Source organism: Bradyrhizobium sp. SUTN9-2, from assembly GCF_003122645.1.
GTDB classification, from domain to species: domain Bacteria; phylum Pseudomonadota; class Alphaproteobacteria; order Rhizobiales; family Xanthobacteraceae; genus Bradyrhizobium; species Bradyrhizobium yuanmingense.
Window position 1 is genome coordinate 5917387 of record NZ_LAXE01000001.1, and the last position, 57434, is coordinate 5974820.

The window sequence follows — 57434 nt, forward strand, 5'->3', positions numbered from 1 at the left end:
GACGCTTCCGGAGCGGGAGGCGGTGTCGGGGCTTCCGGCTCCTGCTGCGGTGACTCGGCACGCGGCCGCTCGCGCGCTGCAGCTTCGCTCTGCCACGGCGGCGGACTTGCGGGCGGTGGCGGCGGCGCCGGCTCGGCTCTCACCGCCGCAGCGGGCACCGGCTCGGGCGCGACTACGCCAGGCACAGCGAGGCCCGGCAGCGCGGGCCTGACCCGAACCTCGGATGGCGCGACCGCACCGGCCAGCCGGCGTGCGATGCCCCTGAGCTCGAGCAGCACCAGATGCAGGCCGACCAGTAACATTCCGGAGCAGACGCCAATGGTGCCGGAGACTATGAGAGTCCCACCGAGGCTGAATTCCCTGATCGTCATGCCGAAAATCACCGCGAGGAGACCCGCCAGCACGGCGCAAATCCCCACGATCAGCAATGCCAAATTCATCGAACTCACCCCCGGCCGCGCATCACGCGCGAGAACCGCTACGCCACGATACCGTCATACGCTGTTCCACGCCAACGGCCAATTCTGGGCAGTGTTCCTAAAGGGAAGGAAATCAGGGACTTATTCACATTCCCTTCAGCCGGGGCTCGCTACTGCTAAAGCTGCTCGCAAAGTCATCTGAATGGGTGCCAACCGGAATTGCTGCGTCGCATCAGGAATTTAGCCATAATGCCCAATTACTTGGTAATGGAACTGCGCTATAGGGAGTCCGGGGTTGAGGCCCGCGCGCGCCAGCAGGGCCAAAAGGGGATTCCGGGGCACCGATAGCCATGACATCCATCACGACTTCGGCGATCGACACGCCTCAGCGGCGCTCGATCGAACGGACTTGCGACGATCTCGCCATGCTGGTGCTGGCCGCGGTCGCCGTCATTGCAGGCTTGACCTTCCGCGACTACGGGCTCGGCTGGGACGACTACACCCACGCCGAATATGCCGAGCTGCTGCTGCGCATGTTCGGTTCCGGCTTCAAGGACACCGCGGCGCTCTCCTTCGCCAATCTCTACATGTATGGCGGCGGCTTCGACATGGTCGCGGCCCTGCTGCACAAGGTCATTCCGCTCGAGCTGTTCGAGACCCGCCGTCTGGTCGGCGCCATCGTCGGCGTAATCGGGCTTGCCGTGACATGGCGGCTCGGCCGCCGCATCGGCGGACCGCTTGCCGGTCTGGCTTCCCTCCTCCTGCTTGCGCTCTGCCCGACCTTTTACGGCCACATGTTCATGAACCCGAAGGATGCACCCTTCGCGGTCGCCATGGTCGTCCTGATGCTCGGCCTCGTCCGGCTCGCCGAGGAATATCCGCAGCCATCGCCGCGCACGATCCTGATCGTCGGCTTGGGGGCCGGCCTTTCGCTCGGCTGCCGTGTTCTCGGCGGACTCGCGCTGGTCTACGCCGTGGTCGGCTTCGTGCCGCTGTTCCTGGAGGAATTGCGCACCGAAGGTCCGCGCGAATCCGTTCGCCGCTTCGCCCATGTCGTCTATGTGTTGCTGCCAGGCCTCGTGCTCGGCTACCTCGTGATGGGCCTGATCTGGCCGTGGTCGATCATGGAGCCCGGCAATCCCTTGGCGGCGCTGACCTACTTCTCGCATTTCTTCGAGAAGCCATGGAAGGAGATGTTCGACGGTGCGATCGTGTCGGTGCCCGACATGCCCTGGTCGTATCTGCCGACGCTGTTCGCCCTGCAGCTGCCCGAGGTGATGCTGGTTCTGATGGGCGGTGCGATCGTCAGCACTTTCGCCATGCTGCCGCGGCGCGAGGTTCCGGCACGCCGCAAGACCATCCTCCTGATGCTGACGCTGGCTGCTACCCTGCCGCTCGCGATCGCGATGGTGAAGCGCCCGGCGCTCTACAACGGCATCCGCCATTTCGTCTTCGTGATCCCGCCGATGGCGGTGCTCGGCGGCGTCGCCTTCGCCTGGACCATGGAGCGCCTGCGGGCCAATCACCGCACCTGGCAGCCGGTCGTGCTCGCCACCTTCTGCTTCGGCCTTGCGCTGTCGCTCGCCGAGATGATCCGGCTGCACCCCTATCAATACACGCACTTCAACCACATTGCCGGCACCGTGCGCGGCGCCGACGACCGCTTCATGCTGGACTATTGGGGCCTCGCCTTGAAGCAGGCCTCCGACGGATTGCGCGAGCAGCTCGTCGAGCGCCAGGAAGTGCCGCCCGGCAACCGCAAATGGAAGGTGGCGGTGTGCGGTCCGCAGCGCCCGGCCCAGGTGGCGCTCGGGCCCGACTTCACCATCGGCTGGGATTCCAACGCGGCCGATTTCGCCATGACGCTCGGCGAGTTCTACTGCAAGGGCCTCACCGCCCCGGTCATGGTCGAGATCAAGCGCGACGACGTGGTGTTCGCCCGCGTCTACGACATCCGGGGGCGCGGCATTTCCAGCCTGCTGTCGATCCCGGCACCGTAGTCATCTCCCCGTAGCCCGCATGGAGCGAAGCGTAATCCGGGACCTGCCGTGTCGCGCGAGCGGCCCCGCATTCGCTTCGCTCCATGCGGGCTACGCTGAACTGCCGCGCTCCCGACGCGCCTTGCTGCCAGCGGCGAGCGGTACTACGCTCCTCCTCCGCAACAACGAGGTTCGGAGAGATCAGCCATGTCGCCAGCAGAAGCCCGCCTGAGGGAAGTCCCCTCCAACATGACTGAGGCGGAGTGGCAGCAACGGGTCAATCTCGCCGCATGCTATCGCCTGGTCGCGCTGTACGGCTGGGACGATCTGGTCGACACCCACATCTCCGCGCGCGTGCCCGGTCCCGACCATCACTTCCTGATCAATCCCTACGGGCTGATGTTCGAGGAAATCACGGCCTCCAGCCTCGTCAAGGTCGACCTGCACGGCAATCAGCTCTCCGAGAGCGAGTACAGCATCAATCCTGCCGGCTTCACCATCCATTCGGCGATCCACGAGGTGCGCGAGGACGCGATCTGCGTGCTGCATCTCCACACCCTCGACGGAACCGCGGTGTCGAGCAGCGCGGAAGGGCTCTTGCCCCTGAACCAGACCGCCCAGCTCGTCACCCACGACCTCGCCTATCACGACTATGAAGGCATCGCGCTCGACCACGAGGAGCGGCCACGGCTGCAGAAGGATCTCGGCGACCACAACCACATGCTCCTGCGCAATCACGGCACGCTGACGGTCGGCCGCTCGGTCGCCTCCGCGTTCGAGCGCATGTACCATCTCGAGCGCGCCTGCTCGATGCAGGTGCGCACGCGCGCGCTCGGCACGCCGGTCTATCCGGTCGACGATATCGCGATCGAGAAGAACACCGAGCTGCTCGCCAACCGCGACCGCGCCGAGCTGCGCGCAAACAACCTCGTGTGGCCGCCCTTGCTGCGCAAGCTCGACCGCGTCAATCCCGGCTACCGGTCTTGAGATATTCACGAAATTGAGGTAGTGTTTCCGTCGAACTACCTCTGCACGTATTGGAATGAAACGCCGCCCAATTCCGGGCGGCGTTTTTGTTTGAGTCGTCATTGCGAGCGCAGCGAAGCAATCCAGAATCCCTCGGCGGAGATAGTCTGGATTGCTTCGCTGCGCTCGCAATGACGGGAGAGAGTCTTCGTAGCGAATACTCTCGTAGGGTGGGCAAAGCGAAGCGTGCCCACGTCTTCTTCCTTCGTCATCCGGAGAAATGGTGGGCACGGCGCTTTGCGCCTTTGCCCACCCTACCGCACCGCGCCTATTTCACCTCCGCCAGCGCGGCGAGGATCCTTGCCCAGGAGCGGATGCCCTTCTGGAAGCTCTGCAGGTCGTATTTCTCGTTCGGCGAGTGGATGTTGTCGTCGTCGAGGCCAAACCCCACCAGCAGCGAGTCGAGGCCGAGCGTGCGCTTGAAGTCGGCGACGATCGGGATCGAGGCGCCCGAGCCCATCAGCACGGTCTCCTTGCCCCATTCCTCCGCGAGCGCCTTGCTGGCGGCGGCGAGCGGCTTCATGGTCCAGTCGAGCGCGACTGCGGGCGCGGCGGAATGGTCGCCGAACTCGACCTTGCAGTCGCCGGGAATGCGCGCCGTCACGTAATCACGGAAGGCCTTGCGGATCTTTTGCGGGTCCTGGCCCTGAACCAGGCGGAACGAGACCTTGGCCGAGGCATGCGAGGGGATCACGGTCTTGGAGCCCTCGCCGATATAGCCGCCCCAGATGCCGTTGACGTCGCAGGTCGGGCGCGTCGAGGCCTGCTCGACCAGCAGCCTGCCCTTCTCGCCAGCCGGGAGCGACAGCCCGACCGGCTTGAGAAAGGTCTCGGGCGTGAAATCGAGCTTCTTCCACTGCTCCAGGATATCGGGCGGCGTGTCCTTCACGCCGTCATAGAAGCCGGGGATGGTGATGCGGTTGTCGTCGTCGAACAGGCCACCCAGGATCTTCGTGAGCAGGCGGATCGGGTTCATCGCGGTGCCGCCGAACACGCCGGAATGCAGATCGCGATTGGCGGCGGTGATCTTGAGCTCTTCATAGAGCAGGCCGCGCAGCGAGGTCGTGATCGCCGGCGTGTTGCGGTCCCACATGCTGGTGTCGCACACCAGCACGTAATCGGCCTTGAACTCGTCCTTGTTGGCCTCGATGAAGGGCACGAAGTTCTTCGAGCCGACCTCCTCCTCGCCCTCGATCAGGAAGGTGACGTCGACCGGCAGCGAGCCCGTCACCTTCTTCCAGGCGCGGCAGGCCTCGACGAAAGTCATCACCTGCCCTTTGTCGTCCTCGGCGCCGCGCGCGACGATGATCTTGCGGCCGTCGGCATGATCGGTGACGACGGGCTCGAACGGCGGACGGTGCCAGAGATCGAGCGGGTCGACCGGCTGCACATCGTAATGGCCGTAGAACAGCACGTGCGGCCGGCCGCCCGCGCCGGTCTTGCCGACGACGGCGGGATGACCCGCGGTCGGCCTCACCTCGGTGGCAACACCGAGGCTGGCGATGTCCTTGGCGAGATGCTCGGCGGCAGCCTTGCAATCATCGGCGAAGGCGGGATCGGCCGAGATCGACTTGATCCGCAGCAACGAGAACAGGCGCTGCAGGCTGTTATCGAAATCCTTGTCGATGTGGTCGAGCACGGATTGGAGCTGCGCGTTGGCCATGATTGCTATCCTGATTGTTAAGTCTCAAGAGGTCCGGGTTTTAGCGCCGGTGCAGCCTTAGGGCTAGCCGCAAGCGGCGGATGCCGGATGTGCCAGGCGAGACACCCTGCGAGGATGGCGGTCGCAGCGAGGTTGTTGCCCCAAGCCTGGAAGGCGAGCGGAAACCACGGCAGCGACAACAGCATGAGGATGCCGGCCGCACTGAGGGCAAGCCAGGTTCCCAGGCGCACATGCGCTCGCTCGTCGAAGGCGGCCCGATGCATCAACACCGTCACCGGGAAGTACAGCCACATGAAATAGTATTGCCGGGCCAGAGGCGAGGCGACCGTCATGAGACAGAACAAGATGCCGAGCTCTTCGGCATCCGAGCGCGCCGTCCGCCGCGCTTGCCGCGGCATGACCGCAACAAAGCCGAGCCCGAGCAGCGCCGACAGCGCGAGCACGATCCAGTTCGCCGTCCTGTAGTCGACCTCGATCAGATTCATGGTGCGCGGCGGCTTGCTGGGATCGTCCTGATTGTAGTTGATCGGCCGGACCAGCCGATGCGTGACGGCAATGAGGGACTGGTTGACCCACGACCAGTTCTGCTCGTCACGCTGGCCAAAGCCCTTTTCCGAGCTGGTCCCGACCATGCCCTGGTACCAGGTCGCCAGCTCGGCCGCGTTGCGCTCGAAGCCGCGGATCGGTGCCGGCACGACATAGAGAAGAATGCCGGTGAAGACGATCGCGCTGACCAGGGCCGCCCATTTGCGCCGCCAGGCCAGATAGGGCAGCACGGCGATCGGGAACACCTTGATGGCGGCGGCGAGCGCGAACATGAAGCCGGCCAGCCACGATCGCTGATGCCGCAAGCTCCAGAAGCCGTAGAGCATCATCGCCAGCAGGAGGAGGTTCGGCTGGCCGAGGTCGAACATGTCGAACACGAAGGTCACGGTGGCGACGACCGGCAGCGCCTCGAGCCAACGACTCGGCGCGCGGTCCGAGCCGGTCATGACCTGGGAGAACGCCGCGGTGTACCACCACGCCACGGCGTTCAAGATCGACAGGACGACATAGAGCGGGATCTTGCCGAACCAGCTCGGGATCGCCAGCAGGATTGCCGGCAGCGGTGGATAGATGAAATCGAAATGCTCGACGGCCGTGGAAGGATACAGCGGCCCACCCTCCAGGACCTGCTGTCCGGCCCAGTACCAGAGCGAGTAGTCCTTGGTCTTGCCGCGGCCGAAAATCTCGGGGACGAGCACGTCGGCGATCAGGAGGACGCAGCAGAGCAGAAAAAGCAGATCCAGCGGCGCACCCAGCGACGGGCGTCTGGGTGCGTCAGGCTTGGCCAACGGGGCGGGCGGGGTCACGATGTAGTCCTGAGCGGCGACGACACAGGACCTAGCAGACCGGCGAAGGCTTGCAGAGCCCTTCACCTGAATTTGTGCGCCGTGGTAGCTCGGACGAGCAGATATCAGGCGACGGTCAACGTTCTAGAGCTTCACCGGATACGACGACTGCCTCAAACCGGGCGTTCTGCCTAACGCCGTAGCAATCCGCCGAGCGCGCCGCGGACCAGCGTACGGCCGATCGAGCCGCCGAGCTGGCCGCCGAGCGACTTGCCGATATTGGCGGCCATCCCGCCGATCACCTGGTTGGTGACCGATCGCGTCACGTCGCGGGCAATGACCTGGCCGGTCGACAGACGACCTCGCTTGACGTTGGTGCCGAAGATGGTGCCGACGATCGAGCCGATCTGGCCAAGGATTCCGCCGCCTGCGCCGGCTCCACCATTTTGTGCGTCGGCAGGCGCAGCCGTGCCGGCTACGCGCTTCTGCAGCATCTCATTGGCGGACTCACGATCCACCGCGGTATCGTATTTGCCCTTCACCGGGCTCCTGCTCATGATCGCCTTGCGCTCCTCGGGCGTGATCGGCCCGATCCGCGCCGTCGGCGGCCGGATCATCACCCGCTCCACCATCGAAGGCGTGCCGTTGCCCTCGAGGAAGGACACCAGCGCCTCGCCCTTGCCGAGCTCCGTGATCACCTTGGCGGTGTCGAGCTTCGGGTTGGGCCGGAAGGTCTGCGCCGCAGCGGCGACCGCCTTCTGGTCGCGCGGCGTGAAGGCGCGCAGCGCATGCTGCACGCGACCGCCCAATTGGGCCAACACCTTGTCCGGCACGTCGATCGGATTCTGGGTGACGAAATAGACACCGACGCCCTTGGAGCGGATCAGACGAACCACCTGCTCGATCTTGTCCATCAACGCCTTCGGCGCATCGTTAAACAGCAGATGCGCCTCGTCGAAAAAGAACACCAGTTTTGGCTTCGGCAGGTCGCCGGCTTCCGGCAATTCCTCAAACAACTCCGACAGCAACCACAACAGAAAGGTAGCGTAGAGCCTGGGGCTCTCCATCAGCTTGTCGGCAACCAGGATGTTGACGATGCCGCGACCGTCGCTATCGGTCTTCATGAAATCCTTCAGCTCCAGTGCAGGCTCACCGAAGAATTTCGTTCCGCCCTGGTTTTCCAGCACCAGCAGCTGGCGTTGAATGGTTCCAACCGTCGCCTTGCTCACATTGCCGAAGCTCTGCGCGGCCTTCCGGATCTCGGCTAACGGATCTTCCTCAGCATCCGGTCCCTTCTTGCCGCTGGCGGGCACGATCGCATCCAACAGCGATCGCAGATCCTTCATGTCCAACAATGGCAGGCCGTTCTCGTCCGCGACGCGGAATGCGACGTTGAGAACCCCTTCCTGCACCTCGTTCAGGTCGAGCATCCGCGCCAGCAATAGCGGCCCCATTTCGGTGACGGTGGCGCGGACCGGATGTCCCTGCTCGCCGAACACGTCCCAGAACACGGTCGAGAACTGGTCCGGCTGAAACTTGAGACCCATTTCGCCGGCGCGCTTGAGGATGAAGTCTTTGGCCTCGCCGACTTCCGAGATGCCGGAGAGGTCGCCCTTGATGTCGGCCGCGAAGACCGGAACACCGGCGCGCGCAAATCCTTCCGCCATCACTTGCAGCGACACGGTCTTGCCGGTTCCGGTTGCACCCGTGACGAGGCCGTGGCGATTGGCCAGCGCAAGCGTCAGCCAAGCCTGCTCGTCTCCCTTGCCGACGAAGATCTTGTCGTCGGTATCGCCGAGCTTGCTGTCCTGTGCGGTCATTATTCTCTCTGATCTTTCTGCCGAGTTTCGCGTCGCGAAACCCGAATGCACCAATTCCGCAGTTTAACGCATCTCGTGCGCCGATTAAATCGGTTCAGCGGCTCCTGCGCATGCGACATTGTCGGACCGGACGGACGCGATCAGCCCAAAGTAGCAACGAGGCGTTCGCATAGCGGCAATTTTTCGCGATTCGCTCTAGGCTCTTGCACGGCGGCAACACTTTTCGCGCGTTCGCGACGGCGCCTGCGTTCATCGCTTGTATTTCACGTCACACCGGCTCAAGATCATTCTCGAAAGCAATATTCCGGCATGCAAACCGGCTGAGGGGCGGGGTCTTATGGACGAGCTGATCGGACGGCTGGCGACAAACGCCAGCATAGATGGTGCTGTCGCTGAAAAGACCGTCGGCATTATCCTGGCCTTCCTTCGCAACGAGGGCCCTTCCGACAGTGTGCAGGCCCTGATCGACCAGATCCCCGGAGCGGAAGCTGCGATCGAAGCCTCCAAGAGCGGTGGCGGTCTGTCGCGGCTGATGGGCGGCGGCTTGATGGCCGTCGGCACCCGCCTGATGAGCCTGGGGCTCGGCATGTCCGAGATTCAAAACGTCGCCCGTGAACTTTTCCGCTACGGGCGAGACAAAATCGGAGCGGATCAGATGGGCAAGATCATCGCGGGGACGCCGGGCCTCAGCCAGTTCGCCTGAGCGACGCTTTTCATATCGAGCATCATGACATATCCGATTTCCGAGATTGAGGGCCTGCCGGCCTTTGCCGCCAACAAGTTGAAGGCGCAAGGAATCCGCACCACCGACGCGCTGCTCGAGGCGGCGTCCACCGTGAAGGGCCGCAAGGCGCTTTCGGCCAAGACCGGCATCAGCGAGCAGCAATTGCTGGAATGGGCCAACGTCTCCGACTACATGCGCATCCCCGGCATGGGCAGGGCCAAGGTCGGGCTCGTCCGCGCCGCCGGCGTCACGACGGTGCGGGAGCTCGCCTATCGAAATCCGGCAAGGTTGGCGCAGAGCATGCGCGAGGCCAACGAGAAGAAGAAGCTGGTCCGCGTCCTGCCTTCCGAGAAGTCGGTCGGCGACATCATCGCCAAGGCCAAGAAGCTGCCGCCGAAGATTACGTATTAGCGCTGCGGACCAAGCTGGAGAGGTTGGGTACCACTGCTCCCAGATCGTCATTGCGAGCGCAGCGAAGCAATCCAGAATCTTGCCGCGGTGACAGTCTGGATTGCTTCGCTGCGCTCGCAATGACGGAGGGTGAGCAAGAACATCGCATCCTCTCGGCCGTCTGCACGCATCGGAATGGCCGCGAATGGCCCCAATCCCGTCTTGACTCCCCCTGCCCGACAGCGCAATGCCACGCGCATGAATGCCTCGCCCTCCCCTTCCGTCCCGCCGGCCGGCTCGGCCGGGATCGGCGCACTGCGGACGCTCGTGGGCCGGCGGCTTCCTGCGGTGATGGGCGTGCTCAACATCACCCCGGATTCCTTCTCCGACGGCGGCGAGTTCGTCGCGCCGGCGCGCGCGCTGGAGCGGGCGCGGTCGATGGTCGCCGCCGGCGTCGACATCATCGATATCGGCGCCGAATCCACCCGGCCCTACAAGGGCGCCCGGCCAGTCACGGCGGCGGAAGAGCTCGCGCGGCTGAAGCCGGTGCTCTCGGACGTCGTGGCGCTCGGTGTGCCCGTCTCGATCGACAGCATGAAGGCGGAGGTGGTGGCCTTCGCGCTCGACCAGGGCGCGGGGATCGCCAACGACGTCTGGGGCCTGCAAAACGACACCGCCATGGCGCCGCTGATCGCCGCGAGGGGCGTGCCCGTCATCGTCATGCACAACCGCGACAGCGTCGATCCCGCCATCGACATCGTCGCTGACATCAAGACATTCTTCCTGCGCTCGCTCGATATTGCCGCGAAGGCAGGTATCGCGCGCGAAAAAATCGTGCTCGATCCCGGGATCGGCTTCGGCAAGACCGCCGAGCAGAGCATGACCGCGCTGGCGCGCTTGCGCGAGCTCGACATGTTCGGCCTGCCGATCCTGGTCGGCGCCTCGCGAAAACGCTTCATCGCCTCGGTGTCGCCGTCGGAACCATCGGAGCGGCTCGCCGGCTCGATCGCCGCGCATCTGATCGCCGCGCAGCGCGGCGCCAAGATCATCCGGACCCACGACGTCGCCGAAACCCTGCAGGCCCTGCGGGTGGCACAGGCCATCGAGAGCAAGCAATGACCGACACGATCTTCGTCACCGGCCTGTCGATCCATGCCCGCCACGGCGTGATGGATCACGAAACCGAGGTCGGCCAGCGTTTCGTCATCGATCTCGAGCTCTATACCGACCTGTCCGAGCCTGCGCGCAGCGACCGGCTCGCGGACACGGTGTCCTACGCCGATGTCGTGGCGACGACGACGGCGGCGTTCAAGAACACCAATTACAAACTCCTGGAGCGCGCGGCCGGCGCGGTGGCCGATGCCATCCTGTCGCACTTTCCGCGCATCCGCGCCGTGAAGGTCACCGTGCACAAGCCGCACGCGCCGATCGCCGCGATCTTCGACGATGTCGGCATCGTGCTGACGCGCTCGCGGCATCCCTAGCATGGCGAGCGTGCTGATCGCACTCGGCGGCAATGTCGGCGATGTCCGCGCGACGTTCAAGAAGGCGATCGCTCATATCTGCGGCATGGCACAGGCGGCGCTGATCGCGCGCTCGTCCGACTATACGACCCCGCCCTGGGGCGACGAGGACCAGGATCCCTTCATCAATGCCTGCATCGAGATCGAGACCAGCCTCGATCCGCATGCGCTATTGTTCGTGCTGCAGAAAGTCGAGCAGAAGTTCGGCCGCGCGCGAACCAAGGCGCGGCGCTGGGGTCCGCGCACGCTCGATCTCGATATGATCGCCTATGACGATGTCTCCTTGCGGAAGCCCGACCTGACGCTGCCGCATCCGCGCCTGTTCGAACGCGCCTTCGTGCTGGTGCCGCTGGCCGAAATCGCACCTGACCGCGTGATCTCGGGCATTCGTGTGCGTGACGGGCTCGCCGGCGTCTCGACGCAAGGCATTGAGCGGCTTCCGGATACCGGTTAACCAAAAACAACCGTTTGCAGGAACGGTCCGCCGTGGCAATTTCGCCTGCGAATAACAAGACGTTTCGGGAGCCCCGCGCTGCATGACCTCCGTGACTGACGACCTGCCGCTGGCGGCGGATTTTCCCAAGGCCACGCCTGAGGACTGGCGCAAGCTGGTCGACGGCGTGCTGAAGGGCGCGCCGTTCGAGAAGCTGGTCGGCAAGACCTATGACGGCATCAAGATCGAACCGCTCTATCCGCGCGCGAAGGGCGTTGCGCCGGTGATGGGCCGGCCGCCGGCCGCACCGTGGCAGGTCGTGCAGCGGATCGACCATCCCGATGCGGGGATCGCGAATGCGCAGGCACTGCAGGATCTGGAGAACGGTGCGACCGGGCTCGCGCTGGTGTTCGCCGGCGCCAATGGCGCGCGCGGTTTCGGCCTGGAACCGTCGGCCGAGGCGGTGGCAAAGATCCTGAAAGACATTCACCTCGACGCCGGCATCGGCATCGAGCTCGAGATCGGACCGCAATCGCGGATGGCCGCGATCCATGTCGCGGAATATGTGAAGAGCAACGGCCTCGATCCCGGCACCTGCAACATCCGCTTCGGGCTGGATCCGCTCGCGGCGGGCGCGGTGTGGGGCCACAGCCCCTATACCTGGGACGAAATTGCCCCCGCGATTACGGGCGCCATCAAGGGCCTCGCCGGGCTCGGCTTCAAGGGGCCGTTCGCCTCCGCCGACGGCCGCGTGGTCCATGATGCCGGCGGCTCGGAGGTGCAGGAGCTCGCTTTCGTGCTCGCCTGCGGTGTCGCTTACCTGCGCGCGATCGAAGGCGCGGGCATTCCGCTGGAAGCCGCGCAGGACATGGTCTATGCGCGGCTCGCCGCCGATGCCGACCAATTCCTGACCATGGCCAAGTTCCGCGCCCTGCGGCTGCTATGGGCGCGCATCGAGACCGCTTGCGGGCTGACGCCGAAACCGCTGTTCATCGCGGCCGATACCGCCTGGCGCATGCTGACGCAACGCGATCCCTACGTGAACATGCTGCGCGCGACCATGGCGGCCTTCGCCGCGGGACTGGCCGGTGCCAACGCCATCACCGTGCTGCCGCATACGCTGGCGCTCGGCCTGCCCGATACGTTCGCGCGGCGCGTGGCGCGCAACACGCAGCTTCTGCTGCTGGAAGAATGCAACCTCGCCAAGGTCAGCGATCCCGCGGCGGGGGCTGGTGGCATCGAGACTCTGACGGCGCAGCTGTGCGATGCCGCGTGGGCCCTGTTCCAGGAGAGCGAGAGCGCCGGTGGCGCGTTCGCGGCGCTTCAGCAGGGTGTGTTCCAAAGCAAGGTCGCGGCCACGCGCAAGGCGCGCGAGGCCAATATCGCGAAGCGCCGGGACATACTGACCGGCGCCAGCGAGTTTCCGAACCTGCACGAGAGCGAAGCCACTGTCCTGAAGGCAGCGCCGATCGCGCTTCCACCCTACGGCGAACAGACCTACAAGTTTGAGGCGCTGCCTCCGATCCGTCTCGCGGAACCGTTCGAGGCGCTGCGCGACAAATCCGACGCGAGTTTGAAGGCGCGGGGCGCACGGCCAAAGGTGTTCCTGGCCAATCTCGGCACGCCCGCCGATTTCACCGCGCGCGCGACGTTCGCGAAGAGCTTCTTCGAGGCGGGCGGCATTGAGGCCACAGGCAGCGAGGGCTTTGCCGATCCGGCCAAGCTGGCCGCGGCCTTCAAGGCCTCCGGCGCCGAGCTGGCCTGTCTGTGTTCCAGCGACAAGGTCTATGCGGAACACGCCGAAGCCGCGGCAAAGGCCCTGCAAGTGGCCGGCGGGCGACATATCTACCTGGCGGGCCGGCCGGCCGAGGCCGAGGCGGCGCTGCGAGCCGCCGGCGTCACGGGCTTTGTCTTCGCCGGAGGCGATGCGCTTGCGGCACTGCAGGACGCCTACCGACGGATGGAACAGCGATGACCGACACCAGCAAACCCGTTCTCACCGGCGGCTGCCAATGCGGCGCCGTGCGATTTGCGGTCATGACGGCGCCGACCAGGATTTCGATCTGCCACTGCCGGATGTGCCAGAAGGCGAGCGGCGCGCCGTTCGCCTCTTTGGCCGACATCAACAAGACCGATTTCGCCTGGACCAAGGGCAAGCCGTCGTTCTTCCGCTCCTCCTCGATCGCCGATCGCGGCTATTGCGCCGCCTGCGGCACGCCGCTGAGCTTCGGCCGCATCGACGGCGATCGCATCGAGATCATGACCGGTACCTTCGATCGCCCGGACCGGGTCGTGCCGACGCGGCAGTTCGGCATCGAATCCCGCCTCGGCTGGGTGGTCGGCATCGCCAATCTGCCGAGCCAGACCACGCAACAGAACTACGGACCGGAGAAGATGGCGACCATCGTCAGCCATCAGCATCCGGATCATGATTGAGCGCTTATGAAATGGTTGAAGCCATGAGCCGCATTCCGAATTTCGCCGACGTCGCCTTCGAGCGGACCGCAACCGCCGCGCCCACTGGCAGCGCCGAGCCGTGGCTGACGCCGGAGGGCATCCTGGTGAAGCCCGCTTATGGCGAGGCTGATCTGACCGGGCTCGATTTCCTCGAGACCTATCCGGGCATCGCGCCGTATCTGCGCGGCCCCTACCCGACCATGTATGTCAACCAGCCCTGGACGGTCAGGCAATATGCCGGCTTCTCCACGGCGGAGGATTCCAACGCGTTCTATCGCCGCAATCTCGCGGCGGGGCAAAAGGGCCTCTCGGTCGCATTCGATCTTGCCACCCATCGCGGCTATGACTCGGATCATCCGCGCGTCGGCGGCGATGTCGGCATGGCCGGCGTTGCCATCGATTCCATCTACGACATGCGCACGCTGTTTGCAGGGATTCCGCTCGACCAGATGAGCGTGTCCATGACCATGAACGGCGCGGTGCTGCCGATCCTCGCGCTCTATGTCGCCGCCGCCGAGGAACAGGGCGTGCCGCCGGAGAAGCTGTCGGGCACCATTCAGAACGACATTCTGAAAGAGTTCATGGTGCGCAACACCTACATCTATCCGCCGGCGCCCTCGATGCGGATCATCTCGGACATCTTCGCCTACACCTCTCAAAAGATGCCGAAGTACAATTCGATCTCGATCTCCGGCTATCACATGCAGGAGGCCGGTGCGACGCAGGATCTCGAGCTCGCCTATACGCTGGCTGACGGCGTCGAATATTTGCGCGCCGGCCTTGCCGCAGGGCTCGACGTCGACCGCTTCGCGCCGCGGCTGTCGTTCTTCTGGGCGATCGGCATGAACTTCTTCATGGAGGTTGCCAAGCTGCGCGCGGCGCGCCTGCTTTGGGCCAAGCTGCTCAAGCCGTTCAACCCGAAAGACCCGCGCTCACTGTCGCTGCGCACGCACAGCCAGACCTCGGGCTGGTCGCTGACCGCGCAGGACGTCTTCAACAACGTGATGCGCACCACGGTCGAGGCGATGGCGGCCACCCAAGGCCATACCCAATCGCTGCACACCAACGCGCTCGACGAAGCACTGGCGCTGCCGACCGATTTCTCGGCCCGCATCGCCCGCAACACCCAGCTGTTCCTGCAGCAGGAGAGCGGCACCACCCGCATCATCGATCCCTGGGGCGGCTCGTATTATGTCGAGCGGCTCACGCGCGACCTCGCCGCCAAGGCCTGGGGCCACATCCAGGAGGTCGAGGAACTCGGCGGCATGGCGAAGGCGATCGAGGCCGGCGTGCCAAAGCTGCGCATCGAGGAGGCCTCAGCCAAAACGCAGGCGCGGATCGACGCCGGCAAGCAGGCGGTGATCGGCGTCAACAAGTACAAGCCGACCGACGAGGACAAAATCGAGATCCTGAAGGTCGACAACACCAATGTCCGCCGGCTTCAGATCGACAAGCTCAAGCGGCTGAAAGCCGAGCGCAACCAGCAGGAGGTCGATGCCGCCCTCGCCGCGCTGACGCGCTCGGCCGGCGAAGGCAACGGCAATCTGCTGGCGCTCGCGATCGATGCGGCCCGCGCCAAGGCGACCGTTGGCGAGATCTCTGACGCAATGGAGAAAGTGTTCGGCCGGCACCGCGCCGAGATCAAATCCATCACCGGCGTCTATAAGCGGGAGGCGTCCAGCATGGGCACCCAGGTCGAAAAGGTTCAGGCGCTGATCGACGCCTTCGAGGAAGCCGAGGGCCGCCGCCCGCGCATCCTGGTCGCCAAGATCGGCCAGGACGGCCATGACCGCGGCCAGAAGGTGATCGCCTCGGCGTTCGCCGATATCGGCTTCGACGTCGACATCGGGCCGCTGTTTGCCACCGCCGACGAAGCCGCGCGGCAGGCGGTCGAGAATGACGTGCACATTCTCGGCGTCTCCTCGCTGGCCGCCGCCCATCTGACCGCTGTGCCGGAGCTGAAAGCCGCACTGAAGAAGCAGGGCCGCGACGACATCATGATCATCGTCGGCGGCGTGGTGCCGCCGCAGGATTACGATGCGCTCTATGCCGCCGGCGCCGAGGCGATCTTCCCGCCCGGCACGGTGATCGCGGATGCCGCCGAGGAGCTGATCCGCAAGCTGAACGCCCGGCTGGGGCATAGCGAGGCGGCGGAGTAGATGATAGACTGGCCGTGTGACGGCCAGGTGTGTCCATGACGCGTGACGAAATCGTCGCTGCGATACGCAAGAACGCGGATGCCATCAGAGGCAAGGGCGTAGCAAAGCTTGCCATCTTCGGCTCGCGAGCCGGCAACGATTATCGGCCTGATAGCGATATCGACGTGCTCGTCGAGATCGAGCCGGACACCTCGTTTTCCCTGCTCAACTTGATCGATGTCGAGCACATCATCGAGGATGCGACTGGCTTGCAAGCACAGGCAACTGTTCGCCGCTCCATCTCTCCCCGCTTTGCGGAGCGGATCGCAGACGATATTGTCGAAATATTCTGACGCTCACGCAGGAGCACTAACCTTGAAGTTCATCGCCGGTTTGAGCGTCGCCCTGGCGCTGAGCGCAACATGTGCGTTTTCCGCCCACGCCGCCGATCCCAAACCCGATGCGATCGTCAAGACCAAGAGCATCGAAGCGCGCGTCTTCCTCGGCGACAGGATCAAGGCGGATGCGGCGCTGGCGGCGGACTGCCTCGCGGAGGGCAAGAAGTGGCTCGACAAGAATGCCGCGGAAGCCGCTGCCGCGCGCAAAGCGGACCCGCAGTTCTTCAAGGAGGGCGGCTGGGAGTTCGAGCGCAAATATGAAATCCGCTCCGTGGCTACCGACCGCTATGTCAGCGTCCTGCGCAACGACTACATGAACACACGCGGCGCCCATCCTAATTCGGACGTGAACACGATCCTGTGGGACAAGGCCGCCAACAAGCGCATCTCGATCCGTCCATTCTTCACCGAGACCGCCGATGGCGGCCCCACCATGAAGGCGATGGTGAAGGCCATCATCGCTTCGCTGACGGACGAGAAGAAGAAGCGCGGCGCCGGAGAGACCGCGACCGACGAGTGGTTCAAGTCCGTGGAGCCGCGCCTCCTCAAGATCGGCGCGGTGACGCTCGCGCCCTCCACCGAGGCCGGCAGGAGTTCCGGCCTCAACTTCCGCTATCCGCCCTATGCCGTCGGCCCCTACGCTGAGGGCGAGTATGTCGCTTTCGTGCCGTGGGAGACGCTGAAGCCTTACCTCACGGCCGAGGGCGCCCGCATCTTCGGCGGCGCGCGGCCCAAGGGCGACGCGGACGAGCCGTGAGCTGAGGCTAACGGGATCGCGGACGGGTTCGGGCCAGCGTCCGCGCGAGGGAATCCGTCCAATCGGGAATCCAGGAGGCAAACAGGGCTTTCCAGCGCTCGGCGTCCACAGTTCAGTTTCGAGCGCAACCGACCATTCGATGAAGGTGCGGTCGCCTTCGATGATCGGCCGCAGATGCATGGTGCCTTGGTATCGCGCCGGCGCCGGACTCGGGCCGTCGTCGTCTTGCGGATAGGGTATCGCTTCGAGACCGGCATAGGTCAGGCTGTGCTGCAGGTCCGAGTGATCGACCAGGCGCTGGCGGATCCAGTTTCCGAGATAGCAGAAGCGCCTGACGGCGCCGACTTCATCGCCGCGCCTGTTGTCTTCGATCTCGCTCTCGCTCACGCCGTCGACATAAGCGGGGTAGTTGTTGAAATCGCGGATCAGGGACCAGACGTCGTCGAGCGGGTGGTCCAGCACGGCGCCGTAATAGGCTTGGGTCATCGGTGGCTTGCCTTTGGTTTCGTTGCGCGCAGAGGTTGGCTAGGCGCGCGGACAAAACCCACCCGATTTCCGACCGCCCATTCGACGGGCCGTCTGCTTTCACACAACATGGCGATTCCAGTTGGTAGCGCTACCTTGCGGCGGCGACGTAAAGCCGACTAGAATGCCGGAGTTGACAAGAGCGCCTGACATCACGGGGCGCCGCTGGGAGGCATTCAATGTCCAAGATTTCGCGCCGCAGCTTTGCGGCTTCCACCGCCGCTCTCGCGGCCTCCGCCGCTTTCGGCTTCAAGCCCGCGCTCGCACAAGCCTATCCGGCGCGGCCCGTCACCGTGATCGTGCCCTGGGGCGCCGGCGGCGGCACCGATGCCACTGCGCGCATCGTCGCAGCGCTGCTGGAGAAGGACCTCGGCCAGCCCTTCAACGTGGTCAACCGCACCGGCGGCTCCGGCGTGGTCGGCCATAGCGCGATCGCGACCGCGCAGCCCGACGGCTACACCATCGGCATGCTGACCGTCGAAATCTCAATGATGCACTGGCAGGGCCTCACCGACCTGACGCCGAAGAGCTACACGCCGCTGGCGCTGATGAACGAGGATCCGCCGGGCATCCAGGTCTCCTCCTCCTCGCCCTACAAGACGGTCAAGGAGCTCGCCGACGCGATCAAGGCGGCGCCTCCCGGCAAGTTCAAGGCTTCCGGCACCGGCCAGGGCGGCATCTGGCATCTCGCGCTGGTCGGCTGGATGCAGGCGATGGGCCTGCCTGCCAACCAGGTCGCCTGGGTGCCGTCGAATGGCGCGGCACCCGCAATGCAGGATCTCGCGGCCGGCGGTGTCGACCTCACCACCTGCTCGGTGCCGGAGGCGCGCGCCATCATCGAGGCCGGCAAGGCCAGGAGCCTTGCCATCATGGCGCCCGCGCGCAACCCGGTGTTCAAGGACGTCCCGACGCTGAAGGAGGCCATGGGCATCGACTACGCAACCGGCGCCTGGCGCGGCATTGCCGGGCCGAAAAATCTGCCGCCGGAGATCGCAACCAAGCTCACCGCCGCGCTGAAGAAGGTCTACGACTCCGCCGAGTTCAAGGACTTCATGAGCAATCGCGGCTTCGGCACCGTGTGGGGCGATGCGGCCCATTTCGCGGGCTTCATGGACAAGGGCGACGCCCAGATGGGCGAGGCGATGAAGGCCGCGGGCCTGAGCAAGGCGTGATCCGCACCTGCGACGCCTTGATCGGGGTGCGAGGAACTCTCCGCAAGTTCATCTCTCACCTCCTCCGCGGAGACTCCGCCTCACCCCAACCCTCTCCCCGCAAGCGGGGAGAGGGAGCGCACCCCCTGTAGGACTCCCGCTATGCGTCTTCCCGACTCCGTCACGGGATCGTTTCTCGTCGCGCTCGGCGCGGCTGCCGCCTATGGCGGCTACATTCTGCCGCCGGTGCCGGGGCAGCCGGTCGGCCCCAATGTATTTCCGCTGGTGATCGGCTGCGGCCTTGCACTGTGCGGGCTCGCGATCGTGTTCGGCATCGGCCGTTCCTTCGAGGAGGAGGAAGAGCTGGTCCCGTTCGAGGACGGCCAGGCGGCTGCCCCGCCACCGCAGGGCAAGCTCTACGGCCTGCGCGCGCTGCTGCCGCCGGCGCTGCTGCTGTTCTACGTTGTTGCCGCCGACCGGCTGGGATTCATCATCACCGCGGCAATCATGGTCTACGTGACCTCGACCGCGCTCGGGGCGAAGTGGAAGCTGGCGCTGCCGCTCGCGATGCTCTCGCCATTCGCCATCCATCTCATCTTCGGCAAGCTGCTCCGCGTGCCGCTACCGGTTGGCCTGCTGCCGACGCCCTGGTGATCGATGTTGAAGACCCTGATTGATGCGTTCGCGCTGATCTCCACCTGGGAGGTCATCATCTCCATGTTCGCAGCCTCCGTGTACGGGCTGGTGATCGGCTCGCTGCCGGGCCTGTCGGCGACGATGGCGACCGCCCTGCTCGTCCCGGTCACCTTCTATCTGTCACCGATCGCGGCGATCGCGACTATCGTCGCGGCGTCCTCGATGGCGATCTTCTCCGGCGACATTCCCGGCGCGCTGCTGCGTATCCCGGGCACGCCCGCATCCGCGGCTTACGCGGATGAAGCCTACGCCATGACGCGCAAGGGCCAGGCCGAGCTGGCGCTAGGGGCCGGCGTCTGGTTCTCCGCGGTCGGCGGCATCGCCGGCGTGCTGTCGCTGATGATCCTGGCGCCGCCGTTGGCCGAGATCGCGCTGTCGTTCTCGACCTTCGAATATTTCTGGTTGGCGCTGCTCGGCCTGATGTGCGCCACCCTGGTGGCGCGTTCCTCGCCCGTGAAGGCGATCGCTGGCATGTTCATCGGCCTGCTCGTCGCCTGCATCGGCATCGAGAATCCCGGCGGCATCCCGCGCTTCACCTTCGGCCTGACCGATCTGTTCGGCGGCATCGAGCCGATCCCGGCCCTCGTCGGCGTGTTCGCGGTGGCGCAGGTGATGCGCGCGATGCTGACGCCCGAACCGCCGCCGCTGCCGCGGCGCAAATTCGGAAGCATCATGGCCGGCCAATGGAAGCTGACCAAGCTCTATCGCTGGCAGATGACGCGCGGGAACATCGTCGGCATCATCATCGGTGTGCTGCCCGGCGCCGGCGCCGACATGGCCGCCTGGGTCTCCTATGCGATGTCGAAGCGCTTCTCCAAGGAGCCGGAAAAGTTCGGCACCGGCCATGTCGAGGGCCTGGTCGAGGCCGGCGCCAGCAACAATGCCAGCATCGCCTCCGGCTGGGTGCCTTCGCTGCTGTTCGGCATCCCCGGCGACACCATCGCCGCGATCGCGATCGGCGTGCTCTACATGAAGGGCCTCAATCCCGGCCCGACGCTGTTCACCGAGAAGGCGTCGAGCATGTACGCGATCTACCTGATGTTCATCATCGCGAATATCCTCATGATCCCGCTCGGCATCGCGATGATCCGCGTCGCCACCTACATCCTGCTGGCACCGCGCTCGGCGATCATGCCGATCATCATGCTGTGCTGCGCGGTTGGCTCGTTCGCGATCGGCAACAACATGTTCGGCGTCGTCACCGTCGCCGCCTTCGGCGTGATCGGCTATGTCATGGAGACGAACGGCTATCCCGTCGCCGCCATGGTGCTCGGCATCGTCATGGGCACCATGGTGGAGCAGGCCTTCGTCACCTCGCTGATCAAGTCGGACGGCAGCATCTTGCCGTTCTTCGAGCGTCCGGTCGCGGCCATCCTCGCCGCGATGGCGATCGGCGCGCTGCTCTGGCCGGTCATGGTGTGGATCTGGCGCAAGGTGAAACAGCCGCAGACCGCCGCGGCAACGACCCGGTGATATCGGGCGGGCGGCCCTCGCCTGACCCGCCCGGGCGTTGTAAAGCAGGGCATGACTGAGAAGAAGGCCTCGCTCGACATCAAGACCCTCGCCAAGGAGCTTCGCGCCGGCAGTCGTGCGGCCCTCGCCCGGGCGATCACGCTGGTGGAGAGCCGGCGCGCCGACCATCAGGCGCTGGCGCGGGAGCTGGTGCAGATGCTGCTGCCCGAGACCGGCAAGGCATATCGCGTCGGCATCACGGGATCGCCCGGCGTCGGCAAATCCACCACGATCGATGCGTTGGGTACGTATCTCATCGAGCAGGGCCACAAGGTCGCGGTGCTCGCGGTCGATCCGTCCTCGGCGCGCAGCGGCGGCTCGATTCTCGGCGACAAGACCCGCATGGCGCGGCTGTCAGCCTCGAACGACGCCTTCATCCGACCCTCGCCGTCCTCGGGCACGCTTGGCGGTGTCGCGGCGAAGACGCGCGAGGCGATGCTGTTGTGCGAGGCCGCGGGCTTCGGCGTCGTGCTGGTGGAAACCGTCGGCATCGGCCAGTCCGAGACCGCCGTGTGCGACATGACCGACTTCTTCCTTGCCCTGATGCTGCCGGGCGGCGGCGACGAGCTGCAGGGCATCAAAAAGGGCCTGGTCGAGCTCGCCGACATGATCGCGATCAACAAGGCCGACGGCGACAATTTGAAGCGCGCCAAGATCACCGCGGCCGATTATCGCGGCGCGCTGCATATCTTGGCGCCGCGGTCCGAGCATTGGCATCCGCCGGTCGAGACCTATTCGGCGCTGACCGGCGACGGCATCGCAAAGATCTGGCAGAAGGTTCTGGATCACCGCAAGGCGATGAACGCCTCCGGCGATTTCGCCGCGCGGCGGCGCGAGCAGCAGGTGAAGTGGATGTGGTCGATGCTGGAGCAGCGCATGCTGGCACGGCTGCGCAGCGAGGCCTCGGTGCGGACCAAGGTTCGCAAGATCGAGGCCGAGGTCGCCGATGGCCATCTCACGCCGGCGCTCGCCGCCGAGCAGATGCTGGAGTTGCTGCAATGAGCAACAAAGTTCGCATTCTCCTCACCGGCTTCGGCCCGTTTCCCGGCGCGCCCCATAATCCGACCCAGCCGCTGGTGGCGCGGCTGGCGCAATTGCGCCGGCCCGCGCTCGTCGATGTCGTGCTCTCGAGCCACATCTTCCCGGTCACTTATGCCGCGGTCGACTGCCAATTGCCCGACGTGCTCGCTAGGCAAAAGCCCGACGCGCTGCTGATGTTCGGCCTCGCCGCCCGCACGCCTTATCTGCGCATCGAGACGCGGGCGCGCAACGCCGTCACCATGCTCTGGCCCGACGCCGCCAACACCCGCTCGACCAAGCGCGGCATCGCCGGCCATGCCGACGCGATGATGTTCGGCCCGCACACCGCAAGGCTGCTGCGCGCCGCGCGCCTCACCGGCATCGACGCGCGTCCCTCGCGCGACGCCGGCGCCTATCTCTGCAACTATTTAAGCTGGCGCGCGATCGAGCGCGTGAAGGCGGGCGGACCCAGGCTTGCGGCGTTCATCCACATTCCCCTGCTCGCGCGCAGCGGCGGTGCGCGCCGCAAGGGCGCAGCCCGCATCACGCTGGAGGAACTGGTGGATGCGGGGGAAGCGATGCTGATGGAGATGGTGCAGTTGGCACGCAAGGCGCGCGCTTCGTAGGGTGGATTAGCAAAGCGTAATCCACCTCATCTCCATCAACGGTTCCGTACTCGCGGTGACATGGTGGGTTACGCCTACGGCTAACCCACCCTACGCACCGTCTTTTGCGCAAACATTTAACCCTACCGCGAACAATCCTCACGGTCCTCGCCCTGCTGCGCTACGAAACCGCTGCGGACGCCTCCCGCGTCCGCCGGAGGACGCGTCATGAACCTCAATCGCCGTCATCTCATCGGGGCTTCGACCGCGGGCATTGCCGGTGCGCTGGCCATGCCGGCCGATGCCGCGCGCGCCGCGCCGCTGACGTCGCTGCTCGGCCGCGATGCCACGCAATATGGTGTGCGGCCCGGCAGCAGCGAGGACCAGACCCGCGCGCTGCAGCGTGCCATCGACGAGGCCGCTCGGGCGCAACTGCCGCTCGCCTTGCCACCCGGCGTGTACCGGACCGGTCTGTTGCGGCTGCCGAACGGCGCGCAGCTGATCGGCGTGCGCGGCGCGACCAAGCTCGTCTTCACCGGCGGCGCCTCGGCGATCCAGAGCGACGGCTCCGATGCGATCGGCCTCACCGGCATCACCTTCGACGGCGGCGGCATCCCGCTGCCGACACGGCGCGGCCTGATCCACGTCCTCGGCGGGCGCGACGTGCGCATCAGCGAATGCGCTATCACGAGCTCGGGCGGCAGCGGCATCTGGCTCGAGCAGGTCGCGGGCGACATCTCCGGCAATATCTTCACCGACATCGCGGTGACAGCGGTCGTGTCGTTCGACGCCAGGGGCCTCAGCGTCTGCCGCAACACGATTCTCGGCACCAACGACAACGGGATCGAGATCCTGCGCACCGCGATCGGCGATGACGGCACGCTGGTCGCCGACAACCGCATCGAGAACATCAAGGCCGGCCCCGGCGGCTCGGGCCAGTTCGGCAATGCCATCAACGCCTTTCGCGCCAGCAACGTGATCGTGCGCGGCAACCGTATCAGGAATTGCGACTATTCGGCGGTGCGCGGCAACTCGGCTTCGAACATCCACATCAGTGGCAACAGCGTCAGCGACGTGCGCGAGGTCGCGCTCTATTCCGAGTTCGCATTCGAGGCCGCGGTGATCGCCAACAACATCGTGGACGGCGCGGCCGTCGGCGTCTCGGTCTGCAATTTCAACGAGGGCGGCCGCATCGCGGTGGTCCAGGGCAACATCATCCGCAACCTGATCCCGAAGCGGCCGATCGGCACCGTGCCCGACGATGATGCCGGCGTCGGCATCTACATCGAGGCGGATTCTTCGGTGACCGGCAACGTGATCGAGAACGCGCCGTCCTACGGCATCGTCGCCGGCTGGGGCAGATATCTGCGCGACGTCGCGATCACGGGCAACGTGATCCGTAAGGCGCTGGCCGGCGTCGGCGTCTCCGTCGTGCCGGGCGCCGGCACCGCGCTGGTCAACAACAACATGATCTCAGAGACGCCGCGCGGCGCCGTGGTCGGCCTCGATCACGCCCGCGCGGTGACGTCGGATCTATCGGCCGAAGGCGCACAACGTTTTGCGCAGCTGGTGGTCGGCGGCAATGCGGTGCGGCGCTAGAACGCGTTCCGCAGCAGCGGGTACTTCGCTTCCAGGCCGTCGAGGCTGAAAGTGAATTCGACGACGCGCTCGGGGGCGGCGACGATTTCCTCGGCGGGCGGGGCGAACTGCGGCAGGAGCGCCGCCATCGCTGCGGGCGCGGTCTTCGGCGGCTTCGCGGCAGGCACGGGCGGCCTCACTTCCGGCGCGGCGAATGGCGCGGTGGCGGCCGGCTCCGCGAGCGGCGATCTCACGGCAGGCGCAGTGAACGGTGCCTTCGCAGCGGGTGCCCTCAGCGGCGGCATCTCGGCAGGCGCGGTGAACGACGGCCAAGCTACGGGCATAGCAAGCGGCGCGATCGGGGCTTCGGTGATCTCCGCGAGCACGTCGGGCTTCGGATCGAGCCTCACCGGCGTGGTGGTCTCGGGGACGATGTGAACGGCCTTGGGCTGCATCGTTTGCGCCTGCTGCTCGCGCGGCGCCATGCGAGGCATCGTCGCCGGCGACCAACCGAATGCCGGCGTCACGCTCGCAGCCGCCTCGGCGACATCCGCGCCGGTCGCAAGCGCGCGCCAAGTCTGGACGGCGCGCTTGGCTTCCTGGATGTTTTCGAGGAAGGCGATCTCGGAATGATAGCGGCGCCAGCGGCCGGTCTCAAACATCTCGGAGAGATGTTGCAGGCGCTGCTCGGCGAGAGCGCACCAGCGTGCCGCGATTTGGCGGCTGCCGGCCGCGTCGCGAACGAACTCTTCGCGAGCAAATTCTTGGCGATGTGTCATGAACCAGCCCGTCAGGAGAAAACACGGACGCGGGGGACGCAACGCACACGAATCAATTTAGACGCGACATGAATATTTTGTGGAAAAGTTTCGACTTGTCCAGCAACGACGCGGCATTCGTCGTCAAACACCGTAGTCGTGCGGTGATTTTCCGTGTTTTCGAGTCAAGCTTCGCACAAGCATGACGGAGTTGCGGCGGGACTCGCTCGCGACGGCGACCGAGGCCCACGGCGATCTTCAACTGCAAGCTGAACGGATGCGAAGCTTCGAAAAATCGGACGCCAGATTCTTGTTTTGACGCGTTTTCTTCACGCGAACCGGCACCCACTTCGCTCGAAAACGCTCTGAAAAGAAGAGACCCGTCCGGGGGGACAACCGGACGGGTCGAGCCATATGGGCGCTTGGGGTGGATGGGCGCTCGCGCCTGATATGACTGATGGGGAGGGATGACCGCTCCCACATCAGTTGGTCGGGGCAGCGGGCTGAACGTTCAAATGCGCGGTTTGATTTTTTACCCTTTGGCGTGAGCGTAAAGTTGTCGCAGCGACTATCGCGCCGGCGGCCTATCTGCCTGAGAAACCGCGGATTTATCCTCCGCGCTCGACAACGAAGGCTGCTCGATCGCGCGTATGCCCGGCTCGTCGCGACGCTTCGGAGCATCTTCACGTTTTGTTGTACCGGAGGCAGCAGCGACCGGCGTCGCGCTGTCGGCAGGAACAGCCATGACGGCGGCAAACGCGTCGGCCTGGCCGTCGCCGAAGAGGTCGTCGCGCCCGGGAGAGCCGAGGTCGCGTGCGGTCTTCACCAGCGTCATGCGCAGCGCTTCCGGCTTGAGTGTGTGGTTGCGCTCGAGCAGCAGCGCAGCGACGCCTGAGACATAGGCGGCCGAGAACGAGGTTCCCGACGTCACCTGGTATTTGCCGTCGGGTGCCGGCAGGAAGATGTCGACGCCGGGGGCGGCCACTGCGATGTAGTTGCCGCGGTTGGAGGCGGCGAACAGCCTGTCCTGCCGATCCGTCGCGCTGACCGCAATCACGTTGGGGTTGGCCGCCGGATAGAGCGGCGGCGATTTCGCGCCGGCATTGCCGGCGGCCGCGATCAGCACGAGACCACGCGCGGCCGTCGCCGCGATCGCGCGCTCGATCACCGCGTCCTTCGGACCCGCAAAGCTCATGTTGACGATCTGCGCGCCGTGCTCGGCGGCGTAATTCAGGGAACGCAGGATGATATAGGACGAGCTCTCCGCACCGCCATTGGCACCGCCGAAGGCGCGGATGGCGATGATGCGGGCCTCGGGGGCGCTGCCCATCAGACGGGCATGGGCCGCGATCGCCCCTGCGATGCCGGTGCCATGGACGTGCGGCCCTTCGGCACTGCCGAGCGCGTCGAAATTGTCGGCGACGGAATTGGCGAGCTCGGGATGCCGGGCGTCGATGCCGGAATCGATTACGGCGATTGTGACGTTGGCCCCGTGCGCCAACGTATGCGCCTGCGGCAGGCGCAGCTTTGCCAGCGCGTATTGCGCAGGATCGCCCTCGGTGGCGGCGGACGATTTCTGGTCCTGGAGCACGTAGCGGAAGTTCGGCTGCAGCGAGCGCACGCTGCCGTCGGCCGCGAATTCGCGCCGCACGGTCTCATAGGGCCGGCCGTCGGAGATGCGGAACAGGCCGAACGTGGCTCCGATCAGCGGGAAATTCTCGGAAGCGAGGCGGGTCAGGCCGTGGCGACGCGCCAGCTCGTCGGCCTCGGCCGTCGACAGCGCGCCGTCGATCTCGGCGACGAATTCGCCTGCGAAGCTGCGCGAGGTCAGCGCCACCGGCGTGTTGTTGCCGCGCCCTTTGCCGGCGCTCTTCTTGCCGGATTTTCCGGTGCCCTCGCCGCCCGCGTTCGGCTGCGCCAGACATTCGCCGTCGCCACTGCGATAGGGCGCGGTGCAGGCCGGATAGAGGTTCGGCGAGTAACGCGCATAGGGCAGCACCGGCGTCGTCGGCCGGATGCGCGACGTCGTGGTATGGGGAATGGTCGCCATCGTCCGCGGGCCGCGGCCAACGCTTACCGCGCGCGCAGCGATGTTCGGGCTGACCCGCGGGGTGATGTTTGGAGAGACGGTCGGCGTGCGCGAGGGAACGCTGATCGTCGGCGGGCGCATGATCGCCTGCGCCTGCGCAAGCTCCACGCCGAAACAGAAGGCGACCAGAAGCGCAACGCCGACGGATGAAGCGCGGGCCCCAGTGCGCACCCTGCTCTCGGATTTGCCCGTCATCGGCTCGGCGGCGCGCCTAGGGCGCCGCGACGGCGAGGTTGACGAACTTCTCGCGCTGCATCCTGCCGAGCAGGGAAGCGAGCTCGTCCTGGCTCATCGCCTTGTCGAACTGGAGGCGGAACATGCCTCCCTTGGCATCGCCGATGATCGAAGCCTGGTAGCTGTCGAGCAGCGCGGTGATGTCGGCGACGCGCGCCTCAGGGGTGAAGCGCACCAGCGCGCGCGCCGGCGCGGCGGCGCTACCAAGCTCGCGCGTGATCGGTGCGCTGGTCGAGAGCGAAGCGGTTTGGAAGGTCGCCGGCTGGTTCTTCATCAGCACGGCGCCGATGATGCCGGCCTGCAGCACGACCGCGACGGCACCGAGGCTCGCCGACCACGCCAGCGTGCGCGGCGACAAGCTCGCGAAGAAGGTCGAGATACGCGCCGACAGCGGCAGCGAGCCGCTCGCCCTCGCCGGCTCGGCATCGATCGCGGCGAACAGCTTCTGCATCGCGCGCGCCGACGGAGCGCCCAGGCTCTCGTTCAGATGAATGGTCTCTTCGTACTCGCCGCGGATCGCCGCATATTGCTTCGCCAGGTCCGGATCGCGCGCCAGCGCTTCCTCGACACGGCGCGCATCGCGCGCGTTCAGCGTGCCGGCAGCGTGCCAGGGCAGCAGCAGTTCAATTTCACTGGGCTCTTGCTCCAGCATCTTCTTGCTCAAAGCCATCATGGCCAGCCTCGCTCGACGCCGGCTGCCTTCAGCAGTTCGGCCAGTTTCTTGCGCGCATAGAACAAGCGCGTCTTCACAGTGTTCTCTGGTATCCCGACGATTTCGGCCACCTCTTCCACGGACTTCTCGTGGTAGTAGACGAGATCGACGATTTCCCGATGATCCGGCGAGAGGCCCGTCAGACACTCCCGCAACGCCTCACTGGTATCCTTCTTCTGCACCACCGTTTCCGGATCGTCGGACGTATCCTCGATCGCGTTGGCGGCGTCTTCGTCCAGCTCGAAATCCTTCCTGCGCCGGAGCGCAGACAGGGCCTTGAATCGGGTGATTGCCAGCAGCCAGGTGGAAACGGCAGATCGGCCCTCGAATTTGCCCGCTTGACGCCAGACGTCGAGAAACACCTCGCTGATGAGGTCTTCCGCCGCCTGCTCGTCCCGCACGAGCCTCAGCCCGAACCGGTAAACCCTGACATGGTGCCGCCCGTACAGCACCTGCATGGCGAGCCGGTCACCTTGAGCGATCCTGGCGATCAGGATCTCGTCTGAAGCCGCCTGTGTCGCGCTCAATGGCCGTCTCGCAAGGTTGGTCGGGTCGATGCGGTGGCCGGTTCGATGTGGGGGGCAAAATTGTTGAACCTACCGCAGTCATACGGGGGCTTGTGTGAGCTACCCCACATCCGGGCATTTTTCTTGTCCCACCCGTGGTGGTCAGCGTCGCTCATCCGAATCGGTACCATAATACTGCGATATTCCCTGCGGAATGCCTGCCCGGACATAGGCAGCCCGGCCTCATCCGGTTCCATAGCAGCCCCGCACCACCTTTGTCGCGCCAAGCCTCGCTTCGGCTCGACCGCAGCGCACACGATGCGTGATCATCCGTAAAATTCTCACGCTAGATGATCGCCTTGTTCCCTGCTGCACGGTTCGGATTCGATTTCAAAGGATACCAAACCTAAAGGCTTGCCACGTAGGTTTTTACGCTGACATCCACCATTGGCGGGACCATGGGTACGGCCGCGACGTCCTTTCCAGAGAGGAATGCCGCAGAGGTCGCGGATCTCGTCCTTGCGCCCGAGACGACGGCGCCCGAGGTCAGGGCGCGCCGCGTCTGGCAGCGTCGCCAGATGTATATCGGCCAGGTCGCGAGCTACTCGCTGGGCGGCGCGGTCCTGCTGCTCTACGCCTATGACGGCGCGGTCTCCATGGCCGTTCCGACGCTGTTCTGGCTCGGCGGCCTTCTGATCATCGGGACTTTCACGGTGCTGTCGGAGGCCGGTTTCGGCGACCGTTTCGACGATCATTACCTCACCGTCTATCAGATCTCGCTGCATATGGCGCTGCAACTGGTGTTCCTGCTCGCGGTGCCCACCATCGGGGTCGCGTTCCTTGCCGTATTGTTTCTGATCTTCGCGTTCGGCACGCTGCGGATGACGTCGAGCCAGGCCATGCTCACCTGGGGCCTCGCCACCTGCGGGCTCACCGTGGTTTTCCTGGGATCGGACCTGCCGATCGGGCTGCCGGTCGCGACCCGGCTGCAGCGGACCGCCTCGATGCTCTGCTTCGTGCTGGTGATCGGGCAGTGCGCCTTCCTCGGCCTGTTCGGCGCCACGTTACGCAAGATCCTGTACAAGCGCAGCATCGAATTGAAGGCCGCCTATCGACGCATCGAGGAACTGGCCGAGCTCGACGAGCTCACCGGCTCCTACAACCGCCGCTGCATCATGCGGCTTCTCGACACCGAGATCGAAGAGTCGCGGCGGGCATCCACGCCCTTCGCGATCGCGCTGATCGATCTCGACTGGTTCAAGCGCATCAACGACGCTTACGGCCATCCCATTGGCGATGAGGTGCTGCGCACCTTCGCGATCACCATTTTCGCCAACATCCGCCCGGCCGACAGTTTCGGCCGCTACGGCGGCGAGGAATTCCTGCTGCTGCTGCCGGATACGTCGGGCGACGTCGCGCTCCGCACGCTCGAGCGCCTGCGCGGCATCGTCGCCGATCTCGACTGGGGCGCGTTCTCCCCCAGCATGCGGGTGACCATTTCCGCGGGCGTCGTGACGCTGCGCGACGTCGATACTGCCGACACGTTTCTCGCGCGCGCCGACAGCGCGCTCTATTCCGCCAAGGCGCGAGGGCGCAACTGCATTGCAACGAGCTGACCGATCCATTTTCCTCCGGTGCGACGGAAGCCGCTGCCGGGCCGAACGCTCCAGGACAGAGCAATGAGATCCAATTCCGCAAGACCATCCGAAAGCCTGCTCGAGGAATTGCAGGCCGCCCTCTCGCACGGCACCGTCGCGCGCCGGTTGGAGACGCTCCGCCGCGTCACCGATCTCTTCGTGGGCAACGCGGTCGACTATTCCGACGACCATATCCGCGTGTTCGACGACGTGTTCCAGTGCCTGATCGAGCAGATCGAGACGTCGGCCAAGGCGCTGCTCGCCGAGCGGCTCGCGCCGATCGCAGCTGCGCCGCCGCAGATCATCCGCACGCTCGCGCTCGACGAGGTGATCGAGGTCTCCGGCCCCGTGCTGTCGAAGTCGGAGCGGCTGGATGAGGCAACATTGGTCGAGATTGCGCGCACCAGGAGCCAGGCGCATCTCAAGGCGATCTCGCTGCGGCGGACGCTGTCGGAAGCGCTGACCGACGTGCTGGTGGCGCGGGGCAATGAGGACGTGGTGCAGTCGACGGCCGGCAATCCGGGCGCGCGGTTCTCGGAGGAGAGTCTCGCCGACCTCGTCATCCGCGCCGAGCGCGACGACGACCTCGCCGGCTGCATCGGCCTGCGGCCCGACCTGCCGCGCCATCACTATCTGAGGCTGGTCGCCAAGGCATCCTCGAGCGTGCGCACGAAGCTCGCGACTGCGCATCCCGAGCTCGCGGACGAGGTGTCGAGGGCCGTCGAGGAAGCGGCCCAACGGGTTCGCGCCGTCGCCAGGACGAAACAGACGGAGATGGCTCGCGCGCTGGTGAAGTCGCTGCACGAGGACGGCCGCCTCAACGAGCTCCAGGTCGCCACCTTCGCCGAGCAGGGCAAGTTCGACGAGACGAACGCGGCGCTGGCCGCGCTCGCGGGGATCGCGGTCGAGACGGCGGAGACCATGATGATCGAGAGCCGCACCGAAGGCGTGATGATCCTCGCCAAGGCCGCGGGCATGCAATGGTCGAGCGTGCGCGCCATCATCGCCTTGCGCGAGAAGCTCTCCGGCGGGTCGCAGACCGACATGCTGAAGCTGCGCGACACCTATGAGGCGCTGCGCTCATCGACCGCGCAACAGGTGCTGCGCTTCCACCGCATGCAGTTGCACGCGACGCCGGCGGCATGAAGCCGTGCGCGCTAAAGCGCAATGAGATTTCGATGGATCGTCATCGCGCTTTAGGTTGTTGGTTGCGCATGATCTTTCCGGAAAACCGCTTCGCACTTTTCCGGATCATGCTTTAATACCGCAACACCCTCGATCCCACCGCCGCGCCGATCGCCGTCACCAGCGCGGTTGCGAGCGTGTACCAGGTCGCGACGAACAGCGGGGAATCGTCGGTGCAGTGCGAGGCATAGAGGGTCGCCGCAAGTCCCGCCGACACCAGCCCTGCGAGCGCTCCGGCGAGCGCGGGACGAGACGGCGCGCCGTGGCGCAGGCCGAACAGCGCCCCCGCAAGCAGCGGCAGCGCCATTGCGGGGATCGCGACCATGCAGACCCTGGAGTTCTTACCCACCAGGCGCATCGTCATCGGCATCGCCGGCGCCATCATCGCCTCGCTGCCAATCGCCACGGCGAGCAGCCCGACGGGAAGCAGCAGCAGCCAGCCCCAGCCGCGCAGCAGGGCTTCGGGACGCGACAAATGAAGGCTGACGATGATGGCGGGGATCGCGAGCGACAACGTCACCGCGAACTTCATGTCGAAGAACGGGTTGCGCATGGCGCTCATGACGTCGGCGCGCACGCCGAAGAACGTCACAAAGATCAGGATCGACAACGGCGCAGCCACCAGCAGCGCCATGCTCAGCACGGCGCCGACGCGGGGCGCGCGGTGCGGATTGTCGGCGGCGAGCGAGCGAATGAGTTGATCGGTGTCCATGATCAATGGTCCCGCAATTTGGCGGTCAGCGCCGCAAGTCCGCGATGCAGCGCGACCCGGACCGCACCCTCGCTCATCGACAACCTTGCCGCCGTATCCTTGATCGAGGCGGCCTCGACCGCGATCGATTGCAGCACGTCGCGCTGACGCTGCGGCAGGGTTCCGAGCTGGGCGGCGACCTCGCCGGCTGAAGCGGTGTCCTGCGGCGCCTCGCCCGGCAGCGTCTCGGCGAAATCGTCGATGTTGACGAACACGCGCCTGCCGCGCCGCCGGAGCGCATCGATCAGCTTGTTGCGGCCGATCGCAAACAGCCAGGGCGCGAAGGGGGCTTCGCTGTCCCAGGTATGCCGCTTCAGATGTACCGCCAACAGAATCTCCTGCACGATATCCTCGGCCTGGTCGGGCGGCTGACCCGCCCGCGCCAAGCCACGCCTCGCGGCGGCCCGCAGCACCGGCGCGACTGCCTTCAACAGACGATGATACGCCGCATCATCGCCAGCCATGGCCGACCGCATCAGGCCGGTCCACTCGTCCTCACGTCCGCGCACGCGCGCCCCTCACCATGCAATTCGGCCGCTCTTTCAATTTGTTACGCGGGCGCCAAACATATCACGAATTCGTGATCAAGATCCGGGCCGCGCGACCGATGCGGCCGCAAACATCTGCGACGGCTCTTAACACCGATCGGTGCGTCCTGCATCGGGCGGGCGGCTGCGGGAGGGGTCTGCCGCGTTTTTGCCCGGTGTAGCCCGAAGATTCCCATTTTCTGCCCCGCTGTCGTCACGCCCCGGGGTCTCTGTTCGCTGCCGGGACGGGCGGAATTGGGGAGATCGTCGACATGATGAAAACCAGCGCGCGCGCGGCCCTGATCGTTTTGGCCGGGCTTGTCTTGCTATCCGGGGGCCTCGCACAGGCGGCGCCGAACTCGGCCGCAGGCAACAAATCGGAGAGCGCCGACAAAGGGGCCGATACGGCCAAGCACCGGCGCCAAGACTCGCGCCGCACCGACAGCAGGAAGACGGGGCAGAAATCCGAGGACAAGGCCGACAAGAAGGACACGGCGGCCAAGCCCGACGAAGCCAAGAACGACAAGGCCGACAGTCAGGTCCCGGCCTCGAGCCAGCTGGCTCCGGAGGTCGCCAACGCCAATGCGCAGCTCGCCGCCGACACGCCGACTGCCGCGGCAGCCTCCGCGATGACGAACCGCGCCAACGACAACGTCCAGGCAGCCGCCGATAATACCAGCGCCGAGAGCCCCGAAAGCCAGGTCGTCGCGCCCGATCAACTCAACGACATCGATCGGGCCTTGCAGGAGACCCGGCCGCCGCAGAAGGCGGTGATCGCCGCAACCGAGGCGCAGCCGCGGCCGGCGCCGGTGATGGCCAGCAGCCAGCAGAGCTCGGCCTGGGACCAGAGCTCCCTGATCGGCAAGATCTTCATCGGCGTCGGCACATTGCTGACCCTGGCCTCCGCCGCGCGCATGTTCATGGCCTGATGGCCGGTTCCGCCGGGACGCGACCCCGCGCGCGTCCCGCGTCCGGCCCCCTTGAAGGCATCCGCGCCAGCGGGCACATTGCCCGCTCAATCGAAAGCGTGGGTGGAGCATGAGCACGTTCGAACACATCATCGTCGAGAGCGTCGGCGCGGTCGGCATCGTCAAGCTGAACCGGCCGAAGATGCTCAACGCGCTCTCGTTCGGCGTCTTCCGCGAGATCGCAGCTGCGGTCGACGATCTCGAGGCCGATGACGCCATCGGCTGCATCGTCGTGACCGGCAACGAGAAGGCCTTTGCCGCCGGCGCCGACATCAAGGAGATGCAGCCCAAGGGCTTCATCGACATGTTCTCCGAGGATTTCGCCGCGATCGGGGGCGACCGCATCGCGCGCTGTCGCAAGCCAACCATCGCCGCGGTCGCCGGCTACGCGCTCGGCGGCGGCTGCGAGCTCGCCATGATGTGCGATTTCATCATCGCCGCCGACACCGCGAAGTTCGGCCAGCCCGAGATCACGCTCGGCACCATTCCCGGCATCGGCGGCACCCAGCGGTTGACGCGCGCGATCGGCAAGTCCAAGGCCATGGACCTCTGCCTCACCGGCCGGATGATGGACGCCGCCGAAGCCGAGCGCTCCGGCCTGGTCAGCCGTATCGTACCCGCCGACAAGCTGATGGACGAGGTCATGGCGGCCGCCGAGAAGATCGCCGCGATGTCGCGCCCTGCGGCCGCGATGGCCAAGGAAGCGGTGAACCGCGCCTTCGAGACCACGCTCTCCGAAGGCATGAGCGTCGAACGCAACCTGTTCCATTCGACCTTCGCGCTCGAGGACCGCTCGGAGGGCATGGCGGCGTTCATCGAGAAGCGCAAGCCTGTGAACAAGAACCGGTAGCGCACGAGCCGGGCAGGCCGGTGTAAGGCTCTGGCGCTTTCCCGCGCACAGCCTGTGACGCGCCTGCAACAAGCACGGAATACATGGGAGTTTTGCCCGCGGCAGTTTGCCTGCGGGACCTCGGCTGGCTAAACAGTTAAGAGGCCATCGTCGGCGGGGGCGGACAGCCGGGGTTAAGCGAGATTACATGATTGGGCGTACCGCCAGAGCTGGTCGCGGGGTGACGCGACGTCGATCGGGCGCGGGTCATGCGCTTGCGACATGGACCACGCTGGCGTTCTCGTGCGCCCTTCCCTCCGCGGCATGGGCCGAAGCCCTGCCGGACGCATTGGCAAAAGCATATCAGACCAATCCGCAGCTCAATGCCGAGCGTGCGCGCCAGCGCGCCACCGATGAGAACGTGCCGCAGGCGCTGGCCGGCTACCGGCCGCAGATCGTGGCGAGCCTCAGCGCCGGCTTGCAATCGGTGCGCAATCTGTTGCCGGACAACACCATCCAGACCGGCAATCTGAAGCCCTGGATCATCGGCGTCACCGTGACGCAGAGCCTGTTCAACGGCTTCCGCACCGCCAACGGCGTGCGGGCCGCCGAGCTCCAGGTGCAGTCGGGCCGCGAAGCGCTCCGCAACGTCGGCCAGGGCGTGCTGCTCGATGCGGTCACCGCCTACACCAATGTTCTCGCCAACCAGTCGCTGGTCGAGGCGCAGCGCTCCAACGTCGCCTTCCTGCGCGAGACGCTCTCCGTCACCCAGCGCAGGCTCAATGCCGGCGACGTCACGCCGACCGACACCGCGCAGGCCGAGGCCCGCCTCAATCGTGGCCTTGCCGATCTCAACGCGGCCGAGGTCGCGCTTGCGGTCAGCCAGGCCACCTATGCGCAGGTGATCGGCAATGCGCCCTCGCAGCTCAGGCCTGCCGAGGCCGTCGACCGCTATCTGCCGAAGAGCCGCGAGGATGCCATGACGATGGCGATCCGCCAGCATCCGGCGGTGATGGCCGCCAGCTTCGACGTCGATGTCGCCTCCACCAACATCCGCATCGCCGAAGGCACGCTGCTGCCGAGCGCGACCATCCAGGGCAGCGCCAGCAAAAGCCGCAACAACGACCCGGCGCTCAGCACCCTCGCCGAGGACCAGGCTTCGATCGTCGCCAATGTCACCGCGCCGATCTACGACGGCGGCCAGGCCGCGGCGCAGACTCGGCAGGCCAAGGAGATCACGGCGCAGAGCCGGCTCGTGCTCGACCAGGTGCGCAATCAAGCGCGTACGGCGGCGGTCAGCGCCTGGGTTGCCAACGAAGGCGCCAAGATCACGGTCTCGGCCTCGGAGTCCGAGGTGAAGGCGGCCACCGTCGCGCTGCAGGGCGTGCAGCGCGAGGCCGCCGGCGGCCAGCGCACGACGGTGGACGTCTTGAACTCGCAGGCCGACCTGATCCAGGCCAAGGCCCGCCTGATCGGCGCGCAACGCGACCGCGTGATCGCCTCCTACACGCTGCTCAGCGCCATCGGCCATCTCGACGTCAAGACGCTTAACCTGAACACGCCGGATTATCTGCCCGAGGTGCACTACCACCAGGTCCGCGACGCTTGGCACGGCCTGCGCACGCCGTCGGGGCAGTAGCCTCAAATCTCTCTGGTGGAGGCCGATGAAAAGCCGCCGCATCCATCTGATGGGAGCCTCGGGCTGCGGCGTGACCACGATCGGTCGTGCGCTCGCCGGGCAGCTTGCGCTGCCGCATCACGACAGCGACGACTATTTCTGGCTGCCCACCGTGCCGCCCTATCGGACGACCCGCCCGGCCGCCGACCGCCTGCGCCTGATGCACGAGATGTTCTTGCCGCGTCTCGACTGGGTGCTGAGCGGGTCCGTCACCGGCTGGGGCGAAGAGCTCGTTTCGTACTTCGACCTGGTCGTCTTCGTGAGCGTGCCGCGCGAGATCCGGATGATGCGACTGCGCGCCCGCGAGGCCGCCCATTTCGGCGCTGATGCCGTCGCGCCGGGCGGCTGGCGCCATGGCGAGACCGAAGACTTCGTCGAATGGGCCTCCCATTACGAAGCCGGCGATCGCGAAGGCCGCAGTCTCGCCAAACACGAAGCCTGGCTCGCCGGCCTGCCCTGCCCGGTCGTACGCGTGGACGGCTCACGTCCGCTTGCGGAGCTTGTCGAGCAGCTATGCAGCGAAGCGGAGCGGTTGCCCGGTTGATGTGATATTCTCCTCCCACTCGCCGATAAAAAAACAAACCGGGAGAGAAACCGTGCTCAGCCGACGCAGCGTCCTGCTTGCCTCCCTTGCGGCCGGAGTAGCCATGACCAGCAAAGCCCATGCCCGCGCGGCGCAGCCTGCGACGCCGATCAATTTCGATGTGCCGGCGCATGCCTGCGACTGCCACACCCACATTCATGGCGATGTCGAAAAGTTTCCGTTCTTCACGGGCCGCGTCTATACGCCGGAGCCGGCTTCGCCGGAAGAAATGGCGGCGCTGCACAAGGCGCTGCATATCGAGCGCGTGGTGATCGTGACGCCGAGCGTCTACGGCACCGACAATTCCTCCACACTGTTCGGCATGAAGGCGCGCGGCGAGACCGCGCGCGGCGTCGCCGTAATCGACGACAAGACGCCGGAGAGCGCGCTCGATACGATGCACCAGGACGGCTTCCGCGGCATCCGCCTCAATCTGGCGACCGGCGGCGTCAATGACCCCAATATCGGCCGGCCGCGCTTCACCGCCGCCGTCGAGCGCATGAAGGCGCGCGGCTGGCACGTGCAGCTCTACACCACGCTGGCCATGATCTCCGCGATCAAGGACCTCGTCGAGACGGCGCCGGTGCCGGTCGTGTTCGACCATTTCGGCGGCCTTCACGCTTCGCTCGGGCTGGAGCAGCCGGGCTTCTCCGACCTCGTCGCGCTGGTGAAGTCCGGCAAGGCCTATGTGAAGATCTCGGGCGCCTATCGCTCGTCGAAGCTGGCGCCCGACTATCAGGACATGGTGCCCTATGCCCGCGCGCTGATCGCGGCCAATGCGGACCGCATCGTCTGGGGCACCGACTGGCCGCATCCGGATTCGAGCCGCGTCGAGGGCCGCAAGCCCACCGACATCGCGCCGCTCTATCAGATCGACGACGGCCGCCTGCTCAACCAGCTTCCGGTGTGGGCGCCGGATGCCGAGGTGCGCAAGAAGATCCTGGTCGACAATCCGGCGCGGCTCTACGGGTTCTGAGGGTCAGCGCGCGCGGCGGGAGAAGAAGGAGATCAGCACCGGCAAGGTCACCAGAATCACGACCGGCGCGAGCATCATGCCGGTGACGACGACAACCGCGAGCGGCTTCTGCACCTGCGAGCCGATGCCTTCGGACAGCGCTGCCGGCAGGAGGCCGACGCCTGCGACGACACAGGTCATCAGCACCGGCCGGAGCTGCAGCTCGCCGGTGCGTACCACCGCGCTCCTGCGGTCCATGCCCTCTTCGATCAGCTGGTTGAACTGCGACAGGATGATGATGCCGTCCATCACCGCGATGCCGAACAGCGCGATGAAGCCGATCGCCGCGGAGACGCTGAACGCGGTGCCCGAGATCAGGAGGCCGAGCACGCCGCCGAAGATCGCCATTGGGATCACGCTCATCGCGAGCAGTGTGTCGGTCATCGAGCCGAAATTAAACCAGAGCAGCACGCCGATCAGCGCCAGCGAGATCGGCACCACGATCGAGAGCCGCCGGATCGCGTCCTGGAGGTTGCCGAACTCGCCGACCCATTCCATGTGCGAGCCCGGCGGCAGCTGCACCTGCGCGGCGATTTTGTCCTGCGCCTCGCGGATCGCGCTGCCGAGATCGCGTTCGCGCACCGAGAACTTGATCGGCAGATAACGCTCCTGCTGCTCGCGATAGATGTAGGCAGCACCGGAGACGAGGCTGATGGTCGCGACCTCGCTTAAGGGGATCTGCGTGACGGTGCCGTTCGGCCCGGGCGCGCCGATCCGCAAATTCTGGATCGCCTCGGCGCTGCGGCGGTATTCCGGCGCGAGGCGCACGATAATCGGGAAGTGGCGGTCGCTGCCGGGCTCGTAAAGATCTCCGGCGCTGTCGCCGCCGATCGCGACCTTGATGGTCGCGTTGATGTCGCCAGGGGCTAGGCCGTAGCGCGCAGCCTTGGCACGGTCGATGTCGATCTGGACGGTCGGTTGGCCCAGCGAAGTGAACACAGCAAGGTCGGTGACGCCCTGCACGGTGGCGAGCACGGACTTGATCTTGTTGGCGGTGTCGGTGAGCGCCTGAAGGTCGCTGCCGAACAGCTTGATCGAGTTCTCGCCCTTCACGCCGGAGACGGCTTCGGAGACGTTGTCCTGGAGATATTGCGAGAAGTTGAACTCGACGCCGGGGAAGCGATCGTCGAGCTGCTTGAGCAGCTGCGCGGTCAGCTCTTCCTTGTCGCGGGTACCGGGCCACTGGCTCACGGGCTTCAGCGGCGCGAAGAACTCGGCGTTGAAGAAGCCGGCGGCGTCGGTACCGTCGTCGGGACGGCCGTGTTGCGACACGACGGATTCGACCTCGGGCCGGGCGCGGATCACCTTGCGCATCTCGTTGACGTAGCTGTTGCCTTCCTGCAGCGAGATAGTCGGCGGCAGCGTGGCGCGGATCCAGAGGTTGCCCTCCTCCAGCTTCGGCAGGAATTCGAGGCCGAGCAGCCGGGCGAGCGCGACCGTCATCAACACCAGACCGACCGCGGCGCCGAGGACGATGTTGCGGTTGGCGACCGCCCAGTTCAGCACGGGCATGTAGAGCCGGTGCAGGATCAGCATCACCTTCGTCTCGGTCTCCTCGACATGCGCCGGCAGGATGATCGCGGACAGCGCGGGAGTCACGGTGAAGGTGGCAAGCAGGCCGCCGGCCAGTGCGTAGGCATAGGTCCGCGCCATCGGTCCGAAGATGTTGCCCTCGACGCCAGAGAGCGTGAACAGCGGCAGGAACGCCGCGATGATGATCGCCGCGGCAAAGAAGATCGATCGCGAGACGTCGGCCGCCGCGCTGAGGATGGCATGGCTCTTCATGCCGAACAGCGTCTCGGGCGACATATGCTCGGATTCCGACATCGGTGTCGTTTGCGTCAGGCGGCGGAAGATCGCCTCCACCATGATCACGGTGGCATCGACGATGAGACCGAAATCGATCGCACCGACCGACAGGAGGTTGGCCGATTCCCCGCGCAGCACCAGGATGATGACGGCGAAGAACAGCGCGAACGGAATGGTGGCGCCGACGATCAGCGCGCTGCGGAGGTCGCCAAGGAAGATCCACTGCAATAGCACGATCAGGAGAATGCCCACCACCATATTGTGCAGCACGGTGTGAGTGGTGAGCTCGATCAGGTCGCCGCGGTCGTAGATGCGCTCGATGCGCACGCCAGGCGGCAGGATGCTGGAATTGTTGATGGCTTGAACGAGCTCATGGACGCGCTTGATGGTCGGCGAGCTCTGCTCGCCGCGCCGCATCAGGACGATGCCCTGCACGATGTCGTCGGAATCGTCGAGGCCGGCGATGCCGAGGCGCGGCTTCTGGCCGACGGTAACGGTGGCGACGTCCTTGACCAGCACCGGATTGCCGCCCGCCTGCGCCACCATGGTGTTGGCGAGGTCGTCGATCGAGCGGATCAGGCCGACGCCGCGCACCACGGCGGATTGCTGGCCGATATCGACAGTGTTGCCGCCGACATTGACGTTGGAATTGCCGACCGCCTGGAGCAGTTGCGGCAGCGTCAGGCCGTTGGCGACCAGCTTGTTGAAATCGACCTGGATCTCGTAGGTCTTGCTCCTGCCGCCCCAGCCGGTGACGTCGATCACGCCGGGCACCGCGCGGAAGCGGCGCTGCAGGATCCAGTCCTGAATGGTCTTGAGGTCGAGCACGCTGTAGTTCGGCGGCCCGACGAGACGGTAGCGGAATATCTCGCCGATCGGGCTGAGCGGCGAGATCTGCGGCTGCACGTTGCCGGGCAGCGGCGCAAGCTGAGCCAGGCGGTTCAAGACCTGCTGCAACGCCTCGTCATAGGTGTAGGCGAAGGAGAACTGGATCTTGACGTCGGAGAGGCTGTAGAGCGAGATGGTACGGATGGTCGTGACGTTCTTCAGACCGGCAACCTGGGTCTCGATCGGGATCGTGATGTAGCGCTCGATCTCTTCCGCCGACAGGCCCGGGCTCTGCGTCACGATGTCGACCATCGGCGGAGTCGGATCGGGATAGGCTTCGATGTTGAGCCGGTTGAACGCGATCAAGCCGCCGATCAGCACGGCGACGAACATGCCGACCATCAGGAAACGCCGGTTGACGGCAAGGGCAACGAGACGATCCATTCAGGTCTTCAATTTTCTTGGGTCGTCGATCAGCTGCCGGACGCCGCGCGGTCGATGAACAAACTGCCTTTGGTGACGATCTGCTCGCCGGGTTTCAGATTGCTGGTGACCTCGACGAGGTTGCCGTTGATGAGACCGATCTTGATCTGGCGCAGCTCGACCGACTTGTCCTCGCGCGCGACCCAGAGGCGGACCTTGTCGGCCTCGTAGATCAGCGCATGCTTCGGCACCGCCGGCGCGGCGCGGTCGCCGGCCGAATAGATCGTGACGTTCGCGAACATTTCCGGCTTGAGCAGCCCGTCCTTGTTGTCGATCGTGGCGCGGACCTGCAGGCGGCGGGTGGCGGGGTCGATCGCGGCAGCAACGTAGTTGATCTTGGCGCTGAACGGACGGTCCGGCAGCGCCATCACATTGACGGTGATGTCCTGCCCGATGCACACCGCGGCCGCATCGCTCTCGCGCACGAAGGCGGTGAGCCAGACCGTGGAGAGGTCGCCGACCACGAAGACCGGATCGCTGGCGCCGGAATTGACGTATTGGCCCGGGCCGATCTTGCGTTGCACGACCGTGCCGGAGATCGGCGAGTAGATCGTGATCTCCCGATCGATGACGCCCTTTTCCTGGAACGTCTTGGTGGCTTCGTCGGTGAAGCCGAGGATGCGCAGCTTGTTGCGCGCGGCTTCCAGCGCCGCCACCGAGGAGCGCATGTCGTTTTGCGCCTGCACCTGGGCCGCTTCCGCCTGCTGGTAATCCTTGAGCGGAATGGCATGGCCCTCGTAGAGGTCCTTGGCGCGCTTGAACTGGATGTCGGAAAGCTCGAGCGCCGACTTCGCCTTGTTCTGCGAGGTCATCGCCGCGATGAAATCGTTCTGGGCCTGCACGGTGTCGGCGGCCTCGATCGTAAACAGCGGTTGACCTTGCTTCAGCGTCTCGCCGGGCTTGGCGAGCAGCTTGGTAACACGGCCTGCATAGGGCGAGAACACCGGCGTCGAACGATCCTCGTCGACCGCGACCTTGCCCTCGGTGACATACTCGGCCCGGAAGCTCCTGGCGGCGACCGGCTCGATCGTCAACGTCGCCCATTCGGACGGTGTCGGCGTGAAGGTCTGCGCGTTTCTGCGCGACTGGCTGGAGATGTCGGAGTGCTTCTTTGCCTTCGGGCCCGAAGAGAACAAGCCGTACGCTCCGACACCGGCGCCGGCGACAGCTAGTAAGACTACGAATGCGATCACCCGTTGTTTTGCAATCACGTGCAATCGCTTGGTATTCTCAACTGCCATGGGGCCCGGTCGTGTCTGCGACGATCTCGGCAAATGATTGCCTCATCGGTCGCGCTAATAGTGCCGAATTGGGAGTTCAAACAACCTAAAAAACGCGTCGGCCCTTTCCGTTTGCGTTAAAATTCTGGGACTTGTCAGCTTCATGTCAGCTTCGGCCTGGCCATTGTGCCGAATGACTGCCGAGCGGCATCGCCGGACGGCTCCAATGCGCCGGCGTCTTCGACAGCCGAGCGGAATGCTGCACCGCCTTCAACGTGCCGAAGCCAGATTGCATGTGCTCTATGAACGCAGCATGTACGGCCTGTCCCGGGACATCGGGGGTATTCAATCCGCCCTCGAGCCGACCGAGATTCCTCAGCCAGAATGTCGGCGGGGCTCTGCATCGCTGCTTCTCTCCCCGCTCATTTGCTGTACTTTTCGCGACCGTGTCATGATCGCAGAAAGGATTGCAATGGCCGCCATCGATCCCCTCATCGCAGGTGCCGTGTTCATCGCGACGGCGGCCACCGACGCCGTCTATGTCATGTTCACTTCGGCCGTGATCGCGCGCAAGCGCATCCCTGCGGCGAACTGGAGCGCGGTCTGGTACCTGCTCTCCTCTTATGCCGTGATCAGCTACACCGAGAACGCCTTCTACGTTGCCTTTGCCGCAATCGGCTCCTGGGCCGGCGCCTATGCTTCGTTGACCTTCCTGCACCGCCCGCCCGGCGGCCCGCCGGTGGGAGCGGCGCCGGAGTGAAGTCTCTCTGCGTCATTGCGAGGAGCCCTTGCGACGAAGCAATCCAGGATCCTTCCGCGGATGCATTTCTGGATTGCTTCGCGGAGCCTGTCATCGGGCCGCGCTTTGCGCGGACCCGGTGGCTCGCAATGACGACGTGGAGGCTTCTGGGCGCCTCGCGAAACAGCTACACTCGCAGCACCAACAAAAAGGAGCCAACAATGGATCTCGGTCTCAAAGGCAAGAACGCCGTCGTGCTCGGCGGCACGCGTGGCATCGGGCGGGCGATTGCGGCGACGCTGGCCGGCGAAGGCGCCAATGTCGCGGTGTGCGCGCGAAACGCCGATCAGGTTGCGGCCACCGTCGCGGAGCTGAAGGCGGGCGGCATCCGCGCCACCGGCGGCCCCGTCGACGTCACCGACGGCGCGGCGCTGAAAAGCTGGATCGAGACGGCTGCGCAAGAGCTCGGCGGCATCAACATGCTGTTCTCCAATGCCGGCGCAATGGCGCAAGGGCACGATCCCGCATCCTGGGAGCAGAACTTTCGGCTCGATGTGCTCGGCGCCGTGCACGCCTTCGACGCCGCCCGACCGTTCCTCGAGACAAGCGGCGCCGGCAGCGGCGATGCGGCCTTCGTGATCATCTCGTCGATCTCCGCGGCGCAGGCGGACACGGCCAGCTCCTACGGCCCGATCAAGGCCGCGCTGATCCACATGGCCAAGGGACTGGCGCGGCAATACGCGAAGAAGAAGATCCGCGTGAATGTCGTGTCGCCCGGCACCGTCTATTTCAAAGGCGGCGTCTGGGAGATGATCGAGAAGAACATGCCGGAGCGGTACCAGGACGCGATGAAGCGCAACCCGACCGGCCGCATGGCAACGCCGCAGGACATCGCGAGCGCGGCGGTGTTTCTGGCCAGCCCGGTGTCGGGATTCACGACGGGTTCGAATTTCGTCGTGGACGGCGCGATTTCGAACAGGGTGAATTTTTGAGGGCAGCTTGCCGAGCTCTCTCTCCTCCGTCATGGCCGGGCTTGACCGGCCATCCACGCACTGCTGCGCACTCCGAAAGACGTGGATGCCCGGGTCAAGCCCGGGCATGACGACTGAGAATGAGGCGCAATCATCGCAATAAACGTCGGCAGTAGCCCGCGCTCGCTCAATGAAAATCCCGCGACGGCGGCAGGATGCGGACGTTGCGGGGGTGGCGGATTTTTTGTGCCGGCATATCCGTGAGCGCGCGGGGGTCTTCGTTGAGCGGCTCGACCACGGTGGCGCCTGCGGGCAGCGGATGCTTGCGGCCGAGCGCATCGTTGGCGAGGCCGACCAGATCGTGCGAGCGGTCGATCATGCGCTGGGCGATGAGATGCGTCACCTTTTCGGGGCTGCTCTGGATGTAGCCTTCGACCAGGATGAGGCGCGCGCCCATCACTTCTTTCCGGTACTGCTCCATGATCTTGGGCCAGACCACGACATTGGCGATGCCGGTTTCGTCCTCCAGCGTCATGAACACGACGCCGCTGGCGCTGCCCGGCCGCTGCCGCACCAGGACCACACCGGCGCAGCGGACGCGGCGCCGCTCGTTCTCATGGCTGATCTCCTTGCAGGCCACGATGCGCTCGCGCGTAAACATCTCGCGCAGGAATTCCATCGGATGGCCCTTCAGCGACAGCCGGATGGTCTGGTAGTCCGCGACCACCTGCTCGGCGCGCGGCATCGCCGGCAGCGGTTTTGCGCCTTCGTCCGGCTGCTCGCGCGCGGTCGCCGCCTCGAACAGCGGCAGCGGCACGTCGTCGGGCAGCCGCCGCACCTGCCACAGCGCTTCGCGGCGGTCGAGCCCGAGCGAGCGGAACGCATCGGCATCCGCCAAGAGGATCAGCGCGCGCTTGGGCAGACCGGTGTCGCGGGCGAAATCCTCCAGCGAGGTGAAGGGACGACGGTTGCGCGCGGCGACGATGCGGTCGGCCCAGTCCTGGGCTTTCTCGACACCGTCATTCCGGGGCGACGCGTCAGCGTCGAGCCCGGAATCCATTCCTCCGCCAGGCGTATGCGGCGCGATGGATTCCGGGTTCGCGCTACGCGCGCCCCGGAATGACGACTGAGAGCGCTTCAGGCGCTCCTCATCCTCGTCCAGCCAGTGGAATCCATCGATCTGGCGAAAGCCGAGGCGCACGGCGCAATACTGACCGCTCCCCTCCTCCAGCGTGTTCTGTGCAAAGCTGTAGGACACGTCGATGTCGCGCACCTCGACGCCGTTCTTGCGGGCGTCGCTGACGATCTGCGCCGGCGCATAAAAGCCCATCGGCTGCGAATTCAACAGACCGCAGCAGAAGGCGTCGGGATGATAGTGCTTCAGCCACGACGAAATGTAGACCAACTGTGCAAAGCTCGCGGCATGGCTCTCCGGAAAGCCGTAGGATCCAAATCCCTTGATCTGGTCAAAGCAGCTTTTGGCGAAGTTGGGATCGTAGCCGCGCGCCACCATGTTGCCGATCAGCTTCTCCTCATATTGGCCGATGGTGCCGACATTGCGGAAGGTCGCCATCGAGCGGCGCAGGCCGTTGGCTTCCTCGGAGGTGAAATGCGCGGCCTCGATCGCAATGCGCATCGCCTGCTCCTGGAACAGCGGGACACCGAGCGTCTTGTGCAGCACCTTGTAGAGTTCGTCCTTGTCGCCATGCTCCGGCGACGGAGACGGATAGCTCACCTTTTCCAGCCCGTTCCGCCGCCGCAAATAAGGATGCACCATGTCGCCCTGGATCGGCCCGGGGCGCACGATCGCGACCTCGATGACGAGATCGTAGAAGGTGCGCGGCTTCAGCCGCGGCAGCATGTTCATCTGGGCGCGGCTCTCGACCTGGAACACGCCGAGCGATTCCCCGCGGCACAGCATATCGTAAACCCTGGGGTCGTCCTGCGGGACGCTCGCCAGCATAAAACGCTCGCCCTTGTGCTGGTCGATGAGATCGAAACATTTCCTGATGCAGGTCAGCATGCCCAGGGCGAGCACGTCGACCTTCATCATGCTGAGCGCATCGACGTCGTCCTTGTCCCATTCGATGAAGGTGCGGTCGTCCATCGCGGCATTGCCGATCGGCACATAGGTGTCGAGCCGGTCCTGGGTCAGCACATAGCCGCCGACATGCTGGGAGAGATGGCGCGGGAATTCGATCAACTCGGTCGCAAGCTCGACCGCGAGGTTGATCATGGGATTGTTCGGATCGAGCCCGGCCTGCCGGACCTGCATGTCGTTGAGGCCCTTGCCCCAGCTGCCCCAAACGGTGTCGGCGAGCGCGGCAGTGACGTCCTCGGTCAGGCCGAGCGCCTTGCCGACGTCGCGGATGGCGCTGCGCGGGCGGTAGTGGATGACGGTGGCGATGATCGCGGCGCGGTGGCGGCCGTAGCGGCGATAGACATATTGCATCACCTCCTCACGGCGCGAATGCTCGAAATCGACGTCGATATCGGGCGGCTCCAGCCGCTCCTTGGAGATGAAGCGCTCGAACAAGAGGTCCACCTTGGTCGGATCGACCGAGGTGATGCCGAGCACGTAGCACACGGCCGAATTCGCCGCCGAGCCGCGCCCTTGGCACAAAATGTTCTGGCTGCGCGCATAGTGGACGATGTCATGCACGGTGAGGAAGTAATGCGCGTATTTCAGCTCGGCGATCAGCGCGAGCTCCTTGTTCAAGGTGGCGCGCAGCTTGTCGCCGATCTTGCCGCCGAAATATTTGTCGACGCCCGCCCAGGTCAGATCCTCCAGATGCCCTTGCGCGGTCTTGCCCGGCGGTACGGGCTCGTCGGGATATTGATACTTGAGCTGATCGAGCGAGAACTCGATTGCGTCCGCAAAGCGCATGGTCTGCGCAATCGCCTCGGGAAAATCGCGGAACAGCCGCGCCATTTCGCGCGGCGTCTTCAGGAAGCGCTCGGCATTGGCCTCTAACTTCCGCCCAATCGCCTCGATCGTGGTCTTTTCCCGAATGCAGGTCAGCACGTCCTGGAGCGGACGGCGGCCGGGATCGTGATACAGCACCTCGTTGGTCGCGAGCAGCGGCACCTTGGCCTTTGCGGCGAGATCATCGAGCCGCAAGAGGCGACGCTTGTCGTCGCCGCGATAGAGCAGGCTCGCCGCCAGCCACACGCCCTCGGCACGGCTCGCCTTCAGCTTTGCGAGGACATCCAGCGCCCGCGCCAGCTCGAAACGATGCGGCAGCGTCAACACCAGAAGCTGGCCTTCCGAGAATTCCAGGAGATCGTCAAGCCTGAGATGACACTCGCCCTTTTCGATCCGCGTGATGTCATCGCCACGCTTGCCCCTTGTCAGGAGCTGGCACAGCCGGCCATAGGCCGCGCGATCGCGTGGATAGACCAGGATGTCGGGCGTGCCGTCGATGAAGACGATGCGAGCGCCGATCAACAGTTTCGGCTTGTGCAGCACCTCGTCATTGTCGAGCTCCTGATAGGCGCGCACCACGCCGGCAAGCGTGTTGTGGTCGGCAATGCCGATCGCGGGAATCCCGAGCTTGCTCGCCTGATGCACATAGGCGCGCGGATCCGAGCCGCCGCGCAGGAAGGAGAAATTGGTGGTGATGCCGATCTCGGCATAGCTAAGCGTATTCATGCGAAGAGACCGTGCACATACCAGCCGGGAGACGCAGGCTGGCCGTCACCGTCGAACACCTCGCCTTCATAGAGACCGTCGCGAAAGATCCAGAAGCGCAGGCCTTCGGCATCCTCGATGCGGAAATAATCCCGCGTCAGCTGCTTGCCGTCCTGCCGCCACCATTCCATCGCGATGCGCTCGGGCCCCTCTACCCGCACCACCGCATGCAGCGCGCGCCGCCAGGTGAATTGATGCGGCGGACCGTCTGGCACGGTCGCGAACGGCACCTTGATCGGCTCCGGCTTGTCGAACAGCCGCAAGGGACGCAGCGGCGGCTCGCTCGCGACGCGCGCCGGCCATTCGGCCTGCATGGCAGCAGCGAGATGATGCTGCGCCGATGCGGCCAGCACCGCGCTTTCGGGGATGTGGGTATCCTGCGGCAGGTGCACGACGACACGCCTGCCGCCGATCCGCGCGGCGATGCGGTCGATCAGCGCCGCGAGTTCGTCATTGTCGTGGACATGGGCATCGAGATCGCGCTGCTCCTGCACCACGATCTCGGTGCGGCTCGCCGACAATCGCACCATGTCGAAGCCGAAACCGGGATCGAGGGGATCAGCGAGTGCATCGAGCCGCTCGCGGAACAAGCGGTCGACCACGGCGCTTCGCGTCACCGGACGCCCGGTCTCGACCGTAATCGTACGCACCACACCATCGGTGCGGAAGAACGCCGCTTCAAGCCGCCGCGCGCCTTTGCCCTGCTTCTCCATGGACGCGATCAACGTGTCGGCGAGCCGCGACAGCGTCATCGCGATCATGGTGTCGGTCGCGATCGGCTCGGCAAAGCGTTTTTCCACGATGTAATCGGGCAGCGGTTTGCGCGGGCTGATCGGCGCATCACCCTGCCCCAGCGCATGGGCGAGCAGCGTGGAGAAGCGCGCGCCGAACCGCGCCGTGATCTCGGAGGCGCTGCGCGAGGCGACGTCGCCGATGGTCTTCAGCCCGGCACGGCGCAGGCCGGTGGTGATGGCTTCACCCGCACCGAGCGCGGAGACTGGAAACGACCTGATCGCCTCCGCCTCGCCGCCATCGGCCACGATGGTGCCGGATACCTGCCGCGTCAGCGTGCGGGCGCAGATCGAGGTGCCCGCGATCGCCGCGCTGACGGCAAAGCCTTGCCGGCCGAGCGCACGGACCAGCGTCTTGAGCAGCGCGGCCTCGCCGCCGAACAGATGCGCGCAACCGGTGATGTCCAGGAACAGCCCGTGCGGTGGATCGAGCGCCACCAACGGCGTGAAGCGGTCACACCAATCGGTGATATCGCTGAGCGTCTTCGCATCGGCCACGGTATCGGCGTCGAACACACGCAAGTCCGGGCACATCGCCCTCGCATTGGCCAGCGGTTGGCCGATATACAGGCCGAGGCGCTCGGCGGCCTCGTCCAGCGCATGGATCACCAGCGCATTGTTGTCCTTGATGACGACAATGCTCGGCTCATGGTTGGTTTTACCCAGCCCGGCGCTGCCAAGGAACCGCTGGATCCTGTCGATGGGCAGGCGCGGCAGCCACAGGCTGAGGATACGTCGACGGTTCACTGAACTGGCACTCATCACAATTCCATTCCATGATCCACCGGCCGCAGGGGCCATGACGATTGCGCAAGAGCTCGGCATCGAACACCGGCGCGCCCCAGGCACTCCACACCGAGTCCGGCGGCGAATGCGCCGCACGCAGCATCCATCGTGTCTCCGCGGTCGAAGGCAGCGGCTGCGCGGCCATCCGCAGCAAGAGGCCGGTGACACCGGAGCCTTGCGCGGCCAGCGTCAGCTTGCGGCTCGCCACCAGATCGAACTGCCTGGTCTCGCCCCAGAGCTCGAGCACGACGGCGCCGAGCGCATCGCAGGCAAGCGCATCGGCCGAGGTGCGTAGCGCGCTCTCGACATCGGCGGCGCGCACCATCACCACACGACGCGGATCGAGGCCGAGCTCGGATAACCCGCTCATCGACAGCGCGCCGGTTTCGAGCTCCGAAAAATCCTGCCGCACCCACAATAGCGGCCGGCGCGCGCTCACGCGTCCCGCAAGGCCCATGACGAACCCCGTCGCGGCCGCGCCCTGACGCCCTTCGCAAAACACCTCGTGGATCGCCGCGCGCGCGAGCCCGCCCTTCAGCGCGGCGTCGGCCGCGCCATGGCCGAGCGCGATGCGATCGCGCGGATGCACGACCTCCGCCGTCTCGATGCGCTCGATCTGGCTACGCAAGGTCGCAAGCGCGCTCATACGTGCGCCGCTCATGCTCGCCGCTCCTCAGAGGTGATTGCCGATGGCTCTCAAAAAGAGAACCAGCGGCTGGCTCATTTGTTCATGATATGTTCTAATATAAAGCTAACGGCGCCGGCAGAGTCAATCGAATTGGCGCATCCAAAGATTCATGAGCGGAATCAAAGAGATTCAAACATGGACGTACAACGCAAGCTGGAGATTCTGGCGGATGCCGCCAAATACGACGCATCCTGCGCCTCCAGCGGTACCGAGAAGCGGGATTCCAGCGACGGCAAGGGCATGGGCTCGACCGCCCCAAGCATGGGCATCTGCCATTCCTACGCGCCGGACGGACGCTGCATCTCCCTGCTCAAGGTGCTGCTGACCAACGCCTGCAATTACGATTGCCTTTATTGCGTCAACCGCGCCTCCTCGAATGTCCCACGCGCCCGCTTCACCATCGACGAATTGGTCAGGCTCACGCTCGACTTCTACCGGCGCAATTACATCGAGGGCCTGTTTCTCTCCTCCGGCATCATCCGCAGCCCTGATTACACGATGGAGCAAGTGGTGAGCGTCGCGCGAAAACTGCGCGAGGAGCATCATTTCCGCGGCTACATCCATCTGAAGACCATTCCCGAGGCCGACGACGCGCTGATCGCCGAGGCCGGCAAATATGCCGACCGCCTTTCGATCAACATCGAGATGCCTGAGGAGACGAGCCTGCAGCAATTCGCGCCGGAGAAGGACGTGCGGGCGATCCGCCGCACCATGGGCAGGCTGCGGCTGAAGCTGGACGAGGCCGAGGAGAGCCGCAGCGCCAAGACGAAGGCCAAACCGCAGCGCTTCGCGCCCGCCGGACAAAGTACGCAGATGATCGTCGGCGCAGATAGCGCCTCCGATCACACCATTCTCCACACCAGCGCCAATCTCTACGGCGCCTACCGGCTGCGGCGCGTCTATTACTCCGCCTTCAGCCCGATCCCCGATGCCAGCCGCGCGCTACCCCTGCGCGCGCCGCCGCTGCTGCGCGAGCACCGGCTCTACCAGGCCGACTGGCTGATGCGGTTCTACGGCTTCGATGTCGGCGAGATCGTCGACGACAGCGCGATGCTGCCGCTCGACATCGATCCCAAGCTGGCCTGGGCGCTGCGCCACCGCGACCGCTTCCCGCTCGACGTCAACCGCGCCAGCCGCGAGGAGCTGCTGCGCGTTCCGGGCTTCGGCACCAGGACGGTCGAACGCATCCTCGCAACGCGGCGCACCACCACGATCCGCCTCGCCGATCTCGCGCGGCTGCATGTGCCCCGCAACAAGGCGCTGCCGTTCATCGTCCTCAGCGATCACCGCCCCTCACCGCATCGTCTCGATGCCGCCGGGTTGATCGAACGGTTCAAGCCGAAAGCAACGCAACTGGGATTTGGCTTCTGATGCAGTACATCATGCTCGACACCGAAACCGATTTCGACGGCTGGCGCAAAGCCGCGCGCAGCCTCGTGCTCCATCACGTGCCGCCCGGCGCGGTCACCTGGACCGTGCAGGGCCACGAAGCCGAGCTGTTCGCACCGTCCTCGCCGTCTCCGATCCTCGAGGTGAACGACGGCACGTTCACCGTCTCGGCAAAATTCGTCGAGCTTGCCAAGGCGGCGATCCTGCATCGCGACAGCGAGCGCTTTGCGATCCTGTATCGCCTGCTGTTCCGGCTGAAGGACAATCACGATCTCATTGAGGTCGCGACCGACCCCGATGTCGCGCTTGTCACGGCCATGGCGAAAGCGGTCTATCGCGACGAGCACAAGATGCATGCCTTCGTGCGCTTCCGCGAGATCGGCCGGGAACGCCAGGCGCACTACGTCGCCTGGTTCGAGCCGGAGCATCACGTCGTCGAGCTCGCCGCGCCGTTCTTCGCCAAGCGCTTTGCCGACATGCCCTGGTCGATCCTGACGCCGGACCTCTGCGCGCATTGGGACGGCCATGCGCTCTCGTTCACGCCGGGCGTCAGCAAGAGCGAGGCGCCGGGCGAAGACCGGCTGGAGGAAACCTGGCGGCGCTACTATGCCAGCATCTTCAATCCGGCCCGGCTCAAGGTGAAGGCGATGCAGGCCGAGATGCCGAAGAAATATTGGAGGAACCTGCCCGAGGCTTCGATCATTAAGCCCTTGATCGAGGACGCCGAGCGCATGACCGGCGCCATGATCGCCAATGCCGCAACCGATCCGCACAAGCCTCAGAAGCGGCCGGAGGCTCCGATGAAACGCAAGTCAGCTGCCGACGATCTCGAAACGCTCCGCGAGGAGGCCGCGCATTGCCGCGCCTGCCATCTCTACAAGGACGCGACACAGACCGTGTTCGGCGAAGGGCGGAAGAATGCCAACATCATGCTGGTCGGCGAGCAGCCCGGCGACAAGGAAGACCTCGCCGGCCATCCCTTCGTCGGCCCGGCCGGGCAAATGCTCGATCGCGCACTGGAGGAGGCCGGCGTCGACCGCAAGAAGGTCTATGTCACCAACGCGGTGAAGCACTTCAAATTCGTGCCGCGCGGAAAGATCCGCCTGCACCAGAAGCCGAACACACCTGAGATCCGGGCGTGCCGGCAATGGTATGAGCGGGAAGTTTCGACAATCCAGCCCGATCTCATCGTGGCAATGGGCGCCACTGCCGCGCAGAGCGTGTTCGGCAAGATCACCCCCATCGGCAAGAACCGCGGCCGGCTGATCGAGCTTCCCGAAGGCCGCAAGGCGCTGGTGACCGTGCACCCGTCCTATTTGCTGCGACTGCCTGATCCCGAAGCCAAGGTTCTGGAATATCGGCGCTTCGTCGAAGATCTGAAGATCGCCGCCGGCCTGCAGAAGAAGGCCGCACGGGCTGCGTGAATACAGTGGGAAATGGCTTCACGCCGTTGTCGACGATCCGATTTCTCAAATAGACAAGGACCCGTGGAATGCACGGGCCCTTCATCTGTGCTTCGGACCCGGTCCTACGACGCCGCGAGCTGCTCCTCGACCAGCTTCACCCAATAGGACGTGCCGTAGACGATCGCCTCGTCGTTGAAATTGTAGGCGGGATGATGCAGGCCGGCGCTGTCGCCGTTGCCGCAGAAGATGAAGGCGCCGGGCCGCGCTTCCAGCATGTAGGCGAAATCCTCGCCGCCCATCAGCGGCGCCATCTCGTGGACATGGGCCTCGCCCGCGACCTGCGTGGCGATGCGCCGTGCCACTTCGGTCTCCGCCGCATGATTGTTCACGACCGGATAATTGCGCTTGTAGTGCAGGTCGATCTTGGCGCCGGTGATCTGCGCCATGCCCGCCACGACTTCATGCACGCGCTTCTCGACCAGCTTGCGCACCTCCGGCGACAGCGTGCGGATGGTGCCTCTCAGGGTCGCAGTCTGCGGAATGACGTTGCGGGCGTTGCCGGCGTGGAATTCGCAAATCGATACGACCGCCGATTCCAGGGGATCGACGCTACGCGAGACGATCGACTGCAGGGCCGTGATCACCTGCGCGCCGACCAGCACGGAATCGACGCATTTGTGCGGACGCGCGGCGTGGCCGCCGACACCCTCGATCATGATGTCGACTTCGTCGGTCGCCGCCATGATCGGGCCCGGCCTGATCGCGAACGAGCCGACCGGGATGCCCGGGCCGTTGTGCATGCCGTAGACCTGCTCGATGCCGAACCGCTCCATCAGGCCGTCCTTGACCATGGCCGCGCCGCCGGCGCCACCCTCCTCGGCGGGCTGGAAGATCACCACGGCATCGCCGGCGAAATTGCGCGTCTCGGCGAGATAGCGGGCCGCCCCGAGCAGCATCGCGGTGTGGCCGTCATGGCCGCAGGCGTGCATCTTGCCGGGAATCTTGGAGGCGTAAGGCAGATTAGTCTGCTCCTCGACCGGCAGCGCGTCCATGTCGGCACGCATGCCGATCACCTTGAGCCCCTCGCCGGTGGGCTTGTTTCCCTTGATCACGCCGACGACGCCGGTCTGGCCGAGACCGGTCACGACTTCGTCGCAGCCGAACTCCCGCAACCGGTCCGCAACGAATGCTGCGGTGCGGTGGACATCATACAGCAGCTCGGGGTGCTGATGGATGTCCCGCCGCCAGGCCTGGATATCGGGTTGAAGGTCGGCGACGCGGTTCACGATGGGCATGGAAGGTCTCGAGCTGTTGGAAATGCAGGTCTGTCTACCATGCAAGCGTCGGTCCACCCAACCGCCGGCAATCGGGGTCTAGCCCTGTTCACCCGGCATGGCCGGGCTTGTCCAGGTCGGCTGCGTCTGCCTATTAACGGAAAGCAAAGAGACCATCCGGGTGGAAGCAGAATGCCGAGGCGGCTTGAAGGTGAGTTTGACTACATTGTCGTCGGAGCCGGCACCGCGGGCTGCATCGTCGCCAACCGGCTATCGGCTGCCCCAGGCAACCGCGTTCTCATCCTTGAAGCTGGTGGCGACGACAACTGGATCTGGTTCCACATTCCGGTCGGCTATCTCTTCGCGATCGGCAATCCGCGTTCGGACTGGATGTTCAAGACCGAGGCCGAGCCCGGCCTGAACGGCCGCTCGCTAGCCTATCCGCGCGGCAAGGTGATCGGCGGCTGCTCGGCGATCAACGCCATGATCTCGATGCGCGGCCAGGCCGCCGATTACGATCATTGGCGGCAGCTTGGTCTGACCGGCTGGGGCTATGACGACGTGCTGCCGTTGTTCAAGCGCCTCGAGGACCACTTCCTCGGCGCCAGCGAGCATCACGGCGCCGGCGGTGGCTGGCGCATCGAAGCGCCGCGGCTGTCATGGGCCATTCTCGACGCGGTCGGTGACGCCGCCGAGGAGATGGGCATCAAGCGCATCCCGGATTTCAACACCGGCGACAACGAAGGCACCAGCTATTTCCACGTCAACCAGAAGCGCGGCCGGCGCTGGTCCTCGGCGCGCGGCTTCCTCAAGCCGGCCTTGAGGCGCCCCAATCTGCGGCTCGAGAAGCACGTGCTGGTCGACCGCCTCATCATCGAGCAGGGCCGCGCCGTCGGCGTGCGCTTCATCCAGAACGGCGAGATCATCGAGGCGCGCGCAAAGCGCGAGGTGGTGCTCTCGGCAGGCTCGATCGGCTCGGTGCAGGTGCTGCATCGCTCCGGCATTGGACCGGCCGACTGGCTGTCGCCGCTCGGCATCGACATCGTCATGGACAAGCCCGGCGTCGGGCGCAATCTGCAGGATCACCTGCAGCAGCGCGCGATCTACAAGGTCGAGGGCGTGCGCACGCTGAACGAGACCTATTACAATCTGTTGCGCCGCGGCCTGATGGGGCTCGACTACGCTGTCCGGCGCCGCGGCCCGCTCACCATGGCGCCGTCGCAGCTCGGCATCTTCACGCGCTCCGATGCGACGCGCGCCCGCGCCAACATCCAATTCCACGTGCAGCCGCTCTCGCTCGACAAGTTCGGCGATCCCCTGCACCGTTTCCCTGCGATCACGGTGAGCGCGTGCAATCTGCAACCGACCTCGCGCGGCACTGTGCGGTTGCGCGCGACAACGCCTGACGAGAAGCCGATCATCGCGCCAAATTACCTGTCGACCGACGACGACCGCCAGGTCGCCGCCGACGCCATTCGCACCACGCGGCGCCTGATGCAGCAGAAAGCGCTGGCCAAATATCGCCCCAGCGAATATCTGCCCGGCCCCTCCGTCGGCGACGACGATGCCTCCCTCGCAAAAGCCGCCGGCGACATCGGCACCACCATCTTCCATCCCGTCGGCACCGCGAAGATGGGCACGGCGAACGATCCAATGGCGGTGGTGGACGAGCGGTTGCGATTCTACGGCCTCGACGGCCTGCGCATCGTCGATGCCTCGATCATGCCGACGATCACCTCGGGCAACACCAACACGCCGACCGCGATGATCGCTGAGAAGGGCGCCACGATCATTCTGGAGGATGCGAAGTAGCATCCCATCGCTCATGATCGATCCGCACCGTTTCTCAATCGGTCCCGCCGACGCAGAGATCGCCATGCTGCAATGGGGCGACAGCGGCAAGCCGCCTGCCCTGCTCGTACACGGCACCGGCTTCGTCGCCGACGTCTGGCACGAGGTCGCGCGCGAGCTCGCATCGACTTACACCGTCTATGCCCTCGACCGACGCGGTCATGGCGCAAGCCACAAACCCGGCGCCTATCACTTCCTTGATTACGCCGACGACATCTGCCGGGTGGTCGATACGCTCGATCTCCGCGACATCTACGGGATCGGCCACAGCGCGGGTGCGACCGATCTCCTTCTCGCGGCGAAACTCCTGCCCGGTCGCTTCGCACGCCTGTTCGTGATGGAGCCGACCGTCATGGACCCGCGCGCGGCGCGCTCCGGAGGATTGAGCGAAGAATCGCTCGCCCGCGTGCAGGGCACGCTACGCCGACGCGCCGAGTTCGACAGTCCCGACGCAGTGTTCGAACGTTACCGCGCAGCACCGGCGTTTGCGGATTGGACCGAAACCTCGCTACGGACGTATGTGCGCCACGGCTTCGCGCCCCTGGATGACGGCCGCGTCCGGCTCTGCTGCACGCCCAAAATCGAAGCCGCGATCTTGCTTCCCATCTACGAGGCGATGGAGCAGGTCTACATTGGGGATGCCCGCGGCAATCCGTTCGCGATGCTCAGCGAGATCGACTGCCCGGTGCGCGTCACGACAGCGGCGAAGTCGGGTCCAATCTACAAGGAGATGGCGCGACGCGCTGTGTCGCTGATCCCGGGTGTGACCACACGGGTTTTCGAGAATGCCGGCCACTGCGTCGCGCAGGAAGTGCCGGAGCACGTGGTGGAAGCCGTGCGCGAGTTTGCCGAGTAAGTTTCGGCCGCGGACGAGGCGGCCTGAGCGATCGTCTCTAGGCCGACCGTCGCACGGCGTTGTCCACCAGTGTCTTACCGAGCGACCAGATCGCGCCGGGCACCTTGTGGCTGCCGGCGATGACGCCGTCGAACGCCTTCTCGATCCAGGCGCAGTCTTCCTCGGTGATCGTGAGTGGCGGCAAGAGCTTGATGGTGTGGCTGCCGTGGCCGGCGACTTGCGTGAGGATCTTGTGATCTTTGAACAGCGGCACGGTGATGAGCTGGCAGAATAAGCCCTTGTTGGCGGTCTCCAGCACGTTCCAGGAGGCCCGCAGGCGCAGCGACTTCGGGGGACCGAATTCGATGCCGATCATCAAGCCCTTGCCGCGGACTTCCTTGAGCAGCTCGTAGCCCGGCACCATGCGCGTCAGCGCGAGGCGCAGCTCGGCGCCGCGCTTGGCGGCCGCATCGATCAGCTTCTCCGATTCCATGACGTCGAGCGTGGCTATGCCCGCGGCCATCGCGAGGTCGTTCTTGGAGAAGGTGGAGCCGTGCACCACCGCGCGGTCCATCTGGTTGAAGATCTTGTCGAAGATGCTCTTGCGCGTCAGCACGGCGCCGACCGGCACGTGGCCGCCCGACAGCGACTTCGACAGCAGCACCATGTCGGGCTCGACGTTCCAGTGCTCGACCGCGAGGAAGCGGCCGGTGCGGCCCATGCCGGTCTGGATCTCGTCGGCGACAAACAGCGTGCCGTATTTCTTGCAGAGGGCGGCCGCGCCGGGCAGGAACTCGTCGGTGGGCATGTTGACGCCCTTGCCCTGGATCGGCTCGACCACGAAGGCTGCGACCTCGCGCGAGGCCAGCGCCTTTTCCAGCGCCGCCAGGTCGTTGAACGGGATCGCGGTGCAGCCCGGCAGCAGCGGCTCGAAGCCGGTGCGGAAATTGGCATCGCCGGTCAGCGACAGCGCGCCGTAGGTCAGTCCGTGATAGCCGTGCGCGCAATAGACGATGCCGGGACGCCCCGTCGCGCCGCGCGCGAACTTGATCGCGG

General features: G+C 65.4%; 47 protein-coding genes and 3 pseudogenes (1 of these 50 running past the window's edge). 31 read left to right on the forward strand and 19 right to left on the reverse strand.

Annotated features, from left to right (window positions below; genetic code table 11):
• Positions 1–440, reverse strand: a pseudogene (locus XF30_RS27440) (DUF308 domain-containing protein); the annotation flags it as partial.
• Between the two features lie 329 nt (positions 441–769).
• Here XF30_RS27440 and XF30_RS27445 point away from each other — a divergent pair.
• Together XF30_RS27445 and XF30_RS27450 are read left to right on the forward strand one after the other, a co-directional pair.
• Positions 770–2419, forward strand: a complete 1650-nt coding sequence (locus tag XF30_RS27445) for a glycosyltransferase family 39 protein (RefSeq protein ID WP_109144397.1) — start codon at positions 770–772, stop codon at positions 2417–2419.
• A gap of 186 nt (positions 2420–2605) precedes the next feature.
• Positions 2606–3385, forward strand: coding sequence for a class II aldolase/adducin family protein (locus XF30_RS27450; RefSeq protein ID WP_036023172.1), 780 nt, complete (start codon positions 2606–2608; stop codon positions 3383–3385).
• A 307-nt stretch (positions 3386–3692) separates the two neighbouring features.
• On the opposite strand, the gene XF30_RS27455 is transcribed toward XF30_RS27450, so the two are convergent.
• The 3 genes from XF30_RS27455 to XF30_RS27465 form a co-directional block, all read right to left on the reverse strand.
• Positions 3693–5087 (reverse strand): M20/M25/M40 family metallo-hydrolase, encoded by a 1395-nt coding sequence (locus XF30_RS27455; protein WP_036023170.1) that lies wholly within the window; start codon positions 5085–5087, stop codon positions 3693–3695.
• Between the two features lie 17 nt (positions 5088–5104).
• Entirely contained in the window at positions 5105–6439 is a 1335-nt protein-coding gene (locus tag XF30_RS27460; protein WP_244609032.1) for a glycosyltransferase family 87 protein, read from the reverse strand.
• A gap of 170 nt (positions 6440–6609) precedes the next feature.
• Complete coding sequence (locus XF30_RS27465; RefSeq protein WP_057027177.1) at positions 6610–8238, reverse strand: helicase HerA-like domain-containing protein; 1629 nt, start codon at positions 8236–8238, stop codon at positions 6610–6612.
• A 337-nt stretch (positions 8239–8575) separates the two neighbouring features.
• On the opposite strand from XF30_RS27465, the gene XF30_RS27470 reads away from it, so the two are divergent.
• From XF30_RS27470 to XF30_RS27515, 10 genes are all read left to right on the forward strand, one after another.
• A complete protein-coding gene (locus XF30_RS27470) occupies positions 8576–8941 on the forward strand; it encodes a hypothetical protein (RefSeq protein ID WP_036042934.1) in 366 nt (121 codons plus the stop codon).
• A gap of 24 nt (positions 8942–8965) precedes the next feature.
• Positions 8966–9373 (forward strand): DUF4332 domain-containing protein, encoded by a 408-nt coding sequence (locus XF30_RS27475; RefSeq protein ID WP_036005985.1) that lies wholly within the window; start codon positions 8966–8968, stop codon positions 9371–9373.
• 237 nt (positions 9374–9610) lie between these two features.
• Positions 9611–10471 (forward strand): dihydropteroate synthase, encoded by an 861-nt coding sequence (gene folP, locus XF30_RS27480; protein WP_109144399.1) that lies wholly within the window; start codon positions 9611–9613, stop codon positions 10469–10471.
• On the forward strand, positions 10468–10836 hold the full coding sequence (gene folB / locus XF30_RS27485) for a dihydroneopterin aldolase (RefSeq protein ID WP_036005989.1): 369 nt from the start codon (positions 10468–10470) through the stop codon (positions 10834–10836). Before folP ends, folB begins: the two co-directional genes overlap by 4 nt.
• A 1-nt stretch (position 10837) precedes the next feature.
• Positions 10838–11329 carry a 2-amino-4-hydroxy-6-hydroxymethyldihydropteridine diphosphokinase gene (gene folK / locus XF30_RS27490; RefSeq protein ID WP_036042932.1) on the forward strand — a complete coding sequence of 164 codons (492 nt, stop codon included), beginning with the start codon at positions 10838–10840 and terminating at the stop codon, positions 11327–11329.
• A gap of 82 nt (positions 11330–11411) precedes the next feature.
• Positions 11412–13283, forward strand: a complete 1872-nt coding sequence (locus tag XF30_RS27495; protein ID WP_109144400.1) for a methylmalonyl-CoA mutase family protein — start codon at positions 11412–11414, stop codon at positions 13281–13283.
• A complete protein-coding gene (locus tag XF30_RS27500) occupies positions 13280–13744 on the forward strand; it encodes a GFA family protein (RefSeq protein WP_057027174.1) in 465 nt (154 codons plus the stop codon). Before XF30_RS27495 ends, XF30_RS27500 begins: the two co-directional genes overlap by 4 nt.
• 23 nt (positions 13745–13767) lie before the next feature.
• Positions 13768–15924, forward strand: a complete 2157-nt coding sequence (gene scpA, locus XF30_RS27505) for a methylmalonyl-CoA mutase (RefSeq protein ID WP_109145873.1) — start codon at positions 13768–13770, stop codon at positions 15922–15924.
• A 35-nt stretch (positions 15925–15959) separates the two neighbouring features.
• Entirely contained in the window at positions 15960–16256 is a 297-nt protein-coding gene (locus tag XF30_RS27510; RefSeq protein ID WP_109144401.1) for a nucleotidyltransferase family protein, read from the forward strand.
• Positions 16257–16287: 31 nt separating this feature from the next.
• Positions 16288–17058, forward strand: a complete 771-nt coding sequence (locus XF30_RS27515; RefSeq protein WP_109145874.1) for a DUF3298 and DUF4163 domain-containing protein — start codon at positions 16288–16290, stop codon at positions 17056–17058.
• Positions 17059–17232: 174 nt separating this feature from the next.
• Here the strand turns inward: XF30_RS27515 and XF30_RS27520 are convergent.
• Positions 17233–17544, reverse strand: a pseudogene (locus tag XF30_RS27520) (SRPBCC family protein); the annotation flags it as partial.
• A gap of 218 nt (positions 17545–17762) precedes the next feature.
• Between XF30_RS27520 and XF30_RS27525 the strand changes: the two are divergent.
• The 6 genes from XF30_RS27525 to XF30_RS27550 all read left to right on the forward strand — a co-directional run bounded on the left by XF30_RS27525 (position 17763) and on the right by XF30_RS27550 (position 24166).
• Positions 17763–18755: a tripartite tricarboxylate transporter substrate binding protein gene (locus XF30_RS27525; protein WP_036006004.1), complete on the forward strand. Its 993-nt coding sequence runs from the start codon at positions 17763–17765 to the stop codon at positions 18753–18755.
• 141 nt (positions 18756–18896) lie between these two features.
• Entirely contained in the window at positions 18897–19388 is a 492-nt protein-coding gene (locus XF30_RS27530) for a tripartite tricarboxylate transporter TctB family protein (RefSeq protein ID WP_109144402.1), read from the forward strand.
• A 3-nt stretch (positions 19389–19391) separates the two neighbouring features.
• Positions 19392–20903 carry a tripartite tricarboxylate transporter permease gene (locus XF30_RS27535; RefSeq protein WP_036023147.1) on the forward strand — a complete coding sequence of 504 codons (1512 nt, stop codon included), beginning with the start codon at positions 19392–19394 and terminating at the stop codon, positions 20901–20903.
• 51 nt (positions 20904–20954) lie between these two features.
• Positions 20955–21944 carry a methylmalonyl Co-A mutase-associated GTPase MeaB gene (gene meaB / locus XF30_RS27540; RefSeq protein ID WP_109144403.1) on the forward strand — a complete coding sequence of 330 codons (990 nt, stop codon included), beginning with the start codon at positions 20955–20957 and terminating at the stop codon, positions 21942–21944.
• Positions 21941–22588: a pyroglutamyl-peptidase I gene (locus XF30_RS27545; RefSeq protein WP_109144404.1), complete on the forward strand. Its 648-nt coding sequence runs from the start codon at positions 21941–21943 to the stop codon at positions 22586–22588. Before meaB ends, XF30_RS27545 begins: the two co-directional genes overlap by 4 nt.
• Positions 22589–22795: 207 nt before the next feature.
• Positions 22796–24166 (forward strand): TIGR03808 family TAT-translocated repetitive protein, encoded by a 1371-nt coding sequence (locus tag XF30_RS27550; protein WP_109144405.1) that lies wholly within the window; start codon positions 22796–22798, stop codon positions 24164–24166.
• On the opposite strand, the gene XF30_RS27555 is transcribed toward XF30_RS27550, so the two are convergent.
• From XF30_RS27555 to XF30_RS27575, 4 genes are all read right to left on the reverse strand, one after another.
• Entirely contained in the window at positions 24163–24924 is a 762-nt protein-coding gene (locus XF30_RS27555) for a TIGR03809 family protein (protein WP_109144406.1), read from the reverse strand. The two genes, XF30_RS27550 and XF30_RS27555, sit on opposite strands and share 4 nt — an antisense overlap.
• A gap of 547 nt (positions 24925–25471) precedes the next feature.
• Positions 25472–27187 (reverse strand): S8 family serine peptidase, encoded by a 1716-nt coding sequence (locus XF30_RS27565; protein ID WP_109144407.1) that lies wholly within the window; start codon positions 27185–27187, stop codon positions 25472–25474.
• A gap of 16 nt (positions 27188–27203) precedes the next feature.
• Positions 27204–27899: a hypothetical protein gene (locus XF30_RS27570; protein ID WP_109144408.1), complete on the reverse strand. Its 696-nt coding sequence runs from the start codon at positions 27897–27899 to the stop codon at positions 27204–27206.
• Positions 27896–28465, reverse strand: coding sequence for a sigma-70 family RNA polymerase sigma factor (locus tag XF30_RS27575; RefSeq protein ID WP_036006024.1), 570 nt, complete (start codon positions 28463–28465; stop codon positions 27896–27898). Before XF30_RS27575 ends, XF30_RS27570 begins: the two co-directional genes overlap by 4 nt.
• A gap of 437 nt (positions 28466–28902) precedes the next feature.
• Here XF30_RS27575 and XF30_RS27580 point away from each other — a divergent pair, with 437 nt between their 5' ends.
• Together XF30_RS27580 and XF30_RS27585 are read left to right on the forward strand one after the other, a co-directional pair.
• Positions 28903–30060, forward strand: a complete 1158-nt coding sequence (locus tag XF30_RS27580; RefSeq protein ID WP_109144409.1) for a GGDEF domain-containing protein — start codon at positions 28903–28905, stop codon at positions 30058–30060.
• Between the two features lie 63 nt (positions 30061–30123).
• Positions 30124–31227, forward strand: coding sequence for a DUF2336 domain-containing protein (locus XF30_RS27585; RefSeq protein ID WP_109144410.1), 1104 nt, complete (start codon positions 30124–30126; stop codon positions 31225–31227).
• Positions 31228–31339: 112 nt separating this feature from the next.
• Here the strand turns inward: XF30_RS27585 and XF30_RS27590 are convergent, their stop codons facing one another.
• Together XF30_RS27590 and XF30_RS27595 are read right to left on the reverse strand one after the other, a co-directional pair.
• Positions 31340–31978, reverse strand: a complete 639-nt coding sequence (locus tag XF30_RS27590; RefSeq protein ID WP_109144411.1) for an NrsF family protein — start codon at positions 31976–31978, stop codon at positions 31340–31342.
• 2 nt (positions 31979–31980) lie between these two features.
• The gene (locus XF30_RS27595; RefSeq protein WP_036006032.1) at positions 31981–32526 is read right to left on the reverse strand and encodes a sigma-70 family RNA polymerase sigma factor; all 546 of its coding nucleotides are present in this window, start codon (positions 32524–32526) and stop codon (positions 31981–31983) included.
• Positions 32527–32816: 290 nt separating this feature from the next.
• Here XF30_RS27595 and XF30_RS27600 point away from each other — a divergent pair, with 290 nt between their 5' ends.
• The 5 genes from XF30_RS27600 (at position 32817) to XF30_RS27620 (ending at position 37578) form a co-directional block, all read left to right on the forward strand.
• Positions 32817–33473: a hypothetical protein gene (locus XF30_RS27600; protein ID WP_109144412.1), complete on the forward strand. Its 657-nt coding sequence runs from the start codon at positions 32817–32819 to the stop codon at positions 33471–33473.
• A gap of 109 nt (positions 33474–33582) precedes the next feature.
• A complete protein-coding gene (locus tag XF30_RS27605; RefSeq protein WP_036006037.1) occupies positions 33583–34362 on the forward strand; it encodes an enoyl-CoA hydratase in 780 nt (259 codons plus the stop codon).
• Positions 34363–34549: 187 nt separating this feature from the next.
• Complete coding sequence (locus XF30_RS27610; protein ID WP_109144413.1) at positions 34550–35980, forward strand: TolC family outer membrane protein; 1431 nt, start codon at positions 34550–34552, stop codon at positions 35978–35980.
• 25 nt (positions 35981–36005) lie between these two features.
• On the forward strand, positions 36006–36563 hold the full coding sequence (locus XF30_RS27615; protein WP_109144414.1) for a P-loop NTPase family protein: 558 nt from the start codon (positions 36006–36008) through the stop codon (positions 36561–36563).
• A gap of 52 nt (positions 36564–36615) precedes the next feature.
• Positions 36616–37578 carry an amidohydrolase family protein gene (locus tag XF30_RS27620; RefSeq protein ID WP_109144415.1) on the forward strand — a complete coding sequence of 321 codons (963 nt, stop codon included), beginning with the start codon at positions 36616–36618 and terminating at the stop codon, positions 37576–37578.
• A gap of 3 nt (positions 37579–37581) precedes the next feature.
• On the opposite strand, the gene XF30_RS27625 is transcribed toward XF30_RS27620, so the two are convergent.
• The 3 genes and pseudogenes from XF30_RS27625 to XF30_RS39525 form a co-directional block, all read right to left on the reverse strand.
• Positions 37582–40698 carry an efflux RND transporter permease subunit gene (locus XF30_RS27625; protein WP_109144416.1) on the reverse strand — a complete coding sequence of 1039 codons (3117 nt, stop codon included), beginning with the start codon at positions 40696–40698 and terminating at the stop codon, positions 37582–37584.
• 29 nt (positions 40699–40727) lie between these two features.
• Positions 40728–41978 (reverse strand): efflux RND transporter periplasmic adaptor subunit, encoded by a 1251-nt coding sequence (locus XF30_RS27630; RefSeq protein ID WP_109144417.1) that lies wholly within the window; start codon positions 41976–41978, stop codon positions 40728–40730.
• Positions 41979–42123: 145 nt separating this feature from the next.
• Positions 42124–42339 (reverse strand): annotated as a pseudogene (locus tag XF30_RS39525) (CoA transferase); the annotation flags it as partial.
• A gap of 90 nt (positions 42340–42429) precedes the next feature.
• On the opposite strand from XF30_RS39525, the gene XF30_RS27640 reads away from it, so the two are divergent.
• Positions 42430–42717: a hypothetical protein gene (locus XF30_RS27640; RefSeq protein ID WP_057027154.1), complete on the forward strand. Its 288-nt coding sequence runs from the start codon at positions 42430–42432 to the stop codon at positions 42715–42717.
• Positions 42718–42917: 200 nt separating this feature from the next.
• Positions 42918–43688, forward strand: a complete 771-nt coding sequence (locus XF30_RS27645; protein ID WP_057027153.1) for an SDR family NAD(P)-dependent oxidoreductase — start codon at positions 42918–42920, stop codon at positions 43686–43688.
• A 166-nt stretch (positions 43689–43854) separates the two neighbouring features.
• On the opposite strand, the gene XF30_RS27650 is transcribed toward XF30_RS27645, so the two are convergent.
• From XF30_RS27650 to XF30_RS27660, 3 genes are read right to left on the reverse strand one after another with little or no spacing between them, the layout of a single operon-like run.
• Complete coding sequence (locus tag XF30_RS27650; RefSeq protein WP_109144418.1) at positions 43855–47319, reverse strand: error-prone DNA polymerase; 3465 nt, start codon at positions 47317–47319, stop codon at positions 43855–43857.
• Entirely contained in the window at positions 47316–48911 is a 1596-nt protein-coding gene (locus XF30_RS27655; RefSeq protein ID WP_192893271.1) for a Y-family DNA polymerase, read from the reverse strand. The genes XF30_RS27650 and XF30_RS27655 overlap by 4 nt, the downstream gene beginning before the upstream one ends.
• Positions 48808–49596: an ImuA family protein gene (locus XF30_RS27660; protein WP_109144419.1), complete on the reverse strand. Its 789-nt coding sequence runs from the start codon at positions 49594–49596 to the stop codon at positions 48808–48810. Before XF30_RS27660 ends, XF30_RS27655 begins: the two co-directional genes overlap by 104 nt.
• A gap of 162 nt (positions 49597–49758) precedes the next feature.
• Between XF30_RS27660 and XF30_RS27665 the strand changes: the two genes are divergently transcribed.
• Positions 49759–50994, forward strand: a complete 1236-nt coding sequence (locus XF30_RS27665) for a putative DNA modification/repair radical SAM protein (protein WP_109144420.1) — start codon at positions 49759–49761, stop codon at positions 50992–50994.
• Positions 50994–52436: a UdgX family uracil-DNA binding protein gene (locus XF30_RS27670; RefSeq protein WP_109144421.1), complete on the forward strand. Its 1443-nt coding sequence runs from the start codon at positions 50994–50996 to the stop codon at positions 52434–52436. The genes XF30_RS27665 and XF30_RS27670 overlap by 1 nt, the downstream gene beginning before the upstream one ends.
• Positions 52437–52540: 104 nt before the next feature.
• Here XF30_RS27670 and XF30_RS27675 read toward each other — a convergent pair whose 3' ends face one another.
• Complete coding sequence (locus tag XF30_RS27675; protein WP_036023104.1) at positions 52541–53713, reverse strand: M20 aminoacylase family protein; 1173 nt, start codon at positions 53711–53713, stop codon at positions 52541–52543.
• A gap of 171 nt (positions 53714–53884) precedes the next feature.
• Here XF30_RS27675 and XF30_RS27680 point away from each other — a divergent pair, with 171 nt between their 5' ends.
• Positions 53885–55504 carry a GMC family oxidoreductase gene (locus tag XF30_RS27680; RefSeq protein ID WP_109144422.1) on the forward strand — a complete coding sequence of 540 codons (1620 nt, stop codon included), beginning with the start codon at positions 53885–53887 and terminating at the stop codon, positions 55502–55504.
• Positions 55505–55517: 13 nt separating this feature from the next.
• Positions 55518–56399 (forward strand): alpha/beta fold hydrolase, encoded by an 882-nt coding sequence (locus XF30_RS27685; RefSeq protein WP_057027147.1) that lies wholly within the window; start codon positions 55518–55520, stop codon positions 56397–56399.
• Between the two features lie 37 nt (positions 56400–56436).
• On the opposite strand, the gene hpnO is transcribed toward XF30_RS27685, so the two are convergent.
• Positions 56437–57434 carry the 3' portion of an aminobacteriohopanetriol synthase HpnO gene (gene hpnO, locus XF30_RS27690; RefSeq protein ID WP_109144423.1) on the reverse strand. Its footprint extends 394 nt past the window's final position, so 998 of the gene's 1392 nt are visible here — the last part of the coding sequence; the start codon falls outside the window, past its right edge; its stop codon occupies positions 56437–56439.

Excerpts from the sequence above, each read along its gene's own strand:
- XF30_RS27600 (WP_109144412.1), top strand. The coding sequence starts at position 32,817 with ATGATGAAAACCAGCGCGCGCGCGGCCCTGATCGTTTTGGCCGGGCTT.
- XF30_RS27585 (WP_109144410.1), top strand. The coding sequence starts at position 30,124 with ATGAGATCCAATTCCGCAAGACCATCCGAAAGCCTGCTCGAGGAATTG.
- XF30_RS27590 (WP_109144411.1), bottom strand. The coding sequence starts at position 31,978 with ATGGACACCGATCAACTCATTCGCTCGCTCGCCGCCGACAATCCGCAC.
- XF30_RS27630 (WP_109144417.1), bottom strand. The coding sequence starts at position 41,978 with ATGGCAGTTGAGAATACCAAGCGATTGCACGTGATTGCAAAACAACGG.
- XF30_RS27445 (WP_109144397.1), top strand. The coding sequence starts at position 770 with ATGACATCCATCACGACTTCGGCGATCGACACGCCTCAGCGGCGCTCG.
- XF30_RS27625 (WP_109144416.1), bottom strand. The coding sequence starts at position 40,698 with ATGGATCGTCTCGTTGCCCTTGCCGTCAACCGGCGTTTCCTGATGGTC.
- XF30_RS27495 (WP_109144400.1), top strand. The coding sequence starts at position 11,412 with ATGACCTCCGTGACTGACGACCTGCCGCTGGCGGCGGATTTTCCCAAG.
- XF30_RS27650 (WP_109144418.1), bottom strand. The coding sequence starts at position 47,319 with ATGAATACGCTTAGCTATGCCGAGATCGGCATCACCACCAATTTCTCC.
- XF30_RS27475 (WP_036005985.1), top strand. The coding sequence starts at position 8,966 with ATGACATATCCGATTTCCGAGATTGAGGGCCTGCCGGCCTTTGCCGCC.
- XF30_RS27545 (WP_109144404.1), top strand. The coding sequence starts at position 21,941 with ATGAGCAACAAAGTTCGCATTCTCCTCACCGGCTTCGGCCCGTTTCCC.
- folP (WP_109144399.1), top strand. The coding sequence starts at position 9,611 with ATGAATGCCTCGCCCTCCCCTTCCGTCCCGCCGGCCGGCTCGGCCGGG.
- meaB (WP_109144403.1), top strand. The coding sequence starts at position 20,955 with ATGACTGAGAAGAAGGCCTCGCTCGACATCAAGACCCTCGCCAAGGAG.
- XF30_RS27605 (WP_036006037.1), top strand. The coding sequence starts at position 33,583 with ATGAGCACGTTCGAACACATCATCGTCGAGAGCGTCGGCGCGGTCGGC.
- XF30_RS27455 (WP_036023170.1), bottom strand. The coding sequence starts at position 5,087 with ATGGCCAACGCGCAGCTCCAATCCGTGCTCGACCACATCGACAAGGAT.
- XF30_RS27525 (WP_036006004.1), top strand. The coding sequence starts at position 17,763 with ATGTCCAAGATTTCGCGCCGCAGCTTTGCGGCTTCCACCGCCGCTCTC.
- XF30_RS27670 (WP_109144421.1), top strand. The coding sequence starts at position 50,994 with ATGCAGTACATCATGCTCGACACCGAAACCGATTTCGACGGCTGGCGC.
- XF30_RS27665 (WP_109144420.1), top strand. The coding sequence starts at position 49,759 with ATGGACGTACAACGCAAGCTGGAGATTCTGGCGGATGCCGCCAAATAC.
- XF30_RS27465 (WP_057027177.1), bottom strand. The coding sequence starts at position 8,238 with ATGACCGCACAGGACAGCAAGCTCGGCGATACCGACGACAAGATCTTC.
- XF30_RS27640 (WP_057027154.1), top strand. The coding sequence starts at position 42,430 with ATGGCCGCCATCGATCCCCTCATCGCAGGTGCCGTGTTCATCGCGACG.
- folB (WP_036005989.1), top strand. The coding sequence starts at position 10,468 with ATGACCGACACGATCTTCGTCACCGGCCTGTCGATCCATGCCCGCCAC.
- XF30_RS27570 (WP_109144408.1), bottom strand. The coding sequence starts at position 27,899 with ATGATGGCTTTGAGCAAGAAGATGCTGGAGCAAGAGCCCAGTGAAATT.
- XF30_RS27680 (WP_109144422.1), top strand. The coding sequence starts at position 53,885 with ATGCCGAGGCGGCTTGAAGGTGAGTTTGACTACATTGTCGTCGGAGCC.
- XF30_RS27580 (WP_109144409.1), top strand. The coding sequence starts at position 28,903 with ATGGGTACGGCCGCGACGTCCTTTCCAGAGAGGAATGCCGCAGAGGTC.
- XF30_RS27450 (WP_036023172.1), top strand. The coding sequence starts at position 2,606 with ATGTCGCCAGCAGAAGCCCGCCTGAGGGAAGTCCCCTCCAACATGACT.
- XF30_RS27645 (WP_057027153.1), top strand. The coding sequence starts at position 42,918 with ATGGATCTCGGTCTCAAAGGCAAGAACGCCGTCGTGCTCGGCGGCACG.
- XF30_RS27660 (WP_109144419.1), bottom strand. The coding sequence starts at position 49,596 with ATGAGCGGCGCACGTATGAGCGCGCTTGCGACCTTGCGTAGCCAGATC.
- folK (WP_036042932.1), top strand. The coding sequence starts at position 10,838 with ATGGCGAGCGTGCTGATCGCACTCGGCGGCAATGTCGGCGATGTCCGC.
- XF30_RS27655 (WP_192893271.1), bottom strand. The coding sequence starts at position 48,911 with ATGAGTGCCAGTTCAGTGAACCGTCGACGTATCCTCAGCCTGTGGCTG.
- XF30_RS27555 (WP_109144406.1), bottom strand. The coding sequence starts at position 24,924 with ATGACACATCGCCAAGAATTTGCTCGCGAAGAGTTCGTTCGCGACGCG.
- XF30_RS27470 (WP_036042934.1), top strand. The coding sequence starts at position 8,576 with ATGGACGAGCTGATCGGACGGCTGGCGACAAACGCCAGCATAGATGGT.
- XF30_RS27685 (WP_057027147.1), top strand. The coding sequence starts at position 55,518 with ATGATCGATCCGCACCGTTTCTCAATCGGTCCCGCCGACGCAGAGATC.
- XF30_RS27500 (WP_057027174.1), top strand. The coding sequence starts at position 13,280 with ATGACCGACACCAGCAAACCCGTTCTCACCGGCGGCTGCCAATGCGGC.
- scpA (WP_109145873.1), top strand. The coding sequence starts at position 13,768 with ATGAGCCGCATTCCGAATTTCGCCGACGTCGCCTTCGAGCGGACCGCA.
- XF30_RS27535 (WP_036023147.1), top strand. The coding sequence starts at position 19,392 with ATGTTGAAGACCCTGATTGATGCGTTCGCGCTGATCTCCACCTGGGAG.
- XF30_RS27675 (WP_036023104.1), bottom strand. The coding sequence starts at position 53,713 with ATGCCCATCGTGAACCGCGTCGCCGACCTTCAACCCGATATCCAGGCC.
- XF30_RS27550 (WP_109144405.1), top strand. The coding sequence starts at position 22,796 with ATGAACCTCAATCGCCGTCATCTCATCGGGGCTTCGACCGCGGGCATT.
- XF30_RS27565 (WP_109144407.1), bottom strand. The coding sequence starts at position 27,187 with ATGACGGGCAAATCCGAGAGCAGGGTGCGCACTGGGGCCCGCGCTTCA.
- XF30_RS27610 (WP_109144413.1), top strand. The coding sequence starts at position 34,550 with ATGATTGGGCGTACCGCCAGAGCTGGTCGCGGGGTGACGCGACGTCGA.
- XF30_RS27530 (WP_109144402.1), top strand. The coding sequence starts at position 18,897 with ATGCGTCTTCCCGACTCCGTCACGGGATCGTTTCTCGTCGCGCTCGGC.
- XF30_RS27615 (WP_109144414.1), top strand. The coding sequence starts at position 36,006 with ATGAAAAGCCGCCGCATCCATCTGATGGGAGCCTCGGGCTGCGGCGTG.
- XF30_RS27510 (WP_109144401.1), top strand. The coding sequence starts at position 15,960 with ATGACGCGTGACGAAATCGTCGCTGCGATACGCAAGAACGCGGATGCC.